Origin of the sequence: Catenuloplanes atrovinosus, assembly GCF_031458235.1 — a bacterium.
Taxonomy (GTDB): domain Bacteria; phylum Actinomycetota; class Actinomycetes; order Mycobacteriales; family Micromonosporaceae; genus Catenuloplanes; species Catenuloplanes atrovinosus.
Map to the genome: position 1 here is coordinate 173,015 of NZ_JAVDYB010000001.1, position 56,504 is coordinate 229,518.

Sequence of the window (56,504 nt, forward strand, 5' to 3'; positions counted from 1 at the left end):
GCGCTCGCCGAGTGGATCCTCCACGACGAGGAGACCCAGGTCGCCGACCTCGGGCTGGACGCGGACGAGGTGACCGCGCAGATCGTGGCCGGCCCGCCCACGCTCGGCTCCGCGATGGGCACGGTCTTCCGCGCGTACGCCCGGCGGTTCGGCAAGCCGCGCTGGGGCGACAAGCGGCCGTCCTACATCCACAACGTGGACATCGTGCTCCGGCTCTTCCCGGACGCGCAGATCATCACGATCACCCGGGACGGCCGCGACTGCGTGGCGTCGCTGCTGGAGATGCCGTGGCACCGGGACGGCATCCACCGCGCGATCTCGGCCTGGGCCCGCGCGGTCGACGGCGCCCGTCGCGCCGAGCGGATGCTCGCCCCCGACTCCTACTTCCCGCTCCGGTACGAGAGCCTGGTCCAGAACCCGGAGGGCGAGCTGCGCCGCCTCTGCGCGTTCCTCGGCGAGGACTTCGACCCGGCCATGACCCGCCCGGACCGGGTCGCGTCCGTGGCCGTACCCGAGCGCAAGAAATGGCACGTCCGCACGCACGCGGAGGTGGGCGACGACCGCGTCGGCACCTGGCGGGACCGCCTCCGGCCCTGGCAGATCGCGCTCTGCGAGGACGCGCTCGGCGACCGCCTCGCCGCCCAGGGCTACGCGCTCTCCGGCATCGGCACCGCCCCGCCGGCCCAGCGCGTGCGCTACGCCACGGTCGCGGCCCGCCACCGCCTCGGCGCCGTCCGCCGGCACGCCGCCAACGCGTACCACCGCGTCCGCCCCGACACCCAGCTCCCCGCCCAGCTCATCCCGCCGCGCTGACGTTTTCCCCGGTTTCGCCGCCCGGCTGCGGCGGGGCGGCGTACCGTCGAGAGCAGCAGAGGGAGACAAGGGCGATGGTTCCGAGAGGAACGAAGGCACCGGAACCAACTGCGGCACACGGCAGGGACGGGGTGAGCCCCGAGACCGCCGTGCATATAAGAAACCCCCAGGCGCAGGCCTGGGGGTTTCTTGGTGTCCGCGTCGGAGCCGGACGGCGGCGCGGGACCGGTGCGGCGAGAGAGGTGACCGACCGCGGCCCCGCGCCGCTGGAAGCGCCGGGGCGAAGCGAGCGGGCCCCGGGCCCGGGGGCCGGCCGAAGGCCCCCTGGTCACACCAGTCAGGATGCGGCGGGAACGGGCTGGCCGCAACGCATTTCGGGCCGGCCGGCAACTCCACGGTGGACATCGATGAGCACTTTTTGAGCGCCCGGAGGGATGTTGTGAACACCTTTTCGGGGTAAGGCTTGGATCGATGTTGGCCGGGCCTGGTGTCGCGCGCCGGACTTCCCGGAGCGTGAGGCCCGAAACTTCCAGGAGGTCCACACGTGGTTTCTCGACGGACACTGCTCACCGGTGCGACGGTGGTGGGCGCGGGAGCCGTCGCGGCGGCGGCGGGCGGTGTGGCCTACGCGGGGGCCGAGCAGCGCCGCATCCCGCGCACGCTCGCGCACCAGCGCGGGCGGGTGGCGAGCCGGGAGCGGAACGACGTCGCGGAGTTCACGCTGACGCACCTCTCGGTGACGGCGGCGGCCGGCGCCGCGGTGCGGCTGCGCGACGGCAGCGGCTGGGGCGAGTGGCTCGAGCTGGCCTGCTGCCAGGGCGGCCGGGACGGCCTGGCGGCGTCCGGCAACCGGTCGCTGGTGCTGGCGCACGGCGTCACCGGCTACGAGGTGCAGACCACGGACGGCAGCCCGGCCGTGGTGCGTGAGATCAACACCATCGACGGCCCGGCCGGCATGGTGGCGGCGGTGGCGAAGAACGCGCTGCCGCTGCGCGGCACCCAGGCCCTGGCGCTCAACCGCTACCTGCCCCGGCAGGCGTGGGGCGCGGACGAGTCACTGCGGCTCAACCCGGACGGCACGCAGAAGTGGCCGGCCGAGTTCTTCCCGGTGCAGACGCTGACCGTGCACCACACCGGCGTGGACGCGCACAACGACGACCCCGACCCGGCCGCGACCGTCCGGGCCATCTACTACGACGACACGATCGCGGACGACTTCGGCGACCTCGGCTACCACCTGCTGATCGACGAGGCCGGCGCGGTCTACGAGGGCCGCTGGTCCGGTACGGACGGCGTGCCGGTCTATGGCGGCACCGCCAACGCGGACGGCCGGCCGAAGGCGGTCAACGGTGCGCACGTGGGCGGGTTCAACGCCGGCAACGTGGGCGTCTCGCTGCTCGGCCGGTTCACCAACCGGCAGCCGACCGCGGCCGCCCGCGAGTCGCTGGTCCGGGTGCTGGCCGGCATCGCGGGCCTGGTCAACCTGGACCCGCTGGCCCAGGTCAACTACGTCAACCCGGTCTCCGGCGCCGGTGGCCGGGTCAACACGATCCTCGGCCACCGGGACTGGCAGGCGATCGGTGCCGGGGCGACCGAGTGCCCGGGCAACGCGTTCCACCCGACGCTCGCGGCGCTGCGCCAGGAGGTCGCGGCCGAGCTGAGCTGACCGTTCGGCGGCACGACGGCCCGGGTCCCGATGGGGGCTCGGGCCGCGTCGTTCGTACCGGAGTGGGAAGTTCCTGGTTTCGGAATCTCCCACGCCGGGCAGTGTCCTATGCAACAACTCGTCGCCGGGCGGCGCACGCACCGGCCGGGGCGGGACAGAAGAGGGCTACACGCCCCGCTGACGTACCGCCATGAGGCTGCGCCGGTGGGTGCGGGCCGAGGGAACGCCGGGCACCACGGCACCTCCGCCGTGGTGCCGGCGTCTGTCTAGGCTCTCCGACCATGAGACTTCCCGACCTGGGTGTCGGCACACCCGCGCCGACCGGCGGACCACGGCTGCTGGGTGAGGTACTGAGCAGCGGCCTGGCCGACCCGGCCGTCTGTGAGGCGGCCGGCCGCGTGCTGATCGTCAGCAGCCGGTTCACCGCGTGGGCCACCGGCGACGGGCTGACCGAGGCGGGCGCCGGCGAACTGGGCCGGATGAGCGCGGACGTGGACGCGGGCTGGTCCGCGGTGCACGAGGCGTGGCGGGAACTGGCCCGGCGGCAGGAGGCGTCCGCGGCCGACCGGCGCGCGATCACCACCGCGATCGGCATGTCGGTGCGGGAGCGGATCGAGGCGTACCGGAAGGCGGACGCGGAGGCCGGCCTGGACGAGGCCCGCGCCGCGCTCGCCGGCGCGCTGACCGCGCTCGCCGCGCGGCACGAGGCGCTGCCGCATCGCGCATCCTGGGATCGCGGCTGACCCTCGGGCGTGGGATGCCCGCGGTCCGCATACGGTGGCACGATGCGACCGATCATTGGCGGCACGTCATATCGGGAGCCGGCGTCGTCGGGCCGCCGGCGGACGTGCCGCCGACCTGCTCCCGCACGCCTACGGGCGGATGGTGACCGAGGCCGCGGGCGTGCGGTGCCACCCGGAGGGAGCGGTGACCTCGAGCCGCTCGCCGCGTTGGTCACCCCGGCGGCGAAGGCCTAACGCGATCGCAACCGTGGCGGCGCGCGGGACGGCCCGCGCATCGCCGATCACACGCAATGAAGAGGGACCAGGGGAGGACGCATGACTCGACCGCTGATCGGGCTCACCACGTACGCGCAGGACACCCGCTTCGGCACGGTGGACGTTCCGGCGGCGGTGCTGCCGCTGACCTATGTGCGCGCGGTGCACGCGACCGGCGGGCGGGCCGTGCTGATCACCACGGACGACCCGGGTGAGGACGTGCTGGCCGGCCTGGACGGCATCGTGTTCACCGGCGGCTCGGACGTGGGCCCGGCCTACTACGGCGCGGAGCCGCACCCGCTCACGGTCAGCGTGCCGGAGCGCGACGAGGCGGAGATGCTGCTGATGCGCGCCGCGCTGGCCAACCCGCATCTGCCGGTGCTCGGCGTGTGCCGCGGCATGCAGCTGCTCACCGTCGCCTCCGGTGGCCGGCTGCACCAGCACGTGCCGGACGTGGTCGGGCACACCGGGCACATGCCCGGCGACGACGAGGACGGATACCACGGGGTACGGCTCGCGCCCGGCTCCCGCGCGCACGCCATCCTCGGCCCGGAGGCGCCGGTCAACTCGTACCACCACCAGGCGGTGCAGGACCCGGGCCGGCTGGTCGCCAGCGGCTGGGCGGACGACGGGCTGATCGAGGCGGTGGAGGACCCGGACGCCGGATTCGTGCTCGGCGTGCAGTGGCACCCGGAGCGCACCGACGACCTGCGCCCGTTCGCCGCGCTGGTCGAGGCCGCACGCGGCCGTGCCGTCGTCACCCGGGCGCGCATGGCCGCGTGAGCCGTGTTACGTCCCGGCGCTGAGCGGGTATAGGGCGGGCCGGATCGCCGGGACGCGTCGGGAGGATGCTTCATGGGCTCCGCCTCGGATGATGGCGACCTCCCCGCAGAATTGGCGCTGGCCTTCGCGGCCGGCGGGGAGATGGGCGCCCGCCTGCGCGACCTCGACTGGGCCGCGACGCCGCTCGGCCCGCCCGCGCGGTGGCCGGCGGTGCTGCGCGCCGCGGTCGCGATGATGCTGGCCTCGCGCGCGCAGATCATCATCTTCTGGGGCCCGGACTACGTGGCGCTCTACAACGACGCGTACGTGCCGGCGATGGGCGACAAGCACCCGGCCTTCCTGGCCCGGCCCGGCCGCGAGATGTGGAGCGAGGCCTGGGACGTGATCGGCGGGCTGTTCGACGGCGTGGTCGCGAGCGGCGAGTCCTACTGGGCGCCGGACCACCGCTTCATGCTGGAGCGGCACGGCTACCTGGAGGAGACGTACTTCGACATCTCGTACGACCCGCTGCGCCTGCCGGACGGCACGGTCGGCGGCGTCTACTGCATCGTGACCGACACCACCGCGCGGGTGCTGAGCGAGCGGCGGGTCACGGCGCTGAGTGCGCTCGGCTCCCGGCTCGGTGAGACCGCGAGCCAGCCCGCGCTCGCCGCGGAGGTGGTGCGGGTGCTCGAGGAGTTCGCGGCGGACGTGCCGTTCTCGCTGGTCCACCTGGAACCGGCCGAGGCCGGCGAGCCGCCGATCCGCGCGGTGGGCGGCGCCGCGGACGCGGACGTGCTGCCCGGCGTCCCGGTGCCGGCGGCGGACGGAGGGGAGGCGTTCCCGCGTACCGCGGAGGTGTTGCTCAAGGCCCCTGACGCCGCGGCCGGCGAGGCGCTCGCGCTGCCGCTGACCGCCGGGCACCAGACCGTGGGGGTGCTGGTGGTGGGCCTGAGCCGGCATCTCGCCCGGGACGACGCCTATCTCGGCTTCTTCCGCCTGATCGCGGCGCAGGTCGGCAACGCGGTGGCGAACCTGCGCGCCTACGAGCACGAGCGCGCGCAGGCGGCCGCGCTCACCGCCTTGGACGAGGCCAAGACCAGCTTCTTCTCCAACGTCAGCCACGAGCTGCGCACGCCGCTGACGCTGATCCTGGGGCCGCTGGAGGACGCGCTCGCCGCGCCCGGCCTCGCCGGTGAGCAGCGGGACCGGCTGGAGGTCATGCAGCGCAACGGATTCCGGCTGCTCAAGCTGGTCAACACGGTGCTCGACTTCTCCCGGATCTCGGCCGGCCGGCTGCGTGCCGCCTATCAGCCCACCGACCTGGCCGACTACACCGCGCGGCTGGCCAGCACGTTCCGGTCCGCGACGGACCGGGCCGGGCTGCGGCTGGTGGTGGACTGCCCGTCGCTGCCCGCACCGGTCCACGTCGACCGGGAGATGTGGGAGAAGATCATCCTGAACCTGCTGTCGAACGCGGTGAAGTTCACGTTCGCCGGCAGCGTCACGGTCCGGGTGCGGGCCGCCGGCCCGGTCGCGGTGGTCGAGGTGGCGGACACCGGCATCGGCATCGCGGCGGAGGAGATCCCGCTGCTGTTCGAGCGGTTCCACCGGGTCGCCGGCGTCCGGTCGCGCAGCCACGAGGGCACCGGCATCGGCCTGGCACTGGTCCGCGAGCTGATCGAGCAGCACGGCGGCACCGTCCGGGTGACCAGCACGCCGGGCGAGGGCAGCACGTTCACGCTGACCGTGCCGTTCGGCAGCGCGCACCTGCCGCCGGACCGGCTGATCGCGGCCGTGCCGCTGGCCGAGGACGTCGACGGACGGCAGTACCTGGAGGAGACGCGGCAGTGGCTGGCCGAGGAGCCGGCCGAGCCCGTGATCCCGGCCCGGCGGCCCGGCCGGGGACGCATCCTGCTCGCGGACGACAACGGTGACCTGCGCGACCACGTGACCCGACTGCTGCGCCCGCACTGGGACGTGGTGGCGGTCCCGGACGGGCAGGCCGCGCTGGACGCCGCGCTCGGCGCCTCGTTCGACCTGGTGCTGACCGACGTGATGATGCCCCGGATGGACGGCTTCGCGCTGGTCGGGGCGCTGCGCCGGGACCCGCGTACCAGCAGCGTACCGGTGGTCATCCTGTCCGCCCGGGCCGGCGAGGAGGCGTCCGTCGAGGGCCTCGCCGCGGGCGCGGACGACTACCTGGTCAAGCCGTTCTCCGCGCGCGACCTGATCGCCCGGGTCCGCGCGAACCTGGAACTCGGACAGCTCCGCGGCCGGATCACCAACCGGCTGCGCGCGCTGGTCGACGCGGCCGCGGACCTCAACGCGGCCCGGTCCACCGCGGCCGTGATCGAGGCCGCGGCCACGCACGCGCTGAGCATGGTCAACGCGGGCCGGGTGGTGGCGAGCGTGCGCGGCGCCAGCTTCGAGACGCGGCGCGTCGAGCACACCGAGGAGCGGCCGTCCGCGGTGGTGCCGCTGGCCGGCGCGACCGGCGACCCGCTCGGCGAGCTCTCCGTCTGGCGCGACGGCCACGACCCGACGCCGTTCGACGAGGCCGTGCTCGCCCAGCTCGGCCGGCTGGTCGGCATCCGGCTGGAGAACGCGCGGCTGTACGAGGCCGAGCACCGGATCGCCACCACGCTCCAGCACAGCCTGCTGCCCCGGTCGCTGCCCCGGGTTCCGGGCGCGATGATCGCCAGCCGGTACCTGTCCGGCAGCGCGGAGGCCGAGGTCGGCGGCGACTGGTACGACGTGATCGTCGACCCGTCCGGCCACCTCGACCTGGTCATCGGCGACGTGGTCGGCAAGGGCGTGCACGCGGCCGCGGCCATGGGACAGCTGCGCAACGCGCTCCGGGCGTACCTGCTGGAGGGCTTCGACCCGGGCGAGGCGCTGACCCGGCTCAACCGGCTGGTCGACAACCTCGGGCGCCGGCAGTTCGCCACCGTGGTCTGCGTCCGGTACGACCCGTCCCGGCGCGACCTGTGGTTCGCCAGCGCCGGACACCCGTCACCGGTGCGGATCTCACCGGACCGGTCGGTCGCGTTCCTCTACGGCAACGCGCTCGGGCCGCCGATCGGAGCGCTGCCGCAGGCCTCGTACCGCACCGGCACCGACCGGCTCACGGTCGGCGCCCGCCTGCTGCTCTACACGGACGGCCTGGTCGAGGACCGCCGGCAGGGCATCGACACCGGGCTGGAAGCGCTGCTGGCGGACGCCGCCCGCCCCGCCGACCACGTGGAGGACCTCATCGACCTGATGCTGCGCCGGGTGGCCGACCAGCCCCGGCACGACGACATCGCGCTGCTCGCGCTGGAGGCGACCGAGCCGGACCGGCTGGAGCTGCGGCTGCCGGCCGACCCGAACCGGCTGTCCGTCCTCCGGCGGCGGCTGGAGGAGTTCCTGACCGCGCACGGCGTACCGGAGAACGAGGTCTTCGACCTGACCGTGGCCGTGTCCGAGGCGGCCGCGAACGCGATCGAACACCCGGTCGCGCCGCGCGAGCCGGTGATCGACGTGACCGTGCTCGTCGAGGCGGACGCGAACGGCGGGCCGGCCGCGGTGGCGGCGACGGTCCGGGACACCGGCCGCTGGCGGCCGCAGGGCGGGTCCGGGTTCCGCGGGCGGGGGCTGGCGCTGATCCGCGCGCTGGCGACGCTGACCGTGGAGCGGTCGGACGCGGGGACCGCGCTGACGCTGCGGCGAACCCTCGGCGGCTCGTGAGGCCCGGTCAGGCGGGCGTCAGCCAGGGCTGATCGCCCAGGCCGGAGATCTCCAGCACGCGGCGGACCTGGCGGGACGGCAGCACGGAGAGCCGGCCGGCGTAGTGCTCCGCGATGCGGACCAGCGCGTGGATCGCGGCCGAGTCGAAGAACGAGACCGGGCGCAGGTCGAGCGTGAGGAACGTGGCCTTCGGCCCGGTCGCGGTCGCGTAGAGCCGGTCGGCCGTGGCCATGTCGACCTCGCCGGACACGCGGACGCTGAGCTTGTCTCCGTCGACCTCGCTGACGGCGGAGAACATCGGCTCGGAGCCCTGTTGATCCACGCCAGCTACGATTTCACAGCGCCGCCGGGCGGAGCAACAACCTCCCACTCCATCCAGTGAACGCACAGCTTTCCGCGCCGAGCGGGCCTCGGCGATAGGCTTTCGGCATGACCGTACGCGCGCCGCTCACCCCGGGCACCGTCACGCCGTGGCGGCAGGTGCCCGCGCAGATCCCCCGCCCGGAGTACGTCGGCAAGGAGCGCCCGCGGCAATGGACCGGGTCGCACGTGCAGACTCCGGAGACCATCGAGAAGATGCGCGTCGCCGGCCGGCTCGCCGCCCAGGCCACGCAGCTCGCCGGCGAGCACTGCAAGCCCGGCGTCACCACGGACGAGATCGACCGGGTGGTGCACGAGTTCCTGATCGACCACGGGGCGTACCCGTCCACGCTCGGCTACAAGGGCTTCCCGAAGTCGTGCTGCACCTCGCTCAACGAGGTCATCTGCCACGGCATCCCGGACAGCACGGTGCTGGAGGACGGCGACATCATCAACGTCGACGTCACGGCGTACATCGGCGGAGTGCACGGCGACACGGACGCGACGTTCTGCGTCGGCGACGTGTCCGAGGAGGCGCGGCTGCTGGTCGAGCGCACCCACGAGGCGATGATGCGCGGCATCCGGGCGGTCGCCCCGGGCCGGCAGATCAACGCGATCGGCCGGGTCATCGAGTCGTACGCGCGGCGTTTCGGGTACGGCGTGGTGCGCGACTTCACCGGTCACGGCATCGGCGAGACGTTCCACAGCGGGCTCTACATCCCGCACTACGACAATCCCGCGCTGGACATCGTGATGGAGCCGGGCATGACGTTCACCATCGAGCCGATGATCACGCTGGGCACCCACGAGTACGAGATGTGGGACGACCGGTGGACCGTGGTCACCAAGGACCGCCGGTGGACCGCGCAGTTCGAGCACACGCTGGTCGTGACCGAGACCGGCTACGAGATCCTCACGCTGCCCTAGGGTGGGTTCGGTGGACCTCGCCGCAGGCCGGCGAAGATCCGCCACACACGCCCTGGGTCATCCCTCGAACAGCGTCTCCGGGGTCGCGTCCACCGGGCGGCCACGGCTGCCCAGCTCGGTGGCCAGCTCGCGCAGGACGCGGCCCAGGTCGGACATGTCCAGGCCGGCGAAACCGGTCTTGCGCACCGCGTCGGCGCCGTCCCGGAAGTAGGTGCGGCTCAGCAGGCCGGTGACCATCGCCGCGTGCAGCCGGACCTCGCCGAGCTGGAGCAGCGCGGCGTCGGTCTCGTACCACTCGGCCAGTCGCGCCGCGCGGGCGTGCGCCATCGACGCGGACACCCACGCCTGCCGGGCCAGGCCGGTGAACTCCGCCGGCCGGGCCCGCGCCAGCCGGCTCAGGTGCACGTCGCGGAGCCGCCGCAGCCAGCCGTCCGGGTCGTGCACCGGGCGGGTGGTCACGTACCGGTCCGCCATCAGCGGCCACCGTGGCGACAGCGTGCGCGCCTCGTGCAGGTAGTCGTCCGCGCCGGCCGCGCTCATCCGGACCAGCACGCCGTCCACCCGGCGGCTCACGCCACCCGGCCCACCGCCCGCGCGGTAGGTGACCACGATCATCTCGACGCCGCTGGAGTCGGCGTCGTCGCCGTGCGCCAGGCCGCCGTGCACGCCCACGCTGAGCACGTCCGCCGGGTAGCGTCGCCGGACCGCCGCGCCGATCCGCTCCGCGACCGCCCAGCGCGGATTCACCAGATACGGATTCGCACCGCCCACCCGGCCAATCCTCGTCCTGCCGGGCCGCTCGGCGAGGCCCTCGGCGCCGGCCGCGCACAATCCTCCAAAGACCCCGGGTGGGTATGAAGTGAGCGGTTCATTTATTTCGGAAATGTCGGTCGTGGGGAAGGGAATGCGTCATGCGCCTTCTTCGCGCGACTCGCCGATATGTCGCGTAGCGGAAGAACGGAGACGCCGACGAATGCGTTTCGCAGGCTGTCGGTCGCGGGGCCGAACAGTCCTTTCCCGGATCGCGTGACCGCGCCGGACACGGCACGGTCACCGCTTCCACAATCGGTCAGCGGGGCGATCGGCGCTGGTCGGCGCCACCGGCCGTGAAAGTCGCGGCCTTTTCGGCACCGCCCGCGGAACCGGCTCCGCCACGGCGTTCGGTCGGAATCGGTCAGGCGGGGCGATCGGCGCCGGTCGGCGCGACCGGCCGTGAAAGTCGCGGCCTTTTCGGCACCGCCCGCGAAACCGGCTCCGCCGCGGCGTCCGGAGCGGAGCGCCAGCGGAGTCGGAGGCCGCCGCGCGGTTTGCCCGCGGGAGCATGCGAAACCCGGCCCCGCCGGAAGCGGGAATAGCAAAGATTGTCAGCTCTGGCGTCCCGGGAACGGGACCGTGGCCGGCGTGACGCCGGCGGACACCCGCCACCGCGTCGCCCGGATCGCGCAGTCGGTGAGCGCGTTGAGCGCGAGGACGCGGTCCGTGCCGGTGGTCGGCGGCAGTGCCGCGCGCCAGACCGCGGCCGCGCGCTCCTCGATCTCCACGGCCAGCTTCAGCGCGGCCGCCTGGTCCGTGACCGGGTACGGCAGCGCGTAGCCGGCCGGCGGCGGTGATGCGGTGGTGCCGAGTTCGGCGACGCGGGCGAGCAGGGCGTCTCGCAGGTCGCGGTGCGCCGCCTCGGCATCGCGAGCCTGGGTGACCAGCGCGTTCCCGGTGAGACGCACGCCGATCGGCCCATAGGCGAAGATCACGGCCTCCTCCGCCGCGAGCGCGGCCGCGAGTTCGGGCGCGAGGCTCATGCCGGACCGTCCTTCCGGGTGCGGTGTCCGTGTGGTCGGCGCTGAGCCGATGATTCGCTCGCAGACTCGCTCATGACAGCACCTCCGCGTGGGTGGCGCGGGCCGCGGCGATGGAGCCGAGCAGGGCGGCGCGTTCGGGTGGGGCGGTGGCGCAGGCGGTGGCCGCGGTTTCCCGGCCGGTCTGTTCGGCGGCGCGCAGTGCGGCGAGCGTCTCCTGCGCGGGCGAGGTGGTGGCGGCCGTGGGCGCGGCGCTCGCGACCGTGGAGGCCGGGGCGGAGGGGGTGGGCGACATGATCTCGGTGAGCGCGGCGGCGTGCGCGGTGTGCGCCTCCAGCGGCGGCGTGAGGCGGTCGGCCAGGTTCGGGTGAGCGGTCAGCGCGGCCTGGTAGAGCGCGGCCAGCGCGCGGGTCTCGGCGAGCAGCGGCTCGAGCGCGTCCGGCGGCGGTGGTGGGGGCGGCACCGGCGGGTCGCCGTCGCCGAACAGGGAGCAGGCGCCGGACGCGACCGCGGCGCCGGCCAGCGTGGCGGAGCCGGCGAGTACGCGGCGGCGGGTGAGGTCCCGCGTGGAGCCCATCGTGCTTGCCCTCCCGTAAGGCGTGTCACAGCGATGGATCAGTCAACACTACGGCGACCGGATCTTCTCGTCGGCATCCCAGAAGCCGCGGAACGGATCGTGACATGTCTCGTTGTATGTGAAGGGCATGCGTAGCGTAACGACTGTCGCGCGCCGGAAGGACAGTTCGGAGCGGCGGCCCGCCGTCGAACGGGCGGTCGCGTTACGCTCAGCGCAACCGCTGGGCGATTCGGGCCCAGCGGACCACTGGCGTGGCCGCTTTCAATAGGTTTGCGGCTGTTGACCGCCGGTGGCCGAGCGCGAGGGGGTATGCCGGATGACGCAGCGTGGCCGAGGTGCCGGCCGCCCGGGCCCGGGGGGCCGGGGAGCAGCCGCACCCGACCGGCGCAGGCCGTCCCCGGGTCCCCAGCGACCGCGGGTGGACACCGCGGCGCTCCGCGCCCGGCTGGAGTCGATCATCACACCGGTCGTCGCGGAGGCGGGTTGCGACCTGGAGGACCTGACGGTCTCCCGGGCCGGCCGCCGGCAGATCATCCGCATCCTGGTGGACGCGGACGGCGGCGTGGGTCTGGACGCGATCGCGGACGTCTCCCGCGCGATCTCCGCGGCGCTGGACGCGGCGGAGGAGAGCGGTGGCGAACTGGTCCCGGGGGAGTACCAGCTGGAGGTCAGCTCGCCGGGCGTGGACCGGCCGCTCACCCAGCCCCGGCACTGGCGGCGCAACGTGGGCCGGCTGGTGCAGGTCTCGGCCGGGGACCGGCAGGTGACCGGGCGGATCACCGCCGCCGACGAGGACGGGGTCGTCATCGAGACGGCCAAGGGCATCGTCGAGGCGGAGTACGCCCAGCTCGGCCCGGGCAAGGTGCAGATCGAGTTCAACCGGGTCGAGGAGGCCGACTTCGGCCCCGACGACGAGCTTGACAGTGACCCCGACGACGACGATGACGATGACGACCTCGATGACGAGGATGACGACGAGGAAGTGGAGGGCGAGGAGAGGTGAACATCGACCTCGCGGCGCTGCGCGCGCTGGAGCGCGAGCGGGAGATCCCGTTCGAGACGATCCTCGCCGCGATCGAGACCGCGCTGCTCACGGCGTACCGGCACACGGACGGCGCGGAGTCGCACGCCCGGGTGCAGATCGACCGGAAGTCGGGCGCGGCGTCGGTCTACGCCCAGGAGGTGGACGCGGACGGCGTCGTCACCCGGGAATGGGACGACACCCCGCACGACTTCGGGCGGATCGCCGCGATGACGGCCAAGCAGGTCATCCTGCAGCGGCTGCGCGAGGCGACGGACGAGGTGCACTTCGGCGAGTACGTGGGGCGCGACGGCGACCTGGTCACCGGTGTGATCCAGGCGCACGAGGCGCGTGCCGAGAAGGGCATCGTCACGATCGACCTGGGCAAGCTGGAGGCGGTGCTCCCGCAGGTGGAGCAGGTCCCCGGCGAGCAGTACGAGCACGGCCAGCGCATCCGCTGCGTGGTGGTGCACGTCGCCAAGGGCTTCCGCGGCCCGCAGATCACGCTGTCCCGCTCCCACCCGAACCTGGTGAAGAAGCTGTTCGCGCTGGAGGTTCCGGAGATCGCGGACGGCACCGTGGAGATCGCGGCGATCGCACGTGAGGCAGGTCACCGGACGAAGATCGCGGTCCGGTCGACCGCGTCGGGCGTCAACGCGAAGGGTGCCTGCATCGGCCCGATGGGCCAGCGGGTGCGCGCGGTGATGAGCGAGCTGCACGGTGAGAAGATCGACATCATCGACTGGTCGGAGGACCCGGCGCAGTTCGTCGGAAACGCCCTTTCGCCCGCGAAGGCCCTGCGTGTCGAGGTTGTGGACGCCGGAACTCGTACCGCCCGGGTCACCGTGCCCGATTTCCAGCTCTCGCTGGCGATCGGCCGCGAGGGGCAGAACGCGCGGCTGGCGGCGCGGCTGACCGGCTGGCGCATCGACATCCGTCCGGACAACGAGCAGTCCTCCGGGGGCGGCCGGGATCGTGCGGATCAAGCCGCCGAACCAGGCGGCGCCGTTGCGGGCGCTTAGGAGTAGACTTCTTGCGGTGGGGCGACGAGTGGACGATGTTCCGCTCGGAAAGTCCCCCGTGCGCCTGGCGCCTCCAGTCCGAACCTGTGTCGGCTGCCGGCACCGCGCATCAGCATCTGAAGTCCTGCGATTCGTCAAGGTCGGTTCGGAGCTCCGGCCCGACCCGCGTCGCAGGCTGCCGGGCCGAGGAGCGCACCTGCACCTCGATCCGGCTTGCTTCGCGCTGGCGGAGCGGCGCCGGGCCTTCGGCCGGGCGCTGCGGTTCACCGGTGTCCTGGACACCGCGCCGCTGGCCGAGCACATCCGTGCGGTCACCGCACCGCATGGGACTACTGGTGGCGGGGCCTCGCCCCGCCCGGACCAGCAAGGTGGACGACCAACATGAGCACACGATGAAGTCCCTGAAATGACCAGGCTTCAAGTGCACGAGTGAGGTCGCTGCGGGCCGTGCCCGCACGACCTCGGAGTGAGGAGTGCAGTGGCAGGAAAGGCCCGCGTACACGAGCTTGCCAAAGAGCTCGGGGTCGAGAGTAAGACCGTTCTCGCCAAGCTCAAGGAGATGGGCGAGTTCGTCAAGTCCGCATCCAGCACCGTCGAGGCGCCCGTCGCCCGCCGGCTCCGGGGTGCGATGGCCGCAGGCTCGGCGCCCAGCGCGCCCGCCGCGCCGGCCCCGTCCGGTTCCGGTGACGCACCGCGTCCCGGCCCTTCCGTGCGTCCGGGTCCGCCCCGGCGCCCCGGGCCGCCGGTACCCGGTCCCAACAACGGCGGCGCGCCCGCGCCCGCCGGTCCCACGCCCGGCGGCTCCGTGCCGCGTACCCCGTCGGGTTCGGCTCCGAGCCCGGCATCGTTCCGTCCCAAGGCGCCGGTTCCCGGCCCGCCGGCCCCCGTGGCCAAGCCGGCCAGCGCCCACGACATCGAGGTGGCCGCCGCCGAGCAGCGCGCCGCCGCGCTGAAGGCGGAGCAGGAGGCGGCCGTCAAGGCCGCCCAGCAGGCCGCCCGTCAGCGTGAGGACACCCGCCGCGAGGGCGGGGCGCCGGCGCCCGGCGGCCCGTCGCTGCGGCCGAAGTTCGGCCCCGGCGCGATGCCGCCCCGGCCCGGTTCGCCCGCGGCCCGTCCGCAGGGCGGTCAGGGTGGTCAGGGTGGCCCGCGTCCCGAGCGCCGTGACGGCGACCGTCAGGGCCGTCCCGGCCCCGGCGGCCAGGGTGGCAACCGTCCGCCGCGCAGCGGCGGCAACAACCCGTTCGGCATCACGCCGGGCGGCAACCGTCCGCAGGCTCCGGCGGCGGGCCCCGGCCCGCGGCCGACCCCGGCCGGCATGCCGCCTCGGCCCAGTCCCGCGTCCATGCCCCCGCGGCCCAGCCCGGCCTCGATGCCGAGCCAGCGCCCCGGCCGCCCCGGTGGCGGTCCCGGCGGCGGTGCCGGTCGCCCGGGTGGCGGCGCGGGTCGTCCCGGTGGCGGTGGCGGCGGCTTCCGCGGCGGTCCCGGTGGGGGCGGCGGCGGTGGCGGCTTCCGCGGCGGCGGCGGTCCCGGTGGCGGCGGCGGTGGCGGTGGCTACCGCGGCGGTCCCGGTGGCGGCGGCGGTGGCGGTGGCTACCGCGGCGGCCCCGGCGGTGGCGGCGGCGGAGCTCCGGCGGGTGCCGGTGCGCCGGGTCGTCCCGGTGGTGGCGGTCGCGGTCGTGGCGGCGGCGCCGCGGGTGCCTTCGGGCGTCCGGGCGGCAAGCCGGCGCGCGGCCGGAAGTCGAAGAAGCAGAGGCGTCAGGAGTTCGACAACCTGTCGGCTCCGACGATGAGCTCGGGCGCTCCCCGGGGTAACGGCCAGGAGATCCGGCTGTCCCGTGGCGCGTCGCTCTCCGACTTCGCCGACAAGATCAACGCCAACCCGGGCACGCTCGTCCAGGAGATGTTCAACCTGGGCGAGATGGTCACGGCGACGCAGTCCTGCTCGGACGACACGCTGCTGCTGCTCGGCGAGCACCTCGGCTTCGAGGTGAAGATCGTCAGCCCCGAGGACGAGGACCGCGCGCTGCTGGCGCAGTTCAACATCGACCTCGACGCCGAGGTGGCGGAGGACCGTCTGGTCACCCGTCCGCCGGTGGTGACCGTCATGGGTCACGTCGACCACGGTAAGACCAAGCTGCTCGACGCGATCCGCAAGGCGAACGTCGTGGCGGGCGAGGCCGGTGGCATCACCCAGCACATCGGTGCCTACCAGGTGCACGTCGACCACAACGGCGACGAGCGCGCGATCACCTTCATCGACACCCCGGGTCACGAGGCGTTCACCGCCATGCGTGCCCGCGGTGCCCAGGTGACGGACATCGTGATCCTGGTGGTCGCGGCCGACGACGGCGTGATGCCGCAGACGATCGAGGCGTTGAACCACGCCAAGGCGGCCGAGGTGCCGATCGTGGTGGCGGTCAACAAGATCGACAAGCCCGAGGCCAACCCGGACAAGGTGCGTCAGCAGCTGACCGAGTACGGCCTGGTCGCCGAGGAGTACGGCGGCGACACGATGTTCGTCAACGTCGCGGCGAAGCCCGGCATCGGCATCGACGACCTGCTCGAGGCCGTCCTGCTGACCGCGGACGCGTCGCTGGAGCTGACCGCTCCGATCGACGGGGCCGCGCAGGGTGTCGCGATCGAGGCGCACCTGGACAAGGGCCGCGGTGCGGTCGCCACCGTCCTGGTGCAGAAGGGCACGCTGCGGGCCGGCGACTCGATCGTCGCGGGTGGTGCGCACGGTCGCGTGCGGGCCATGCTCGACGAGAACGGCAAGCCGATCCCCGAGGCGGGGCCGGCACGCCCGGTCCTGGTGCTCGGTCTGACCGCGGTGCCGTCCGCCGGCGACACGTTCCTCGCCGCCGAGGACGACCGCACGGTCCGGCAGATCGCCGAGCAGCGGCAGGCACGCCGCCGCGCGGCGAGCTTCGCCAACTCGCGTGGCCGCGCCACCCTCGAGACGCTCATGGAGCAGATCAAGGAGGGCGAGAAGACCTCGCTCAACCTCATCCTCAAGGGTGACGGTTCGGGTTCGGTCGAGGCCCTCGAGGACGCGCTCTTCAAGCTCGACATCCCGGAAGAGGTTCAGCTCAAGATCCTCGACCGTGGCGTCGGTGCCATCACGGAGAGCAACGTCATGCTGGCGAGCGCGTCCGACCCGGCCGCGACGATCATCGGCTACAACGTCCGGGCCTCGAACAAGGTCCGGGAGATCGCCGACCGCGAAGGCGTGGAGATCCGGTACTACTCGGTCATCTACCAGGCCATCGAGGAGATCGAGGCGGCGCTCAAGGGCCTGCTCAAGCCGGAGTACGAGGAGGTCGAGCTGGGCACCGCGGAGATCCGCGACGTCTTCCGCTCGTCCAAGGTCGGTCTCATCTCCGGCTGTATCGTCCGGTCGGGCCTCATTCGCCGCAACGCGAAGGCCCGGGTCATCCGCGACGGTGCGGTCATCGCGGACAACGTCACGATCAGCTCCCTCAAGCGGTTCAAGGACGACGCGACCGAGGTGCGCGAGGGCTTCGAGTGTGGTCTGACACTGGCCGGTTTCAACAACGTCCAGGTCGGCGACCTCATCGAGACCTTCGAGATGCGCGAGAAGCCGCGCGCGTAAGCGCGTAGCGACGTGACCAGCGCCTTTCCCCGGGCCCAGTTCGGGGAAAGGCGCTGGCTCCCGTCTCGGTACTGAGGGATACTTCGCGGCGATGTTTACCGGAACCATGATTTTCGACATGCTGCTGCCGGGTGACTCGCGCTCGCTGAAGGCGAAGCGCGCGTACGTCCGGCCCATCGTCGCCGCGCTGCGACGGTTCGAGGTCTCCGCCGCCGAGGTCGGCGCACAGGATCTGCACGGCCGCGCCGAGATCGGCGTGGCCGTCGTCGCGGCCGAGCCCGGCCACGTCGGCGAGGTGCTGGACACCTGCGAGCGGCTGGTCGCCGGTCGCCCGGAGGTGGAATTGCTGTCGGTCCGCCGCCGCCTGTACGGCGGCGACGACTGACGAGAAGGACGCACGGGTACTGTCAGCGTGGAGGTGGACGAGATGACTGATCCGGCCAAGGTGCGCCGGCACGCCGAGCGCGTACGAGAGCTGGTGGCCTCCGCCGTCCGCACGATCAAGGACCCCCGGCTCGGGATGATCACCATCACCGACGCCCGGATCACCGCGGATCTGCGCGAGGCGACGGTCTTCTACACGGTGCTCGGCGACGCCGAGGCCGAGGCGTCGACCGCCGCCGCGCTGGAGAGCGCGAAGGGCATGCTGCGCAGTACGGTCGGCAAGGCGCTGGGCCTGCGCCACTCGCCGTCGCTGGCATTCTCCCTGGACAACGTGCAGGACCAGGCCAAGCACATCGACGACCTGCTGGCCCAGGCGCGCGCGGCGGACGCGGAGACGCAGAAGATCGCGGCCGGCGCGAGGTACGCGGGAGACGCCCAGCCGTACCGGGTGGACGAGGACGAGGACGACGACGAGTTCGCCGACGAGGACGAGCTCGTCGAGCAGGAGAAGCGGTGACCGCCGCGCCGGCCCGCGCCGTCGTGCCGCCGCCCAGGACCGCCGCGGAGGGCCCGGTCGGCCCGCCGCGGGAGACGGACTGGGCGGAGGCCGTGGCCGCGGTCCGGCGCTGGCTGCCGGACGGGCGGATCCTGCTGGTCTGCCACGTCAACCCGGACGGTGACGCGCTCGGCAGCATGCTCGGCTTCGCGCACGGGCTGCGCCGGCTCGGCGCACGCAACGTCCAGGCGACGTTCCCGGGCCCGCTCGACGTGCCGGAGCCGCTCCGCGAGGTCCCCGGCATCCGGTGGGTGATCCCGGAGGCCGAGGCGTGGGCGGAGCCGGACCTGCTGGTCACGTTCGACGCGGCCAGCACCGAGCGGCTCGGCGGGCTGGCCGGCCGGCTGAGCACCGCGCGCGACTCCGTGGTGCTCGACCACCACGCCTCCAACCCGGGCTTCGGCGCGGTGCGGCTGGTGGACCCGGCCGCCGCGGCCACCTCCGTCGTGGTCGAGCAGTTGCTGGACCGGCTGGACGTGCCGCTGGACGCGGAGATCGCCGAGTGCCTCTACACGGCGCTGACCACCGACACCGGATCGTTCCGGTTCGCGGCCACCACGCCGGCCGTGCACCAGATGGCGGCCCGGCTGATCGCGACCGGCATCCGTCCCGGCGAGATCGCCCAGCGGGTGTTCGACACCCGGCCGCTCGGCGCCGTGAAGCTCTTCGGCGAGGTGCTCGGCCGCTGCGAGCTCGATGCGGAGGCGGCCGGCGGGCTGGGCCTGTGCTGGACCACGGCCACGCGCGCCGACCTGGAGAAGCACGGACAGCGCCCGCACGTGCTGGAGGCGCTGATCGACTCGGTGCGCTGCGTGGCCGAGGCGGACGTGTGCGTGGTGCTGAAGGAGATCGGCGAGGACGCCTGGTCGGTGTCGATGCGCAGCAAGGGCGCGGTGGACGTGTCGCGCGTCGCCGGCCTGCTTGGCGGCGGCGGTCACCGGGCCGCGGCCGGCTTCACCGGCGCCGGAACGCCCGCGGATGTGCTGGCCGCCATCCGCTCCGTCCTGGACGAGTCCGTCATCCGGTAGGCCCCTTACCCCGCGTGCGCGCCCCGGTGACAATCGACGGCATGGACGCTCCCCGGGAAGTCGCGGTCGATGCGCCGAGAGCGTGGGACCGGCCGCTGGTGGTCCTGCCCGTCTTCGCCGTCGTCTCGCTGGTCGGTGGCCAGCTCCCGTCGTTCTCCACGGCGGCGAACCTCTACTCGCTGAGCGTCGGCGGCACGCTGATGTGGTTCGGCCTGTCGCAGCGCGTGCCGCGGCGGCCGGTGCCGGGCCGGCCCGGTCGCGGCACCGTGTGGTGGCTGGCGCCCGCGGTGGTGTTCGTGGCGTTCGAGGGCTCGACGTTCCTGACCGGGTCCACGGAGTCGTACCCGACGCTGTCCCGGCTGGCGGATCCGCTGCTCGCCGACCCGGTCGTGCGCGCCGCCGGGTACTTCGGCTGGCTGTGCGCGTTCTGGGCACTGGCGCGCCGATGACGCGCGCGATCGCGATCGGCGGCTTCGTGCTGGCCGGGCTGCTGGTGGTGGCGCTGGAACTGGCCGCGCGGCGGGACGGCTCGCGCGTCCCCACGTTCGGTGACCTCTGCGCGTACGTGATGCGGTATCAGGTCGGCCGGGTGCCGGTGGGCCGGATCGGGATCCTCGGGTTCTGGTGGTGGCTGGGGTGGCATTTCTTCGCCCGGTGAGGCTTTTGCATCGATGTGTAGGTATCGGTTACCCGTCCGTATCACGGGAAGTGTCGGCTCGACGTCGTCGACTTAACGTTAATTTGGGTAGCGTGCAGGGTGGTTGCGGGCCACCGACGTCCGTACCGCCGTGTTTGCACTGCTTTTGCATGGTTGCTCCAGGTCCAACCGACTCGGGGCTCGCGCGCCGCCGCGGCAGCGCTCCGGTGATCCCGGAGGGTCCGCTGGCGTGTCGCAGAGGCACCGCCTGTCGCGGGCGCGCCGTCGCGCGTCCGGGCTCGACCATGGAGGACCGTCACCATGACCATCACCGCCACGCGCCCCACGCCGGCCCCGGCCACGACGTCCGCCCCGGCCGTCACCGTCGTCGAACCGACACCGGTCCGCGTCGTCGACGACGCCCGTGAGCAGGCCCGCCGCGCACTGCAGGTCTCGCTGGACACGCGTCAGTAGCCGGGCGTGCGTGTAAGCGCCGCCTCCGCTTGAACTCCTTACGTCGGGTGTGTCACCATGCCCGGCGATGAGCAACGACACCGCCGCCGCCGATCGGGTCCCGCTGCGCCGGATCGCCTCGCTCGCGCTGCCCGCCCTGGTGGTGCTGGCCGCCGAGCCGATCTACGTGCTGGTCGACACCGCCGTGGTGGGACACCTCGGCCGGGTGCCGCTGGCCGCGCTCGGCATCGGCGGCACCGTCATGTCGTTCGCGGCGTGGCTCGGCACGGTGATGGCGTACGGCACGACCGGCCGCTCCGCCCGCCGCTACGGCGCCGGTGACCGCCGGGCCGCGGTCGAGGAGGGCGTGCAGGCGTCCTGGCTGGCGCTGCTCGGCGGCCTGGCCATCATCGCCGTGGTGCAGGTGCTGGCCGGCCCGCTGGCCCGCGCGCTGGCCGGTGGCCCCACGCCGGTCGCCCAGGCCGCGGCGGAGTGGCTGCGCATCGCGGTGCTCGGCGCGCCCGGCCTGATGCTCGTCGCGGCCGGCAACGGCTGGATGCGGGGCGTCCAGGAGACCCGCCGGCCGCTCGCCATCGTGGTGGTGGCCAACCTGGTCTCCGCCGTGCTCTGCCCGCTGCTGGTCTATCCCGCCGGCCTCGGCCTGCACGGCTCCGCGATCGCGAACGTGATCGCCCAGCTCGGCTCCGGCGCGCTCTTCACGGCCGCGCTGCTGCGCGAGCGGGTGTCGCTCCGGCCGCGCGCCGGCGACATCCTCGCGCAGCTCGTGGTCGGGCGCGACCTGCTGATCCGCGGCGCGGCGTTCCAGGCGTGCTGGCTGTCGGCCACCTCGGTCGCGGCCCGCTACGGCGACGCGGCGCTGGCCGCCCACCAGATCGCCATCCAGCTGTGGTTCTTCGCCGCGCTGGTGCTGGACGCGGTGGCGATCGCGGCGCAGTCGCTGGTCGGCGCCGCGCTCGGGGCCGGGGACGAGCCGCAGGCGCGGCGGCTGGGGCGGCAGATCGGGCTGATCGGGCTCGCGTCCGGCGTGGCCTTCGCGGTGGTGTTCGGCGCGGGGGCGCGGGTGATCCCGGCGCTGTTCACCCGGGACGGGGCGGTGCACGACCAGGCGCTGGTGGTGTGGCCGTGGTTCATCGCGCTGCTGCCGCTGGTGGGGGTGGTGTACGCGCTGGACGGGGTCATGATCGGCGCGGGGGATGTGGCGTTCATGCGCAACATGACGATCGTGGCGGCGCTGGGCGGGTTCCTGCCGGGGATCTGGGTGACGTACGCGCTGGATCTGGGGTTGGGCGGGGTGTGGTCCGGGCTGGCGCTGTTCACCATGATCCGGCTGGTGGCGCTGCTGGCGCGATTGCGGACGTCCGCGTGGTCGGTGGTCGGCGCAACGCGGTGATCCGTTCGCCTGACCACCTGTGCATGTCCGATCCTCGCTGGTCGGGCGGGCGTGATGACCTTCGACGCCGGCTGAGTGAGAACGGTCCCGCTCGCCGCTCGGAAGGGGAGTCGCGGGGCCGTCACCGCGGGCCGGGATAATCGCCGGGTCGGTCCGCGGTGAGGATGAGGTGGCGCGTGGAGGGTCTGGTCGTGGTGGACAAGCCGGGTGGCATGACGTCGCACGACGTCGTGGCGCGGATGCGGCGCCTGGCGAAGACCCGCAGGGTCGGGCACGGCGGGACGCTGGACCCGATGGCCACCGGCGTGCTGGTGATCGGCGTGGGGCGCGGCACGAAGCTGCTGACCTACGTGACCGGCGCGACCAAGAGCTACGACGGCACGATCCGGTTGGGGCAGACCACGGTCACCGACGACGCGGAGGGCGACGTGACCGCGAGCGCACCGGCCGGTCACCTGGGCGACGACGAGATCCGCGCGGCGCTGGCGACGTTCGTGGGCGAGATCGACCAGGTGCCGAGCTCGGTGAGCGCGATCAAGGTGAACGGCGAGCGCGCCTACAAGAAGGTCCGCGACGGCGAGGAGGTCACGCTCGCGGCGCGCCGGATCACCATCTCCCGGCTCGACGTGCACGAGATCCGCCGCACCGGCGACCTGATCGACGTGGAGGTGAGCGTGAGCTGCTCGTCCGGCACGTACATCCGGGCCATCGCGCGTGACCTGGGCGCACGGCTGGGGGTCGGCGGCCACCTGACCGCGCTGCGCCGCACCGAGGTCGGCGGCTTCCCGCTCTCCGAGGCGCTGACGCTGGAGCAGCTGGAGGAGCGCTCGCCCGACGTGGTCACGCTGCCCCTGCCCGACGCGGCCCGCCGCTGCTTCCCGATCCGCGAGGCCACCCCGGAGGAGGCCCGCACCCTCTCGCACGGCGGCCCGCTGACCCCGGCCGGCATCGACGGCCCCTACGCCGTGTTCGGCACCGACGGCACCCTCCTCGCCATCGTCACCGAACGCGACGGCAAGGCCCGCCCCGACATCGTCCTCGCCCCCGCCTGACGCGCTGCCGCCGGTTCCGCGCCGTCATCGGTTCCGGGCCGCCGGTCTTTCGTGGTCAGTCACGCGCCGCGCTGCTGAGTCGCGTCGCGGTGTTCGCGCCCGCCGCCGAGGGCGCCGTGGGTGCTGGGCCACTGGGCGGGCGGGCGTTGACGTGATCGCAACACACGCAACGCCCAGTGATCGCCGCGGCGGAGTGCCGTGGGGCGGCGGGATCGTGGCGCGGTGGGCGGGTGAGGAAGGCGGGAATCGCGGGGTCGGGGTGACCACAGGCGGGACCGGCTCCGATGCGGGGGCGGAGCGGCGGCGGCGCCGCCGCGAGGTTGGCCCGCGGGAGCATGCGGAGCGCCACCACGCCGGGAGCGGGAAGAAAAGGTGCGGAAGCCGGCCACGCCGAGGAGGGGACCGGACCGCGGCGCCCGGGCAGCGACCGGCGACCGCAGCCGGAGACGGGTGCGGGGACGACGGCTAGTGGGGCAGGTGGGTGGCGATGACGGTGACCAGGTCGGCGGCGGCGTAGGGCTTGTCGAGGAAGCCGTCGCAGCCGGCTTCCAGGGCGGCGGCGCGGTCGCTCGGCAGAACGCTGGCGGTGAGCGCGATGACCTTGGGTTTCTCCTGGGCGGTGGCGAGTTCGGTGGCGAGGTCGAGGCCGCTGCCGTCGGGCAGGTTCATGTCGAGCAGGACCACGTCGACCTGGTCGGGGTGGCGCAGGACGTCGCGGGCGGCGGCGAGACTGCCGGCCTCGACCAGGCGGGCGTCGCGCACCTGGGGGTCTTCGGCGCGGGCCAGCACGGCCCGCACCAGCACGCGGTTGAGTTCCTCGTCCTCCACCAGCAGGATGCGTGCGGTCATCGGTCACCTCGTTCCGCAGTGTCGATCTCGAGTCGGCGCCGGGCGGCGGTGCCGCTGGCCAGCGCGACCAGGTTGTCCCACTCCTCGGCGCCGTGGATGGCGCGGGCCAGGAGCTTGCCGGTGACCTCCGCGTGCCCGGCCGTGACGGTGGCGGTCGAGGCGAGCGCGACCACCGGCACGTCCGCGTTCGCGGGGTCCTCGTTGAACGCGGCCAGCAGGGAGAACCCGTCCAGGTCGGGCATGCGCAGGTCGCAGACGATCAGGTCGAAGTGGTGGTTGCGGCTGATCTCTAGGCCCTCGCGGCCGTCCGCGCAGGAGATCACCTCGGCGCCGGCGGTACGCAGGCTCTCCTCCACCGAGTGGCGGCTCTCCTCGTCGTCGTCGACCACCAGGACCGTGGGCTGCTCGGCCGGGCCGGTGTAGATGTGCCGGGCCAGCGAGCCGACCAGTTGGTGGTCGTCGACCGGCTTGACCAGGAAGTCGGCGGCGCCCATGGCGATGCCGGCGTGCCGCTCGTCGACGACGGAGATGAACAGCACCGGGATCGTGGCGAGCAGGCCGTCGTTCTTCAGCTCGCGGATCACGGACCAGCCGTCGATGCCGGGCAGCACCACGTCGAGCAGGATCGCGTCCGGCGGGTTGAGGCGCGCGGCGTTCAGGCCGGACTCGCCGGACGTGGCCATCTCCACCCGGTAGCCGGCCTTCACCAGGTACGTGCGGATCAGCTCGGCGGACCGCACGTCGTCCTCGATCAGCAGGATCCGGCCGCGTTCCGGCAGTTGCGGCAGGACGACCACGGTGTCCGCGGCGACCGCGGGCTCGGTCGCGTCCGGCAGCGTGATGGTGAAGCGGCTGCCCGCGCCGAGCTCGGAGGTGACCGTGATGTCGCCGCCGTGCGCCTGCACCAGGCGGCGGGCCAGCGCCAGCCCGAGCCCGGTGCCGGCCTGGTGGTGCGCGCGGTCGCCGACCTGCTGGAACTCCTCGAACACGCGGGTCAGGTCCTCGTCGGCGATGCCGATGCCGGTGTCCGCGACGGTGATCGCCACCATCGGCCGGCCGTCGTCCGCGGTGAACGCGTGCGCCTCCAGCGTGATCGTGCCGCCGTCCGGCGTGAACTTGATGGCGTTGGAGAGCAGGTTCTCCAGGATCTGCCGGAACCGCAGCGCGTCGGCGCGCACGGTCAGCTCCGGCAGGTCGCAGACGATCCGCTGGGACTTCTTCTCGGTGAGCGGGCGCAGGCCGGTGAGCAGTTCCCGGGCCGCGTCGTCCACGCGCAGCGGCGCCGGGTGCAGGTCGATCCGGCCGGCCTCGACCTTGGCCAGGTCCAGGATGTCGTTGATCAGGCCGAGCAGGTGGCGGCCGCTGTTGTGGATGTGGTCGACCCAGTCCGCGGGCACGCTGCGCCGGTCCTCGACCGGCTGCTCGCCCCGCATCAGGTCGCTGAACCCGATGATCGCGTTCAACGGGGTACGCAGTTCGTGGCTCATGTTGGCCAGGAAGTCGCTCTTCGCCTGGCTGGCCTGGGTCAGCTTCTCCACGGACGCGGCCAGTTCGGCGGAGAGCCGGCGCTGCTCGTCCACCAGCCGCCGCTGCTCGGCCAGGACGCCGCCGCGTTCGGCCAGCACGCCGGCGTGCCCGCCGAAGTCGGCCAGCAGCCGCAGATCGTCCTCGTTGAACAGGCCCCGGTAGCGGTGGAAGATCAGGACCGCGCCGGTCTCGTGCGGTGGGATGCGCATGCGCAGCGTGGTCAGGTACCCGCGTTCGCCCTGGACGGCGTAGTGGCTGGCGAGCGTGGGCGGCGCGGCGCGGCGGCGGAACCGGGACACCGCGGCGAGCGGCACCGGCTGCGGCGCGTCCATCAACTCGTCCAGGTCGGCGGCGTCGAACCCGGTCAGCGACGCCTCGACCTCGCCCGCGTAGGCGGTCTGCTCGAGGTGCCCGCCGGCCTTGCGGACCAGCACCGCGACCGCGTCCGCCGCGGACTGGTCGCGCATCATCTCCGCGTACCGCTGCCAGATCTGCTGCCCGGTCTCGGTGGCCGGGGCGTCCAGCAGCCGGCCGGTGACGCCCTGCAGTGTCGTCGCGGACCACATCCGGCGCAGCCACGACGGCGGCAGGAACGCGGCGGCGTATCCGATGCCGCAGAGCACGGCCAGCACGCGCGCGGCCACGCTGAACGGCGACGGCCCGGGCCGGACCGGGAACAGCGCGCCGAACCCCATCAGCACCACCACGCCGGCGAACGCGATGGTGGCGCCGGCCGCGATCCACAGCCTGATCCCGGACGCGCCGGTCCGCCGGCGCGCCTCGGTGACCAGGTGCAGGCCGGGGATGGTCTCCGCGATCGCGAAGAACGCCATGGCGGCGATCAACGCGGCCGGGCGCAGCGGCCGCCCGGTCGGGATGAGCAGCAGCGTGGCGCCGAGCAGCAGACCGCCGGTGAGCGCCGCCAGGGTGAGCTGCCGCCGGACCGGGCGCAGCAGCGAGACCAGGCGCATCGTGAGGTACGGATGGAGCAGCAGCACCGGCAGGAACAGCGCGGTGACCGGCCGCTCGCCGCCGATCTCCGGGAGCCCGCCGGTCGTCCGGTTCAGCGCGTCGAGGGCGAAGATCGCGGTCGGCGCCGCGAAGACCAGCGCGACCTCGCGCTGCAGCGGGTCCGGGCGCCGGATGAGGTGGTAGAGCACGCGCAGGAAGAGCGCGATGAAGAGCACCTCCGCCGCGAGCACCACCAGCTGATTGCCGTCCAGTCTCATAGCAATACGCACTGTAGTTGTGCCTGGTGGCGCCGTCGGGTGTTTGCGTTAGAGATCGGCTATCCGGCGCGCGCGCCGTACCCGTGCGGTCGTTTTTCGGGGTTTTCATGGTGGAATATCGGAATGGCAGAGCTAGCGGAGCAGGTCCGGCAGGGCACCCACGACCTGGCCAACCTGCTCGGCATCGCCGCCAACTACCTGCAGTTCCTGGAGGAGGACCTGGACGGCGTGGCGGACGCCGGCGAGGCCCGCGCGCACGTCGAGCGGATCACCGCCGCGGTGGACCGGGCCGCCGAGGTCACCCGGAGACTGGCCGCCGCCGCGATCACCCCCTCCTGACCGCGTCGCCGCGCTTGCATAGGCTTGCGGCATGCAGCGGTGGCGGGGATACGACGCGGTTCCGGGCGGCTGGGGCCGATCGGTCGTGACGATCGGGGTCTTCGACGGGGTGCACCGCGGGCATCAGGCCACCATCGGCGACGCCGTGAAACGCGCCCGCGACCTGGGCATCCGCTCGGTGGTCGTGACGTTCGACCCGCACCCGTCCGAGGTGGTCCGGCCCGGCTCGCACCCGGCCGTGCTGACCGAGGCCGGCCGCAAGGCGGACCTGATCGAGGCGCTCGGCGTGGACGCGCTCTGCGTGGTGCCGTTCACCCAGGACTTCTCCCGCCGCGGCCCGGAGGAGTTCGTGCACGAGGTGCTGGTCGAGCACCTGCACGCGGCGCAGGTCGTGGTCGGGGACAACTTCCGGTTCGGGCACCGGGCGGCCGGCGACATCGCGCTGCTGCGGCGGCTCGGTCGCACGTTCGGCTTCGCCGTGGAGGACGCGCCGCTGATCACCGCGGAGGAGGGCACGGTCTTCTCCTCCACCTACATCCGGGCCTGCGTGGACGCGGGCGACGTGTCGGCCGCGACCCGCGCGCTGGGCCGCCCGCATCGGCTGGAGGGCGTCGTCGTCCGCGGCGACCAGCGCGGCCGTGAGCTCGGCTTCCCCACGGCGAACCTGCTCTCCGGGAGGTACGCCGCGATCCCGGCCGACGGCGTCTACGCGGGCTGGCTGGTGCGCCGCGACGAGCGGTTGATGGCCGCGGTGTCGATCGGCACCAACCCCACGTTCTCCGGCACCGAGCGCCGGGTCGAGGCGTACGCGCTGGACTTCGCGGGCGACCTCTACGGCGAGCGGCTGGCGCTGGACTTCGTGGTGCGGCTGCGCGAGACGCGTGCGTACGAGGGCATCGAGCCGCTGGTGGCGCAGATCACCGAGGACGTCGCCCAGGCCAGGGAGCTTCTCAGCGCTGGGTGAGCGGACCGGTTGCGGGCGGTGTTCGGATGAGTTGCTGTAGTGTGGTTGAGACGCCGGGTGTCCGGCGTTTCGCTCCGCCTGCCTGCTCGACGCCGCGGGCCGCGGATCAGCGACAGGTTGCAACCGACAGGATTTGATGGAATGGCGCTCGACCAAGAGCAGAAGAGCAAGATCCGCGCGGACTTCGCGACCGCCGAGGGTGACACCGGTTCCCCCGAGGTTCAGGTGGCCGTGCTGACCAAGCGGATCGCGGACCTGACCGAGCACCTCAAGGTGCACAAGCACGACCACCACAGCCGTCGTGGTCTGCTGCTGCTGGTCGGCCGCCGCCGCCGGCTGCTCAACTACGTCCAGAAGAAGGACATCGCCCGCTACCGGACGCTCATCGAGCGCCTCGGCCTGCGCCGATAGCCTCTTCGACGGGCGGCGGAAACGCCGCCCGTCTCCGCAACACACCACAAACGCACAGCTGGGCCGCACTGACCACCGCCGGTCAGCGCACCGGTCCTCGGTAGTGGCCTCCGGGCCGGCGGATCACCGCCGCCCCGGGCGCTTCGATCGAAGACCGGCCGACTGAGCAGTTGCCCCGACGCGGGCAACAGCGCCCCGGCAGAGGTGGTCGTGGCCCACGACCGATTGGAGTGCAACACCGCTTATGACCGAGCAGAACAACGCTCTCGGCACCCAGCACAGCACCGCAGTGATCGACAACGGCGCCTTCGGCACCCGTGAGATCACCTTCTCCACCGGCCGGCTCGCCAAGCAGGCCGCCGGCTCCGTCATCGCCCAGCTCGGCGAGACGGTCGTCCTCTCCGCGACCACGGCCAGCAAGACGCCGAAGGAGCACTTCGACTTCTTCCCGCTGACCGTCGACGTCGAGGAGCGGATGTACGCCGCGGGCCGCATCCCCGGCTCGTTCTTCCGCCGCGAGGGCCGGCCCAGCGAGGACGCGATCCTCACCTGCCGCCTGATCGACCGGCCGCTGCGCCCGTCGTTCACCAAGGGCCTGCGCAACGAGGTCCAGGTCGTCGAGACCGTGCTGGCGCTCGACCCGGCCCACCCGTACGACGTGGTCGCCATGAACGCGGCCTCGATGTCCACCAAGCTCTCCGGCCTGCCGTTCTCCGGCCCGATCGGCGCGACCCGGGTCGCGCACATCGACGGCCAGTGGGTGGCGTTCCCGACGCTGGAGGAGCTGGAGCGCGCCACGTTCGACATGGTCGTGGCCGGCCGGGTGCTCCCGGACGGCGACGTCGCGATCATGATGGTCGAGGCCGAGGCCACGCCGAACACGATCAAGCTGGTCTCCGCCGGTGCCCCGGCGCCGACCGAGGAGGTCGTGGCCAGCGGTCTGGAGGCCTCGAAGCCGGCGATCCGCGAGCTGTGCCGGGCGCAGAGCGCGCTGGCCGACGTCGCCGCCAAGCCGGTGCAGGAGTTCCCGGTCTTCCTGGACTACCAGGACGACGTGTACGAGGCCGTCTCCGCCGCCGCGCGCGGCGAGGTCGCCGAGGCGCTGAAGATCGCCGGCAAGGCCGAGCGCGAGGAGTCGCTCGACCTGGTCAAGGCGAAGGTCGCGGAGCAGCTCGCGGGCCAGTTCGAGGGCCGCGAGAAGGAGCTCTCCGCCGCGTTCCGGTCCGTCACCAAGTCCGAGGTCCGCGCGCGCGTGCTGCGCGAGGAGGTCCGGATCGACGGCCGCGGGCCGCGCGACATCCGGCCGCTGACCGCCGAGGTCGGCGTGCTGCCGCGGGTGCACGGCTCCGCGCTGTTCGAGCGGGGCGAGACCCAGATCATGGGCGTCACCACGCTGAACATGCTGCGCATGGAGCAGGCGCTGGACACGCTGGCGCCGGAGAAGTCCAAGCGCTACATGCACAACTACAACTTCCCGCCGTACTCGACCGGTGAGACCGGCCGGGTCGGCTCGCCGAAGCGCCGCGAGATCGGCCACGGCGCGCTCGCCGAGCGGGCGCTCGTGCCGGTGCTGCCGACGCGCGAGGAGTTCCCGTACGCGATCCGCCAGGTCTCCGAGGCGCTGGGCTCCAACGGCTCCACCTCGATGGGCTCGGTCTGCGCGTCCACGCTGGCGCTGCTCTCCGCGGGTGTCCCGCTGAAGGCGCCGGTCGCCGGCATCGCGATGGGCCTCATCTCCGACGAGGTCGACGGCAAGACGCAGTACGTCACGCTGACCGACATCCTCGGCGCCGAGGACGCGTACGGCGACATGGACTTCAAGGTCGCCGGCACCAGCGAGTTCGTCACCGCGCTCCAGCTCGACACCAAGCTGGACGGCATCCCGTCCGACGTGCTGGCCGCCGCGCTCCAGCAGGCGCACGACGCCCGGCACACCATCCTCGGCGTGATGCAGGCCGCGATCGAGGGCCCGGGCGAGATGTCCGACCACGCGCCGCGCGTCACCACGGTGAAGATCCCGGTCGACAAGATCGGCATGGTCATCGGCCCGAAGGGCCAGACGATCAACGCGATCCAGGACGAGACCGGCGCCGAGATCTCCATCGAGGACGACGGCACGATCTACGTCGGCGCCACCAACGGCCCCTCGGCCCAGGCGGCGGTCGACCGGATCAACGGCATCGCGAACCCGACGCTGCCGAAGGTCGGCGAGAAGTTCCTCGGCACGGTCGTCAAGACGGCCGCGTTCGGCGCGTTCATCTCGCTGCTGCCGGGCCGCGACGGCCTGCTGCACATCTCCAAGGTGGGCAACGGCAAGCGCGTCGACAAGGTCGAGGACTTCCTCAACGTCGGCGACAAGATCGAGGTCCAGATCGCGGACATCGACCAGCGCGGCAAGATCTACCTCGACAAGGTCCGGGCCGAGGGCGAGGAGGCCCCCGCTCCGGCGGAGGCCGGCGCCGGCTCGGGCGACCGCCCGCCCCGTGGCGACCGCGGTGACCGCGGCCCGCGCGGCGACCGTGGGGACCGGGGCGGGGACCGTGGCGACCGCGGTGGCGACCGCGGTGACCGCGCTCCGCGCGAGCGTGACGGCGAGGGTGGTGGCGAGGGCGGCGACGGCCCGCGTCGTCGCCGGACCCGCCGCGACTGATGACGAACCCCGTACAGCGGGGCGCCGACCCACTGGGCGGCACGGTCAACAAGACCGTGCTGCCCAGTGGGCTGCGCATCGTCACCGAGTCCATCCCGACCGTCCGCAGCGTGTCGATCGGGATCTGGGCCGCCATCGGCTCCCGCGACGAGACGCCGGAGCTCTCCGGCGCCTCGCACTTCCTGGAGCACCTGCTCTTCAAGGGCACCGAGCGGCGTACCGCGATGGACATCTCCGCGGAGATCGAGGCGGTCGGCGGCGAGACGAACGCGTTCACCGCCAAGGAGTACACCTGCTACTACGCGCGCGTGCTGGACGAGAACCTGCCGCTCGCGGTCGACGTGCTCTGTGACCTCGCGGCGAACTCCGTGCTCGCCGACGCGGACGTGGAGACCGAGCGTGGCGTGATCCTGGAGGAGATCGCCATGCACGACGACGAGCCCGGCGACCAGGTGCACGACATCTTCACCGAGCTGATCTACGGCGACCACCCGCTCGGCCAGCTCATCTCCGGCACCGAGCAGACCATCGGCGCGATGACCCGCGCGCAGATCGAGACGTTCTACCGCGAGCGCTACACCGCGCCGCACCTGGTGATCGCGGCCGCCGGCAACCTCGACCACGACGCGATCGTCACCCAGGTGACGGCCGCGCTGGCCGGCACGCCGCTGGACGGCCCGCCCGCCGAGCCCGCCGCCCGCCGCCCCGGCACGCCGTCGCCCACCTACGCGCCACCCGCGCGGACCGTGGAGCCGAAGGACACCGAGCAGGCGCACGTGGTGATCGGCGCGCCCGGCCTGGCCCGGCTCGACGACCGCCGGTTCACCGCCGGCGTGCTCAACAACGTGCTCGGCGGCGGCATGTCCAGCCGCCTCTTCCAGGAGATCCGGGAGAAGCGCGGCCTGGCCTACTCGGTCTACTCGTACACCACGCAGTACGCCGACTCCGGCCTCTTCGCGGTCTACGCGGGCTGCGCGCCCGGCAAGGTCGAGGAGGTGCTGGACCTGACCCGCGCCGAACTGGCCGAGGTCGCCCGGACCGGCCTCACCGCCGAGGAACTCGCCCGCGGCAAGGGCATGACCAAGGGCGCGTTCGTGCTGGGCCTGGAGGACACCGGCTCCCGGATGACCCGCCTGGCCAAGGCCGAGCTGCTCTACGACGACCTGCTGCCGGTCGCCGGCTACCTCGACCGGGTGGACGCGGTCACCGGGGACGAGGTCGGCGCGCTCGCCGCGGACCTGCTCACCCGGCCGCACTCGCTCGCGGTCGTGGGCCCCTTCGACGAGGACGCCGACTGGCCTCTGGGATAGTGACGCGGTGAGTGACACTATCCCGGTGGGCGTGCTCGGTGCCCACGGCCGCATGGGCACCGAGGTCTGCAAGGCGGTCGGCGCCGCCGCCGACCTTGAGCTGGTGGCCCAGATCGACGCCGGCGAGCCGCTCGACCCGGCGGCCGCCGCGCGCGTCATCGTGGACTTCACCACGCCCGACGCCGTCATGGAGAATCTGCGCTGGAGCATCGCCCGGGGCATCCACGCGGTCGTCGGCACCAGCGGCTTCACGGAGGAGAAGTTCGCGCAGCTACGGTCGTGGCTGGCCGACAGCCCGGGCGTCGGCGTGATCGTCGCGCCGAACTTCGGCATCGGCGCGGTGCTGATGATGGAGTTCGCGGCGCGCGCCGCCCGCTACTTCGAGTCCATCGAGATCATCGAGCAGCACCACCCGCGCAAGCTCGACGCCCCCAGCGGCACCGCCATGCACACCGCCCGGCTGATCGCCGCCGCCCGCGCCGAGGCCGGCCTGCCCCCCATGCCGGACGCCACCAAGGACGAGCTCCCGGGCGCCCGCGGCACCGACGTCGACGGCGTGCGCGTCCACGCGATCCGCGCCACCGGCCTGGTCGCCCACCAGGAGGTCGTCTTCGGCGCCCTCGGCGAGACCCTCACCATCCGCCACGACTCGCTGGACCGGGCCTCCTTCATGCCCGGCGTCCTGCTGGCCGTGCGCGAGGTGCCGTCCCGTCCGGGCCTCACGGTCGGCCTCGCACCACTGCTGTAGCCGGCCGTCCCTCGCGTCTCGAAGCGGGAAGACCACGCTCTCGGTCTTCCCGCTTCCGGCGTGGCCGGGACGGGCATGCTCCCGTGGCGCTGTGCGGGCTCCGGGGGTGACCGCTTCCGGCGTGGTCCGGTCGCGCATGCTCCAGCTTCCCGCTTTCGGCGTGGTCGGGCCGCGCATCCTCCCGTGGCGCTGTGCGGGCTCCGGGGGTGACCGCCTTTGGGCGTGGTCCGGTCGCGCATGCTCCAGCTTCCCGCTTTCGGCGTGGTCGGGCCGCGCATCCTCCCGTGGCGCTGTGCGGGCTCCGGGGATGACCGCTTCCGGCGTGGTCCGGTCGCGCATGTTTCCCGGCGGGGCCGTGCCGCCTCCGAGGATGACCTCGAACCAAGATTTTCCCACTCCCAGCGTGGTCCAGCCGCGCATGCTCCCGCGGGCAAACCTTGCCGCGAGCTCCGACTCCGCTGGCGCTCCGCTCCGCTCGCGGCGTCGGAGCCGGTTGGGTGGGCGGCTGGGGAGAACCGCGGTGGTCGTGGCCGGTCTGGCCGCACGGCGCGCGTCTGGTCCCGGCCGGGAAAGGCGTGCGGCCAGATCCGCGGTCGGCCCGACGTCGCTGCTGGCCGGCTTTCGCGGCTGGCAGCCTCCGGCTGCCGGGCACCCTCTCGCTGTTGGCCTTTTCGCTGCTTCCGCCGACAACGGGTCGCGTCGGCCGGGAGCGTCGGCCGCGAGGGGCGGCCGCGAGGGGCGGTCCCGGCTCACGGGAGCCGCGCGGGTTTCAAGCCGGCCGGCCGCGGGACCGGCAGGGAGGAGCGCCAGCGACGACCGGTGCCCGCGGGAGCATGCGGATCGTCGCCACGCCGGAAGCGGGCAAAGCGGTTCTGTGATCTTTTAGAATGTCGAAAATCCGACAAAGCACTCTAGAGCGGGGCGTCCGCCAGGGAGACGTGCAGGCGGAGCTGGGGGATGAGCAGGTCGTCGACGTCGAGGGCGCGGGAGGCGCCGTCCGGTTCCCAGCCGGCGGAGCCGAGGAATTTGCGGGTCGCGGCGTCCGCGTCGTATGCCCAGGCGATGGCGGTGCCGAAGAGGTCCTCGCGCCACAGGTCGACGGCGGCGGACAGCAGCCGGCTGCCGTGGCCGCGCCGGCCCCAGCGCGGCTCGACCAGCAGATCGGTGACGGCCGCCACGTCCGGGCCGAGCGCGCCGGGGTCCTCGCCGGGCGCGAGTGCCTGCTCGTCGGCCGGACCCGCTGCCGCGAAGCCCACCAGATACGATTGTTCGGCCTGCTCAATGGCGACCAGCACCCGGTGCCGGGGGGTCGGCGGGGCTTCGATCGAGTCCCGCCAGCGCTCCGTCAGCCAGGTGACGTCGAGCGTGTCGAGCACCTGCCTGGGCAGCAACCGGCGATACGCGACCCGCCAGGTCGTGAGCTGGATTCGCGCGATGTCACCGGCGTCCTGCGGGCCGGCCGGGCGAACGTACCCGAGTGCCATGGTTGGCAAGCGTACGTGTACACACTCGATCTCTGGGGGACTCTTCCGATGCGGACGCTCTGGCGGGTCGCCGGCGTGGTGCTGTTCGCCGTCGTCGTCGCCGTCTTCGACCTGGTCACCTCCGCGCGGCACGGCTTCTTCGACCTGAAGGTCTACTGGGGAGCGCTGAACTACTGGGCCAACGACGGCGGGATGCTCTACGACTACCTGAACCCGAACACGCTGTACGGGTTCACGTACCCGCCGTTCGCCGCGTTCGTGATGCTGCCGATGGCGTGGGTGTCGTGGCCGGCCGCGATCACGATCAGCGTGGTCGCGACCGTGGTGGTCTCCGCGCTGCTGGTGTGGTGGCTGATCCGGCCGATCGCGCAGCGCCAGGGCTGGACGCCGTGGCTGGCGTTCGCGATCGCGGCGTGCCTGGTCGCGGCGTACGAGCCGATGCGCGAGACGGTGAACTTCGGGCAGGTCAACATGCTGCTGCTGTTCCTGGTCGCGGTGGACGTGCTGTTCCTGGTCGGCCGGGGGAGCCCGCTCGGCGGCGTGGGCATCGGCCTGGCCACCGCGATCAAGCTGACGCCCGGCGTGTTCATCATCTATCTGCTGGTCACCGGCCGCTGGCGGGCCGCGATCACCGCGTCCGGCACGGCCGCGTTCGTGACGCTGGTCGCCGCCGTGATCGCGCCGGACGCGTCCCGCGAGTTCTGGACGTCCGCGCTGTGGAACACCGATCGCGTCGGCGACCTCGGCTTCATCTCCAACCAGTCGTTCCAGGGCGTGATCGCGCGGCTGTTCGGTGACGACGTGAAGCCGCTCTGGGCGCTGCTGGTGGTGGCCACGCTGATCTTCTGGGGCTGGCGCTGCCGGGCCGCGGTGCGGGCCGGTGACGAGCGGGCCGGGCTGGCGCTGACCGCGGTGCTGGGCTGCCTGATCAGCCCGGTGACCTGGGTGCACCACCTGGTCTGGCTGCTGCCCGCGCTGTTCCTGATCGCCGGCGGCGGCTTCCGGGCGACCGGGCGGCGCCGGCGGGTGATGCTGGCGATCGCGTTCCTGAGCTGGGCGGTGCTGTGCAGCCGGCTGGTCTGGCTGTGGACGTACAACACCGGCGGGCTGGTCGGGCTGCTCGGCGGCAGCGCCTACGTCTGGATCAGCATCCTGCTGCTGGTGGCGATCCCGATCGAGCCGGCGCCCGCGGCGGCCGCGGAGGATCAGGACCTGGCCGAGGGCACGGAGGAGGCGCGGCCGTCCCTGGTCGCCTGAGAATTGTCGGCGGGTGCCGGTAGCGTGCGCTCGATGGCCATCTCCGACGATCTCTCGCTCGCCCAGGCGCGGCGCGTCACGCTCGCCGCGCAGGGCTTCACCGACCCCGCGCCGGGCGGGGCGGTCACCATGCGGCACCTGCGGCGCGTGCTGGGCCGGGTCGGCCTGCTGCAGATCGACTCGGTCAACGTGCTCCAGCGCGCGCACTACCTGCCGATGTACAGCCGGCTCGGGCCGTACCCGACGGACCTGCTGGACCGCGCGTCCACCCGCCGGCCGCGCACGCTGTTCGAGTACTGGGGGCACGAGGCCTCGCTGATCCCGGTCGAGCTGCAGCCGGCGCTGCGCTGGCGGATGGCGGAGGCGCACACGTCCGCCTGGGGCGGCATGCGGCGCATCGCGCAGGAGCAGCCCGGGCTGGTCTCCTGGGTGCTCGACGAGGTGCGCACGCGCGGCCCGCTGACCGCCGCCGAGATCGAGCACGACGCGCCGCGCGAGACCGGCAACTGGGGGTGGAACTGGTCGGTCGTCAAGCGCGCCCTGGAGTGGCTGTTCTGGTCCGGGGAGGTCACCTCGGCCGGCCGCAACTCCGCGTTCGCCCGGCTCTACGACGTGCCCGAGCGGGTGCTGCCGGCGTCCGTGGTCGGCGCGCCGACGCCGCCGGTCGAGGACGCGCACCGGCGGTTGGTGGAGATCTCCGCCCGCGCGCTCGGCGTGGCCGCGGAGCCGGAGTTGCGCGACTACTTCCGGCTGCCGGTGGCCGGCGCCCGCCGCGCGATCGCGGAGCTGGCCGAGCAGGGCACGCTCCGGCCGGTCAGCGTCGAGGGCTGGAGCAAGCCCGCCTACCTGCACGCGGACGCCCGGCTGCCGCGCCGGGTGCGGGCCAGCACGCTGGTCAGCCCGTTCGACCCGGTGGTCTGGGAGCGGGCGCGGGCCGAGCGGCTGTTCGGCTTCACGTACCGGATCGAGATCTACGTGCCCGCGCCGCAGCGGCTCTACGGCTACTACGTGCTGCCGTTCCTGCACGGCGAGCGTTTCGCCGCGCGCGTCGACCTGAAGGCGGACCGCAAGGCCGGCGTGCTGCGCGTGCCCGCGGCCTGGCGTGAGCCGCACGCGGACGAGGCGGAGACCGCGTCGGCGCTCGCGGCCGAGCTGCGCCGCCTGGCGGGCTGGCTCGGCCTGGCCGAGGTGGCCGCGCCGGACCGGGGTGATCTGATGCCCGCGCTGTCCGCCGCGCTCGCCGCCGATCCGGGCGCGGACCCGGTCCCGGCCGTGGCGACGGGCGCGGCGGCGGACGGCCGAGCCCCGACCGGCGGATGAGCGTGCGGGCGGCGCCGTTGTAGGTTGGAGTCATCCGGTGCGGGTGCCGGGTGAGTCTGGGGAGTCGGCATGACCGGTGAGCCGTCGCAGGCGGGCACGGCGTCCGTGGACGCGACCCCACCGCCGCCGCCCGAGGGGATGTACCCGCCCTATCCGCCCTATCCGGGTTATCCGCCGCACCGGCCGGACCGGCTGACTCGGATCGTCACGCGGATCCACGCGCGCACGCCGCGCTGGCTGGCGCCGCTCGCCGTGTTCGGGTGCGTCTCCGCCGCCGCGGGTTACGTGCTCTGGGCCGACCCGGCCGCGGCCGACGCGAACGCGCAGCCCACCTGCATCGTCAAGTACCTGACCGGCTTCGACTGCCCGGGCTGCGGCGGCACCCGCGCGGTCTGGTACATGATGCACGGCGACATCCCGGCGGCCGCCCGCCACCACGCGGTGCTGCTGTTCGCGGTCCCGTTCGTGGCCTACCTCTACGTGGCCTGGGCCGGTCGGGCGATGTTCGGCTGGCAGCTGCCGCGATGGGAGCCCTCGTCGAGGGCGTTGATCTGGTTCCTCGCCGCCTGGGGCGTCTTCTCCGTGGCGCGCAACCTGCCGTGGGAGCCGTTCACCTGGTTCTTCGTCTGAGCGGTAGTCTGTGCGGGTTTGCGCAAGACCGAGGGGGTCCGAGATGGCGGAGATCGTGCCGCAGCAGGTGCAGCTGATCGCGTGGACGCAGTTCCAGGCGCCCGAGGGCGTGGAGTGGTCGACGGACGCCGAGGGGGGCCAGGCGCTCGCCGAGTTCGCCGGGCGCGCCTGCTACCAGTCGTGGAAGAAGCCGAACCCGAAGACCGCCACCAACGCGGGCTATCTGGAGCACATCCTGGAGACCGGGCACTTCTCCGTGCTGGAGCACGGCTCGGTCAGCTTCTACTTCAGCGGCATCTCCCGCTCGCTCACGCACGAGCTGATCCGGCACCGCCACTTCTCCTACTCGCAGCTCTCCCAGCGGTACGTTCCGGAGCGCGACGCCGCGTTCGTCGAGCCGGACGTGATCGCGAGCGACCCGGAGCTGCACAAGAAGTTCGAGGACGCCGCGGACGCCAGCCTCCGGGCGTACACGGAGCTGCTGGAGGGCCTGGAGGCGAAGTTCGCCGACGTGGAGAGCCCGACCCTGCGCCGCAAGCAGGCCCGGCAGGCCGCGCGCGCGATCCTGCCGAACGCGGTCGAGACCCGGATCGTGGTGACCGGCAACTACCGGGCGTGGCGGCACTTCATCGCGCTGCGTGCCACCGAGGCGGCCGACGTCGAGATCCGTGAGCTGGCCGTCGAGTGCCTGCGGCAGCTCCAGCGCGTCGCGCCGAACGTGTTCGGCGACTTCACCCTCACCACGCTGGCGGACGGCACCGAGATCGCGCACAGCCCGCACGCGGAGCGGTCCTGAGATAAATCTTCCGGCACCGTCCGGCCCGCCGGCGGCGCAGGCTTTGTCCCGTGCCCGCCGGGTGGGCGGAAGAAGGCGTCGACCGTACCCGCGTGGGTGGAAAAAACGACGGCGGACCGGCGGCGGGCCGTGGACCGGAGACGACGAGGCCTTAAGGCCGCTCGGCGGCCGTCCGCTAGGTTGTGTGCATGACGCACGACCACCGCGCCGCACGCGGGTCCGACGCCCGGCGGCCATTCGGACGAGTTATCACGGCCATGGTGACGCCGTTCCGCCCGGACGGCTCGCTGGACGCCGACGGCGCGCAGAAGCTCGCGGCGCACCTGGTCGACGTGCAGCGCAACGACGCGCTGGTGCTCAGCGGCACCGGCGGTGAGTCGCCGACCACCTCGGAGGCGGAGAAGGAGACGCTGATCCGCGTCGTCCGCGAGGCGATCGGCGACCGCGCCCGCATCATCGCGGGCGTCGGCACCAACGACACCGCGCACACCGTGGAGCTGGCCCGCGCCGCCGAGAAGGCGGGGGCGGACGGTCTGCTGGTCGTCACGCCGTACTACAACAAGCCGCCGCAGGCCGGCCTGGTCCGCCACTTCACCACCGTGGCCGGCGAGACCGGGCTGCCGGTGATGCTCTACGACATCCCGCACCGCTCCGGCATACCGATCGCGACCGAGACGCTGATCCGCGTCGCCGAGCACCCCAACATCGTGGCGGTGAAGGACGCGAAGAGCGACCTGATCGCCAGCTCCACCGTGCTGGCCAGCACGGATCTGGCGTTCTACTCCGGCGAGGACGCGGGCACGCTGCCCTGGCTGTCGATCGGCGCGGTCGGCGTGGTCGGCACGTCCACCCACTTCGTGGGCGCGCGGACCCAGGAGCTGATCGCGGCGTTCGAGCGCGGCGACGTCGCCGAGGCGCTCCGCCTGCACCGGCAGCTCCTGCCGATCTATACGGGCATCTTCCGCACCGCGGGCACCATCCTGGTCAAGGCCGGGCTCAACGCCATGGGCCTGCCGGCCGGGCCGGTGCGATCGCCGCTGGTGGATGCCACCGAGGACGAGACGGCGCAGCTGCGCGCCGATTGCCTGGCCGCCGGCGTGACGTTGGCGGCATGATTAACGCACCGAGGTGATTGCATGACGCGACGTACAACCCTGTCCGGCGTTCGGCATCGGGTGGTGGGGGTGTGACCACGGATCAGACCGCCGTGCACGTGCCGCCGCTGCCCAAGGGGGCCCTCCGGGTGCTCCCGCTGGGCGGGCTGGGCGCGATCGGCCGCAACATGACCGTCTTCGAGTACGACGGCAAACTGCTCATAGTCGACTGCGGGGTGCTCTTCCCCGACGTGGACCAGCCCGGCGTGGACCTGATCCTGCCGGACTTCACCCCGATCCTGGACCGGCTCGCCGACGTGCAGGCGATCGTGCTCACCCACGGGCACGAGGACCACATCGGCGCGGTGCCGTACCTGCTGGCCCACAAGAAGGACATTCCGCTCGTCGGGTCGCAGTTCACGCTGGCGCTGGTCGAGGCCAAGCTGGCCGAGCGGCGGATCGACCCGTACACGCTGACCGTCAAGGAGGGCCGGAGCGAGAAGCTCGGGCCGTTCGAGTGCGAGTTCTTCGCGGTCAACCACTCGATCCCGGACGCGCTCGCGGTCGCGATCAAGACGCCGGCCGGCACCGCGCTGCACACCGGCGACTTCAAGATGGACCAGCTGCCGCTGGACGGCCGGATCACCGACCTGGCCGGGTTCGCGCGGCTCGGCAGCGAGGGCGTCGACCTGCTGCTCTCCGACTCGACGAACGCGGAGATCCCCGGCTTCGTCTCCCCGGAGCGGGAGATCGGCCCGGTCATCGACTCGATCTTCGCCAAGGCGACCGGCCGCATCATCGTGGCCAGCTTCGCCTCGCACGTGCACCGCGTCCAGCAGGTGCTCGACTCCGCGCACGAGCACGGCCGCAAGGTCGCGTTCATCGGGCGGTCCATGGTGCGGAACATGGGCATCGCGCGCGACCTCGGGCTGCTGCACATCCCGGACCGGCTGGTCGTCGGCATGGACGAGGCGATGAACCTGCCGCCGGACCAGATCGTGCTGATGTCCACCGGCTCCCAGGGTGAGCCGATGAGCGCGCTCGGCCGGATGGCCACCGGCGACCACCGGCACGTCACGATCGCGCCCGGCGACACGGTGGTGCTGGCCAGTTCGCTGGTGCCGGGCAACGAGACCTCGGTCTACCGGGTGATCAACCGGCTCTCCCGGGCCGGCGCGACAGTGATCCACAAGGAGGTCGCGAAGGTCCACGTCTCCGGCCACTCGCCCGCCGGTGAGCTGCTCTACCTGCTCAACGTGGTCAAGCCGCGCAACCTGATGCCGGTGCACGGCGAGTGGCGGCACCTGCGCGCCCACGCCCGGCTGGGCATCGAGTCCGGGCTCAGGCCCGAGCACGTGGTGCTGGCCGAGGACGGCGACATCGTGGACCTGGTCGACGGCCGCGCCCGCGTGGTCGGCCACGCCGGCAACCGGTACATCTACGTCGACGGCCTCGCGGTCGGCGACGTCGGCGAGTCGCTGCTCACCGAACGCAAGATCCTCGGCGACGGCGGCTTCATCGCCGCGACCGTGGTGGTCGACTCCGTCACCGGCAAGGTGGTCGGCGGCCCGGCGATCTCCGCCAAGGGCTTCTCCGAGGACCCGGAGGCGTTCAACCCGGTGCTGCCGCTGATCACGGACGGGCTCAACCGGGCCGCCGGGGACGGCATCACCGACCCGCACCAGCTCCAGCAGATCGTGCGGCGGATCGTGGGCCGGTGGGTGAACGAGGCGTACCGGCGCCGTCCCATGATCGTCCCTAACGTGGTCGAGGTCTGATCCGGCCGGTGTCGGTCCCTTCGCGGAGATCGACACCGGCCGTTTGCTTTCCGCTATTTGCCATACTGCAGATTGCCTTGTAGCGATCACGGGCGGTAACTGCTTCACTCGACGGCAGCGGGGGGAACCACACTGGGGGGAACGATCGGCACCCGGCTCTCACCCGGCCGGGTGCCGATTGGGGGGAGCTGATGCCATGCACCTTCTGATGCACCTCACGACCGGCGCATCCACGGCCGTGGCCGTCGGTGCCGTCTCCGCCGCCGTTCTCGGCGGCGCCTGCCTGCGCGTTCGCCCCCGGCCCTGGCTGCCGCGGGCGACCGGCCACATCGTTGCGGCATTCACCGGCGAGTCCGCGGACCGGTGCAGGCCGGCCGGGGCGCGGCCGATCGGGCAGGGCTGAGCCGGTGCAGACTGCGGTGTCCCTACCGGCCATACGGCAGACACCTCCGGTGTCGGCCGGCGGGGGCACCGCCAGGCGGCCACGATGACCTCCCAGGACCCTCCGGCCGTCGCCCGCCGCCGCGTCCGCCTGGCCCTGCGCAACGCACGCCAGCGCAAGAAGCTCACCCAACAGCAGGTGGCGGATGCGCTGGAGTGGTCGCTGAGCAAGGTTCAGCGCATCGAGAAGGGCGATGTCAGCATCTCCACCACGGACCTGCGCGCCGTGCTCGCCCTGCTCGGCGTCGTGGACCCCCGGCGCATCTCCCAGCTCATCGAGGACGCGAAGGCCTCCCGCCGGCAACGCTGGTGGACCACGGCGGAGTACCGGGACCATCTGAGCCCGGCGATGTTGCAGCTGTTGCAGTTCGAGTCGGAGGCGACCGCGATCCGGGTGTTCCAGGCGACGCTCATTCCCGGCGTCCTGCAGACGCGCGCCTATGCGGATGCGATCCAGCATTTCTGGTCCGCCGACGTTCCGGATGCGGATATGAAGGTGCGCGTCGACCTTCGGAGGCGCCGCGGCGAGAGCCTGTTCGGTGTGCCGGATCCGCCGAAGTACCTGCTCATTCTGGACGAGTCGGTGCTGCACCGGGAGATCGGCGGCCCCGAGGTCTTCGCGGAGCAGCTCGAATCCCTGCTGGAGAAGATCAGGGAGCGCCTCATCACGGTACGGTTCGTGCCGTTCTCCGACGGGGCCAAGCTGGTGATGCGCGGTTCCTTCACCATCCTCGAGCTGCCGGACGAGGAGGACGTCTTCCTGTATCAGGAGGAGGGCTGGAGCGACTCCATGCAGCACTCCATGCCGTGGATCCAGCGCTATCGGGAGAGCTTCGAGCAGGCCTGGGAGGTCAGCTTTCCCCCGGACGTGTCAGCACGTCTCATCGAAAGTCGTGTCCTGAGGCTTCGGACCCTGCTAGACAGGCAGCGGCACTCTGCCTAGCGGCTGGTTTGGAACTTCCACCGGCCGCGATAACGCGAATGGAGGGGTCCACATGAAATCTGCTGCACAATGGCGCAAAAGCACCTATTGTGACACCGCATCGTGTGTCGAGGTCGCTGATCTATCTCATGGTGTTGTCGGCCTGCGCGATGGAAAGAATCCGTCCGGGCCGGTCCTGCGTTTCTCCGCTCCCGATTGGCATGCGTTTCTCGACATGCTCAAGTTGAAGGATATGGGCTGACAGGGAATCCCGGCAAAGGGCGTGACCGCGGCATGCGGTCACGCCCTTTCGCTTTGCGTAAGTGAGTAATTACATTGAGTGGCGACATTGAAGGAGGTCGACATGGCGAGTGCCGATCAAGCCCGAAAGACCTGGCGGCGCAGTACCCGATGTGACACCAGTGCATGCGTGGAGGTGGCGACCGCGCATTCCGGAACGTCGGTCAGGAACAGCACCGACGCGGCCGGGCCAATGCTGATCTTCTCTGCGGAAGCGTGGCGGGCATTCCTCGGAAAGATCAAGTGATCTCCGCCGGAGGATGCTGAGCGCGATCAAGTCAGCGGGTTACGCGCTCCGGACCATCGAGGTTCACCGAAAGGAGGGTGACTTTCCCCACGATCGATCCCCTAATCCATTCCTGGCCCCCGCGCCGTACCCCCACCCGACGTCGCCGCGGCGTCCCGGCGGGGGAGTCAGGTAAGGAGATGACGGATGGATCGTAGACGCGCACTCACCACGGCGGTGGTCATCGCCACGGCAGGTGCCGCCGTCGCGCTGACGTTCCCCGCGTTCGCCGGGACCGGTGAGCGGGAGCGGCCCAGCGGTGACGTGACCGCCGACCGTGCGCTCGCCGCGCCCGAGGTGCTGGCCGCGCTCTCCCGCGACTTCGGCCTGACCACCGAGCAGGCGACCGACCGGCTGGCGGCGGAGCGGGAGGCGGCGGAGGCGGTCCGTACCGTCAAGGCCGCGGCCGGCGCCGCGTGGGCCGGTGCGTGGCTCGCCGAGAACGCAGAGACACTGACCATCGCGGTGACGGACCAGGCGCTGGCCGACGAGGTTCGGGCGGCCGGCGCCGAGCCGAAGATCGTGGCGCACAGCTCGGCCGTGCTGGACCAGGTCAAGTCCGCGCTCGACACGAACGCGGACGAGGCCGCCGAGTCGATCCCCGGCTGGTACGTCGACCCGTCGAGCAACACCGTGGTCGTGCTGGCCCGCGCGGACGTCGCGGACGCGGAGGCGACCGCGAAGGAGTTCGCCGAGGCCAGCGGCGTGGACGCGGCGGCGGTGCGGGTCGAGACCAGCGAGGAGGCGCCGAAGCCGCTGTTCGACGTGGTCGGCGGCGACGCGTACTCGGTCGGCAACGCGGGCTGCTCGATCGGCTTCTCGGTGGTCGGCGGCTTCGTCACGGCCGGCCACTGCGGCCGGGCCGGCGCGGACACCCGCGGCGTGAACGGCGTGGCGCAGGGCGAGATCACCGCCTCCTCGTTCCCCGGCGACGACTTCGCGGTGGTTCGGACGAACGCGGACTGGACGCCGACCGCCTCGGTCAACAACTACAACGGCGGCGTGCTGCCGGTCGCCGGTTCCGAGGTCGCACCGGTCGGCGCGTCCATCTGCCGCTCCGGAGCCACCACCGGCCTGCACTGCGGCGAGGTGCGGGCGCTGAACGCCACGGTCAACTACGCCGAGGGTACGGTCACCGGCCTCACCCGGACCAGCGTCTGCGCCGAGCCGGGCGACTCCGGCGGCGCGTTCATCGCCGGCGACCAGGCCCAGGGCGTCACGTCCGGCGGCTCCGGCGACTGCACCCGCGGCGGCGTCACGTTCTTCCAGCCGGTCAACGAGATCCTGGAGCGGAACAACCTGACGCTGATCACCACCGGCGACGGCGGCACCCCGCCCGCCACCACGCCGCCCGCGACGCCGCCGGCCACCACGCCGCCGGCCGAGCCGAGCGAGCCGCCGGCCGACGGCGGGGACTGCGCGGCCGAGGGCAGCGTGGCGCGCGACGGCACGATCACCCGGCCCGGCCAGCGCCGCGACGTGGTCCGCTTCCGGGCGCCGGCCGGCACGCACGCGGCCTGCCTGACCGCGCCCGAGGGCGCCGACTTCGACCTCTACCTCCAGCAGCAGGTGAACGGCGGCCGCTGGGTCACCGTCGCCCGCGCCGCCACGGACGCGGGGTCGGAGACGCTGACCTTCGAGGGCGGGGCCGGCAATTACCGCTACCGTGTCGCCTCGGCCTCCGGGACCGGCGAGTTCGAGCTGCGCTTCGCGGTGAACTAGCGGTCACCGGAAAGACGTCGGTGCGAGGCGGTCAACGGGTCAGCCGCCTCGCACCGATCTCCCGTTCTCAGGGCCACGATCTCCCCGCTTCCGGCGTGGTCGCGGGCCGCTTGCTCCCGCGGGCACCGGTCGGCCGCATGAGCACAGGGGTGGGTGGCCGGGGGCCGGGCTCCCTGCGATCCGTGGGTGGGCGCTTCACAAGAGCTACCGTGGCGGCGTGGACTATCAGGCGCTGGTCGTGGTCGCGCTGGTGCTGCACGCCGGCTTCCTGGCGTACCTGGCGGTCGGCGGCCTGGTCGCGTGGTGGTGGCCGCGGACGATCTGGGCGCACCTGCTCGCCGCGGTCTGGGGCGTGCTGGTGGTGGCCGCGTCGCTGCCCTGCCCGCTGACCACCCTGGAGCACTGGGCGCGCCGCCACGCCGGACAGTCCGTCCCGGACGCCGGGTTCATCGACCGTTACCTGACCGGCGTGATCTACCCCGAGGACCAGGTGTGGACGGCCCGGATCGTGCTGGCGCTGGTGGTGGTCGCCTCTTGGGTGGGGTTCGCGCTGCGGTGGCGCCGTCGCCGCGCGCAGGATCGCGCCCGCATTTCAGGTCAAGCCGCGACATATCGGTGAGAGTGAGATCTCGTTGCGAGTGACACGCGGCGAATAGACCGGCCTTACCGGCGTGCCGCCGTTACCGTGGCATCATGGCAGGTCGTACCTCTCCGGCGAAGCGGCGGACCACGCCGGCGGCGCGGACGGGCACATCCTCCTCGCGCACCCCGGCGTCGTCCCGCGCCCGCGCGTCCGCGCCCCGGAAGTCCACGGCCCGGCGGCCCGCGCCGCGCGCCCGGGCCCGGCGCGGCAGCGTCAACCCGCTGGTGCTCGCGGCCGGCGGCCTCGGCGCACTGTGGATGTTCGTGGCCAACGGCGTCGGCTGGAGTGTGCGGCAGGTCGGGCGCGGCGCGGCCACCGCGCGGGAGCTGGACCCGGCGCACCGCCGCGACGGCACCGGGCTGCTCATGCTCGGCCTGGCCATCCTGATCGCGGTCGCGGTCTGGTTCGAGTCGGCCGGGCCGGTCGGCGCCTGGCTGGCGGACACGATCCGGCTGTTCTTCGGCGCCATCTCGATAGCGATTCCGCTGCTGCTGCTCTACGGCGCGGTCCGGCTGATGCGCGAGCCGGCCGATCCCGCGCACCGGGGCAGCGGCCTGGTCGGCTGGACCGCGCTGATCGTGGCCGGCGACGCGCTGCTGCACGTGGCGCAGCGCCCGGTCAGCGATCAGCAACTGGACTACGCGGGCGGCCTCATCGGCTACGGCGTCGGCCATGTGCTGGTGCTCGCCGTGACGCCGTGGGTGGCCGTACCGCTGCTGGTGTTGCTCATGCTCTTCGGCGTGCTGGTGGTCACCGCCACGCCGATCAACAAGATCCCGGAGCGGCTCGGCGACCTGTTCGAGGCGTTCGCCGGCCGGCCGGTCGCGGACCGTTCCCGCCACGACCTCGACGACGACGAGGACCTCGACGACGAGGACGAGGAGGAGGAGCCGCCGCGGCCCGCGCGCCGCCGCGCCGCCCGCCGCAAGGCCGCCGGGCACGCGGACACGCCGCCCGACGAGCCGCCGGCCGAGTTCCCGCCGCCACCGGTGGACGACGACGGCTTCGACGAGCTGCTCGACGACATGCACGACACGGTGGCGCTGCCGAAGATCACCAAGACGAAGAAGGCGTCCGGCCGCCGGGTCGCGCCGGAGCACTCGCCCGCGCCGCCGACCCGCGCGGAGCAGCTCGCGATCACCGCGATCGAGGGCGACTACAAGCTGCCGCCGCCGGACCTGCTCAAGGCCGGCGCGGCGGCGAAGAAGGCCAGCAAGGCCAACGAGGAGATCACCGCCGCGCTGGAGGGCGTGTTCGACCAGTTCGGGGTGGACGCGCAGGTCACCGGCTTCACCCGGGGCCCGACCGTGACGCGGTACGCGGTGGAGCTGGGCCGCGGCGTGAAGGTCGAGCGGATCACCCAGCTCTCCCGGAACATCGCCTACGCCGTGAAGTCCGCGGACGTGCGCATCCTCAGCCCGATCCCGGGCAAGTCCGCGGTCGGCGTGGAGATCCCGAACACCGATCCGGAGAACGTCGCGCTCGGCGACGTGCTGCGCTCCTACAACGCCACGTCGAACGACCACCCGATGCTGGCCGCGCTCGGCAAGGACATCGAGGGCGGGTTCGTGGTGGCGAACCTGGCGAAGATGCCGCACATCCTGATCGCGGGCGCGACCGGCGCGGGCAAGTCGTCCTGCCTGAACTCGCTGCTCGTGTCGATCCTCACCCGGGCCACGCCGGACGAGGTGCGGCTGCTGCTGATCGACCCGAAGCGGGTGGAGATGACCTCCTACGAGGGCATCCCGCACCTGGTCACGCCGATCGTCACGGACCCGAAGAAGGCGGCCACCGCGCTCGAGTGGGTCGTGGGCGAGATGGACATGCGCTACGACGACCTCGCGGCGAACGGCGTGCGCCACATCGACGACTTCAACCGCAAGGTGCGCAACGGGGAGATCACGGCGCCGCCCGGCGTGGAGCGGGAGCTGAAGCCGTACCCGTATCTGCTGGTGATCGTGGACGAGCTGGCCGACCTGATGATGGTGGCGCCGCGCGACGTCGAGGACTCGATCGTGCGGATCACGCAGCTGGCCCGCGCGGCCGGCATCCACCTGGTGCTGGCCACCCAGCGGCCGTCCGTGGACGTGGTCACCGGCCTGATCAAGGCGAACGTGCCGTCCCGGCTGGCGTTCGCCACGTCGTCGCTGGCGGACTCGCGGGTCATCCTGGACCAGCCGGGCGCGGAGAAGCTGCTCGGCCGCGGCGACGGCCTGTTCCTGCCGATGGGCGCGTCCAAGCCGACCCGCATCCAGGGCGCGTGGATCACCGAGGCGGAGATCGCCGCGGTGGTCAAGTTCTGCAAGGACCAGCGGGAGCCGGAGTTCAAGGAGAACGTCACCGAGGCGGTCCCGGACCCGAAGAAGCAGATCGACGAGGAGGTCGGCGACGACCTCGACCTGCTGCTCCAGGCGATCGAGCTGGTGGTCACCAGCCAGTTCGGCTCCACCTCGATGCTGCAGCGCAAGCTGCGCGTGGGCTTCGCCAAGGCGGGCCGGCTGATGGACCTGATGGAGTCGCGCGGGATCGTCGGCCCGTCCGAGGGCTCCAAGGCCCGGGACGTGCTGATCAAGCCGGACGAGCTGGAAGAGGCGCTGGCGGCGCTGCGTCCGTAGTGGCGGGCGCCGGGAACGGCGCGCGGAACGTGAACGCGTCCGGCGTCGGCCCGTTCGCGCCGAGCGCGCGCAGCCGCGCCACCCCCTCCTCCGGCGTGGGCAGCGTGCCGGCCGGGATCCACCACAGCACCAGCGACGCCCGGTAACCGAGCGGCACGAACCACTCGCGCCGCCGCCGCAGGTAGTCGAGGTGCTCACTCTGATAGGTGAACGCGCGCAACGCCTCCACCGACTCCCAGACCGACAGCGTGACGATCACGTCCGGCTCGGTCGGCCGCACCGTGGTGGCGTCGCCGGCCGGCCCCTCGGCCAGCCGCCAGACGAAGCCGGGGGAGCGGTCGGCCAGCGCGTTCATCAGGTCGAGGCCGGCGACGAATCCGGCGGTGGCCGGGTCGTCCAGCGGTGCGCGGAGGCGGGCGGCGTTGAACTGGGCGAGGTGATAGCCGGTCATGCCGGTAGTCTCGCCACTCGCCCGCTCTAATGTCAATCAGATTTGTTTTTAGAGTCGGCCAGCGTGACGCAGCACCGGCCCGGCGCCGCGTCCATCCGCGCCTCCCAGGACCGGTCCAGCCCCGATCCCTCCAGCAGCCCGCGCACCATGGCCAGGTTCATGCCGCAGATCAGCGGCGGGAACTGCTCGGCCAGCCGGTGGAACGGGCAGTTGCGCAGCTCGATCCGGCCCTCCCCGGCCGGGGACGGCAGGTAGCCGTGCGCGGCCAGCAGCGCGCCGACGTCGTTCCCGGCGCCCTCGGCGGTGCCGTGGGCGCGGGCCGCGTCGAACAGCGCGGTGTCCGCGCCGGCCCGCTCCACCGCCTCGGCCAGCAGTTCCGCCGCGGTCCGGTAGGCGCGCGGCGGCACGCTCACCTCGTGCTCGGCCGCGGTCGCGCGGTAAAGCTTCGCGGGCCGGCCGGCGCCCGGGCCGGAGCGGCCGGTACGGCGCGCGTAGGTGACCTCCAGCAGGCCCGCGTCCACCAGCTTGTCCAGGTGATGGGCGGCGAGCGTGCGGCCGACGCCGAGCGCCTCCGCCACCTCGTCGCGCCCGACCGGCGCGCCACCGGCCGCGATCACCTCGCGGTAGGCGGCGCGCCGCACGCCGTCGGTGAGTGCGGAGACGGCGGTCAGCCCGGAATCGTCCATCGCGCCATCGTAGAACCAACGCCCGTTGGTCTTAGACGTCGGTGTCAGTGGAAGACCTTGAGCCCGACCACGCCCGCCACCACGAGCAGCAGGCTGAGAATGCGCGGCAGCGAGGCCGACTCGCCCAGCATCGTCATGCCGACGATCGCGGTGCCGGCCGCGCCGATGCCGACCCAGACCGCGTAGCCGGTGCCGACCGGGATGGTGCGCAGCGCGTAGCCGAGGCCGGCCATGCTCAGCACCAGCGCGACGCCGAAGATCGAGCTCGGCAGCCAGCGGGAGAAACCGTCGCTCTTCTCCAGCGCGATCGCCCAGACGGTCTCCAGGACGCCGGAGAGGACCAGAACCAGCCATGCCATGACGAGTCACCACCCCGCGGCCGTCTTCGCAGAACCGGGTACGACCGCACTCGTCCGGGACGACCGCGAGCCGCGGGCGTCACGTCACCGACGGTAGCACCGGCGCCGTCACCTCCGCCGTGGCTCAGCTCACCGGGCGACGTCGAGGTATCGGCCGCGGTGCCGGTACCCTCGGGTGGTGTCTGTAACACCTTCTTCCCCCAGTCGGCGCGTCGCCATGCTGACCCTCGGCTGCGCCCGTAACGAGGTCGACTCCGAGGAGCTGGCCGCCCGTCTCGACGCCGAGGGCTGGCAGGTCGGCACGGACGCGGAGAACGCGGACGTCGTGCTGGTCAACACCTGCGGCTTCGTGGAGAAGGCGAAACAGGACTCGATCGACACGCTGCTCGCCGCGCACGAGACCGGCGCCAAGGTGGTCGCGGCCGGCTGCATGTCCGAGCGGTACGGCCGGGAGCTGGCCGAGAGCCTGCCCGAGGCCAGCGCCGTGCTCGGCTTCGACGACTACCCCGACATCTCCGCCCGGCTGAACGCGGTGCTCAACGGCGAGACGCTGGAAGCGCACACGCCGCGCGACCGCCGCCAGCTGCTGCCGATCACGCCGGTGGCCCGCCGCGACACCACCGTGGTCGTGCCCGGCCACTCCGTCGTCGACGCGGCCACGCCCGCGCACCTGCGCCCGGTGCTGCGCCGCCGGCTGGAGAGCGGCCCGGTCGCCTCGCTGAAGCTGGCCAGCGGCTGCGACCGCAAGTGCGCGTTCTGCGCGATCCCGGCGTTCCGCGGCGCGTTCGTCTCTCGCAAGCCGGACGAGCTGCTCGCCGAGGCCGAGTGGCTGGCCGGCACCGGCGTCCGCGAGCTGGTCCTGGTCAGTGAGAACTCGACGTCGTACGGCAAGGACCTGGGCGACCCGCGCCTGCTGGAGAAGCTGCTGCCGCAACTGGCCGCGGTCACCGGCATCGTCCGCGTGCGGGTCAGCTACCTCCAGCCGGCCGAGACCCGGCCCGGGCTGGTCGAGGCGATCGCCACCACGCCCGGCGTCGCGCCCTACTTCGACCTGTCGTTCCAGCACTCCAGCGAGCCGCTGCTGCGCCGGATGCGCCGGTTCGGCTCCACCGACCGGTTCCTGGAGCTGCTGGCGTCCGCGCGGACGCTGTCGCCGGAGGCGGGCGCGCGCAGCAACTTCATCGTCGGCTTCCCGGGCGAGACGCGCGCGGACGTGGACGAGCTGATCCGCTTCCTGACCGAGGCCCGGCTCGACGCGGTCGGCGTGTTCGACTACAGCGACGAGGACGGCACCGAGGCCGCCGGCCTGCCCGGCAAGGTCCGGAAGAGCACGATCAAGAAGCGGTACGACGAGGTGGTCGCGCTCGTCGACGAGCTGGTCAACCAGCGCGCCGAGGAGCGGGTCGGCACCACGGTCGAGGTGCTGGTCGACACGGTCGACGGCGACGAGATCGAGGGCCGCGCCCACCACCAGGCCCCGGAGGTGGACGGCTCCACCACGCTGGTGGCCGGCGACACGGGCGTGGACGTGGGGGCGCTGCGGCCCGGCGACCTGGTGCGCGCGACCGTGACCGGCACCGAGGGCGTGGACCTGGTGGCCGTACCCACCGAGATGATCTCAGCGGCGGCCGCCCGGTGACCCCGTCGGGTGATCCGACGACCCCCACGGCCGACCCGCCCGAGGCGCCGATCCACAACCCGGCCAACATCCTGACGCTGCTGCGCCTGGTGCTGGTGCCGGTCTTCGTGGTGCTGGTCTGGTGGTCCGGGTTCGACGAGTCGCTGCTGCAGGTGCTCGCCTGCGCGGTGTTCCTGGTCGCGTCCGTCACCGACTTCGTGGACGGCTGGGTGGCGCGGCGGTTCGGCTTCGTCACCCGGCTGGGCAAGGTCGCCGACCCGATCGCGGACAAGGCGCTGACCGGCGCCGCGCTGGTGCTGCTCTCGCTCTACGGGCTGCTGACGTGGTGGATCACCGTGGTGATACTGGTCCGCGAGTGGGGCATCACGCTGCTGCGGCTCTGGGTCATCCGGTACGGCGTGATCGCGGCCAGCCGCGGCGGCAAGCTCAAGACCGCGCTCCAGACGCTGGCGATCGTGCTGTATCTCAGCCCGCTGCCGTCCTGGCTGGATACGATCGCGCAGTGGGTCATGTGGGCCGCGGTCGCGGTCACCGTGCTCACCGGAGCCGACTACGTGCGCCAGGCGATCCGGTTGCGCCTCGCCGCCCGCGCGCCCGCCGGGCCGCGCGGGATCGTCCGGGAGGGGGACCTGGGTGTCTGAGGGTGCGTCCGTCGCCGCCACCGTGGTCGCGGCGCTGGCCAAGGCCGGCCAGACCGTCGCGGCGGCCGAGTCGCTCACCGGCGGGCTGGTCTCGTCCACGCTGGTGGACGTGCCGGGCGCGAGCGCCGCGTTCCGGGGCGGCGTGGTGGTCTACGCGACCGAGCTGAAGGCGACGCTGGCCGGCGTGTCCGCGCCGCTGCTGGCCGAGCGCGGGCCGGTCGACCCGGATGTGGCGGCCGCGCTGGCCGAGGGCGTGCGGGCGCGGTGCGACGCGGACTGGGGGCTGGCCACCACGGGCGTGGCCGGGCCGGAGCCGCAGGACGGCAAGCCGGTCGGGCTGGTCTACGTGGCCGTGTCCGGGCCGGGCGGCACCGAGGTGCGGCGGCTCGATCTCGGCGGCGACCGGGTGCTGATCCGGGTGAGCACCGTCACGGAGGTGCTGCGGCTGCTGGCGGACCGGCTGCGGGTAAGCGTGCTGCCGGGCGCCACCGCATAGCCTCGGCCCGCCGTCAAGGGTGGCGACGCGATCACGCTTGTAGCGAACGCGGCGCACGCCCGGTGACCGGGCATGCGCCGGCGCGGCGGGGTGCGCGGGTGGCCGGACCAGGGTGGTGGTGGCGGACGGTGCGGGGCGGGTGCCTCGATACGCAGGCACCGCACGCTGCTCGTACCCGGGAATGATCTTTGGTTGTCCGGGGTTCGGGTTTTTCACGGGCGGTTGTCCGGCGGGCCGGAAAGGCCTGGCGGCGCTCCGTAGACTGGGGTCTCCACCGTGCACCCTCCGGGGTGGCTCCGTCGCTTGAGCGGCGGGGTGAGATGTCAGTAGCGACGACCAACGGGTACGGTTGCGGGAAGCCTCCGGCGCATGCCGGCGGCCCCTCGCAGGAGGAGGTGCGATGGTCCTGCTACGCCGGGTGATCGGTGATGCACTTCGTGCACGCCGGCAGGGGCAGCACCGGACCCTGCGCGAGGTGTCGACGGCGGCCAACATGAGCCTCGGCTACCTCTCCGAGATCGAGCGCGGGCAGAAGGAGGCGTCCAGCGAGCTGCTGGCCGCGATCTGTGACGCACTCGGCGCCCAGCTCTCCGAGGTCCTGCGCGAGGTCGCCGACACGATGGCGCTGGCCGAGCAGATGCAGGGCGTGCTGGTGCCGGTGCAGGACGACACGAAGGCCCCGGCCGAGGAGCACGCGATCCGCCAGGTCCACGCGGAGGGCGACGTCTCCGTCTCGGTCCGGCAGGACACGCCGCTCAAGGCGACGCTGCGCGCGACCCGCAAGCCCCGTCCGGGCGACCGCGGCCGCGACGTGATCTACGCGGCCTGACCTCGCTCCACGACTCCTACGCCTGGTCTCCCTCCGGAGACCAGGCGTAATCTCGTGGGATCGGGGGCACCCTGATATCCCCCCGAGGTCGCATGACGGGCTGGTTTTCACCTGCCACGATGGAGACCATGCCGCGCTGCGCGGCAGCCGTCGTGACGGTCCGGGAGAACCACCCGGCCCGTGCGGGCGAGACGTGAAGACACCGAGGGGATAGCGCGATATGGCGAACCCGTTCGTCAAGGGCTGGCGATACTTCCTGGCGCTGTTCGGCGCCAAGATCGATGAATATGCCGATCCCAAGGTGCAGATTCAGCAGGCGATCGAGGAGGCTCAGCGCCAGCACCAGCGGCTGGTCCAGCAGGCCGCCGCGGTGATCGGCAACCAGCGCCAGCTGGAGATGAAGCTCTCCCGGCAGATGTCCGAGGTCGAGCGCCTCCAGGGCATGGCGCGGCAGGCGCTCGTGCTGGCCGACCGCAAGCGCGCCGAGGGCGACGAGGCGGAGGCGCAGAAGTACGAGCAGACCGCGCAGACGCTCGCCACCGAGCTGGTCTCCGCGGAGCAGACGATGGAGAGCACGAAGACGCTCCACGACCAGTCGCTCGCCGCGGCCGGCCAGGCCCGCCAGGCCGTGGAGAACAACGCGATGATCCTCCGGCAGAAGCTGGCCGAGCAGACCAAGCTGCTCAGCCAGCTCGAGCAGGCCAAGATGCAGGAGTCGGTGGCCAAGTCGCTGGAGTCCATGTCGTCGCTGCAGGCGCCGGGCAACACGCCCTCGCTGGACGAGGTCCGCGAGAAGATCGAGAAGCGGTACGCGACCGCGATGGGCCGGGCCGAGCTCGCGTCCAACTCGGTCGAGGGCCGCATGCTCGAGGTGCAGAAGTCGACGCTGGACCTGGCCGGCGAGTCGCGGCTCGACCAGATCCGCGCCAGCATGGCCGGCAACCAGCTCGGCGGCGGCCCCGGCCAGCAGACGCCGGCCGCGGAGGCCAAGCCGGCCGCCGACTCCAGCCACGTGGCGCGGCTGGACGAGATCCGCGCGAGCATGGCGCGGGAGAAGAAGACCGGCGACGCGAGCGCCGCGGGCTGATCACGATGGCGGCGGATGAGCGGTCTCGGTACCTGCGGCAGTCACGCCGGCTGCGCGACTCCGCGCGCCGGTGGAGCGTGCTCGGCGGCGCGCTCGCCGGTGCGGCGGCGATTCTCACGCCGTACCAGGGGCTCGGCCTCCCGGACGCGGCCTGGGCCGCGGCCGCCGGCGGTTCGGTCGTGCTCGCCGCGTGGCGGTGGGCCGACCTGCGCCGGCACCATGCCGAGCCGCTCCCGCCCGCGCCCGACCCGGCCGCGATCGCCGCGGCCCGGCAGGCCCGGCTCACCGCGATGATCGAGCAGTTCCCGGCCGGCCGCACCGCGCTGCAGGAGTTCCGCCGCCAGCGGGCCCGCGCGGAGCTGAAGGGCTCGGCCGCGGTCGACCCGTGGCTGCGCCTGGACCGCGCCTCCGGCACGCTCACCGGCCTGGCCCCGCGGCTGACCGGCCACGGCGCCGAGGTGCTGCCCGAGGCGGCCGACGCCGAGCGCTCGCTGCGGGACGTGGCCCACCGGGTGGCCGGCGTGGAGCGCGCGCTGCGCTTCGCGCCGCCGGACGGCCGGGCCGGCCTGGAGCAGGCCCACCGCACGCTGCTCGGACAGCTCTCCGACGGCGTCACCGCCTTCGAGGCGCTGGTCGCGGCCGCGGCCGGCTACGTCGCGGAGGACGCCCGCGCCGGCGCCCACCTCGGCGACACCGGCACGGCCGACCGGCTCACCCAGGCCGCCGACCGGCTGAGCGGCATCACGGACGCGCTGACGGAGTTGCGGCCGGCCCATCCCGGCAGCTGACCGAGGGCCGGTCGGCCATTCGCATTGTTACGCAGCATGCATCGTCCGGCTACGATGAGCCAGCCATGTCGAGGGCTCTCGTAATGTGACGAGGTGACGCGGGTGTCATTGCGGCTGGACGAGGTGTACGCGGGCGGCGAGACGTTCGCGGAACGGTGCCGCCGCCGGTGGCACGACGACGGCCGCGACCCGGGCCGGTACGTGGCTAGGTACCGGATCCCGCCGGGCCCGGTCCCGGCTGGCAGCGGGGGCACCAGTAGGTGATGCGTTCGGCGGCCGTCTCGCCGTCGGGGGCGTGTTTGGCGATCGGGGTGCCGCAGCGGCGGCAGGGCTGGGCGCGGCGGCCGTAGACGTAGTTGGCCTCGGTCTTGCGGAGGGAGCCGGTGGTGGTCTGCAGCCATCGGCCCCGGTTCGACGCGAGCAGGCGGTGTGCGAGGTCGGCCATGCCGGGCAGGTCGGGTACGTCGCGGACCGGCGTCCACGGGTCGACGCCGCGCAGGAACAGCAGCTCGCACTTGTAGAGGTTGCCGATGCCGGCCAGGTTGCGCTGGTCGAGCAGGGCCTCGCCGATCTCCCGGTCCGGCGCGGCCTCGATCCGGCGGACCGCCTCGGCCGGGTCCCAGTCGGGGCCGAGCAGATCGGGGCCGAGGTGGCCGACCAGGTCGTCCTCCCGCTCGGTGGGGATCAGCACCAGCTCGTGCAGGTGGTACCCGACCGCGACGTTCTCCGCGGTGCGCAGCACGACGCGGATCAGGTGGGCGGGGCGGCCGGCCCAGCGCTCGCCGGTCGCGTAGACCCGCCAGGCGCCGTCCATCCGCAGGTGGGAGTGGAGGGTGAGCGCGCGGCCGTCCTGGGTCTCGCGGGTGCGCAGCAGCAGGTGCTTGCCGCGGGCGGCCGACTCCGTCACGGTCCAGCCGGCCAGCGACTCGGTGGCCAGGCTCGGGACACGGAAGTCCGAGGCGGTCAGCCGGCGGCCGGCGAGGGCGCGGTTCAGCACGCGGGCGGTGTTCCAGACGGTGTCGCCTTCGGGCATTGCCCAATCTTCCCGCACGCGCCCGTACCCGGTGGATCAGACTCGGGCGACCCTCAGGAGATCACCGGGTACGACCGAGAGCACGACCGCGGCCCGGCCGCCGTTGACCGCGACCGCGACCCGGCCGGCCGAGTCCACGTAGACCACCAGGCCGCCGCGCGGCGCGTCGGAGATGGTGATGCCGCGGACCGCGTGCACGCCGCCGACGATCAGCCGGCCCTCCAGCGTGCCGATCGCGGAGGCGGGCGCGGCCAACTGCACGTTGCCGAACCGGTCGATCGTGGTCACCTCCGCCTCCAGCCAGCCGTCGCCGGTCGCCACCACCGGGTCGGGCAGCCGCGCCACGTCGGCGAGCGGGATCTCCGGCCCGGCGTCGGT

Annotated in this window: 53 protein-coding genes, 1 pseudogene and 1 riboswitch (2 of these 55 running past the window's edge); of the genes and pseudogenes, 42 read left to right on the forward strand and 12 right to left on the reverse strand. The window is 72.9% G+C overall.

Features of this window, described 5'->3' with window-relative positions; translation table 11 throughout:
* The 5 genes from J2S41_RS00780 to J2S41_RS00800 form a co-directional block, all read left to right on the forward strand.
* Positions 1–813, forward strand: partial view of a sulfotransferase family protein gene (locus tag J2S41_RS00780; RefSeq protein ID WP_310361685.1) — the 3' portion only. The gene continues 150 nt to the left of window position 1, outside the view; only the last 813 of its 963 coding nucleotides appear in the window; the start codon falls outside the window, past its left edge; its stop codon occupies positions 811–813.
* 544 nt (positions 814–1,357) lie between these two features.
* The gene (locus J2S41_RS00785; RefSeq protein WP_310361687.1) at positions 1,358–2,479 is read left to right on the forward strand and encodes a peptidoglycan recognition protein family protein; all 1,122 of its coding nucleotides are present in this window, start codon (positions 1,358–1,360) and stop codon (positions 2,477–2,479) included.
* 281 nt (positions 2,480–2,760) lie between these two features.
* Positions 2,761–3,222 carry a hypothetical protein gene (locus J2S41_RS00790; RefSeq protein WP_310361690.1) on the forward strand — a complete coding sequence of 154 codons (462 nt, stop codon included), beginning with the start codon at positions 2,761–2,763 and terminating at the stop codon, positions 3,220–3,222.
* 315 nt (positions 3,223–3,537) lie between these two features.
* Positions 3,538–4,260, forward strand: coding sequence for a gamma-glutamyl-gamma-aminobutyrate hydrolase family protein (locus tag J2S41_RS00795; RefSeq protein WP_310361693.1), 723 nt, complete (start codon positions 3,538–3,540; stop codon positions 4,258–4,260).
* A gap of 72 nt (positions 4,261–4,332) precedes the next feature.
* Complete coding sequence (locus J2S41_RS00800) at positions 4,333–7,968, forward strand: SpoIIE family protein phosphatase (protein ID WP_310361696.1); 3,636 nt, start codon at positions 4,333–4,335, stop codon at positions 7,966–7,968.
* A gap of 7 nt (positions 7,969–7,975) precedes the next feature.
* Here the strand turns inward: J2S41_RS00800 and J2S41_RS00805 are convergent, their stop codons facing one another.
* Positions 7,976–8,290, reverse strand: coding sequence for an STAS domain-containing protein (locus J2S41_RS00805; protein WP_310361697.1), 315 nt, complete (start codon positions 8,288–8,290; stop codon positions 7,976–7,978).
* Positions 8,291–8,397: 107 nt separating this feature from the next.
* Between J2S41_RS00805 and map the strand changes: the two genes are divergently transcribed.
* Positions 8,398–9,255, forward strand: a complete 858-nt coding sequence (map, locus tag J2S41_RS00810) for a type I methionyl aminopeptidase (RefSeq protein WP_310361700.1) — start codon at positions 8,398–8,400, stop codon at positions 9,253–9,255.
* 57 nt (positions 9,256–9,312) lie between these two features.
* Here the strand turns inward: map and J2S41_RS00815 are convergent, their stop codons facing one another.
* The 3 genes from J2S41_RS00815 to J2S41_RS00825 form a co-directional block, all read right to left on the reverse strand.
* Positions 9,313–10,026 carry a nucleotidyltransferase domain-containing protein gene (locus tag J2S41_RS00815; protein ID WP_310361702.1) on the reverse strand — a complete coding sequence of 238 codons (714 nt, stop codon included), beginning with the start codon at positions 10,024–10,026 and terminating at the stop codon, positions 9,313–9,315.
* A 593-nt stretch (positions 10,027–10,619) separates the two neighbouring features.
* Complete coding sequence (locus tag J2S41_RS00820; protein WP_310361704.1) at positions 10,620–11,051, reverse strand: ferritin-like domain-containing protein; 432 nt, start codon at positions 11,049–11,051, stop codon at positions 10,620–10,622.
* A gap of 70 nt (positions 11,052–11,121) precedes the next feature.
* Entirely contained in the window at positions 11,122–11,625 is a 504-nt protein-coding gene (locus J2S41_RS00825; RefSeq protein WP_310361707.1) for a twin-arginine translocation signal domain-containing protein, read from the reverse strand.
* A 316-nt stretch (positions 11,626–11,941) separates the two neighbouring features.
* On the opposite strand from J2S41_RS00825, the gene rimP reads away from it, so the two are divergent.
* The 12 genes from rimP to truB all read left to right on the forward strand — a co-directional run bounded on the left by rimP (position 11,942) and on the right by truB (position 22,802).
* Positions 11,942–12,628, forward strand: a complete 687-nt coding sequence (gene rimP, locus J2S41_RS00830) for a ribosome maturation factor RimP (RefSeq protein ID WP_310361709.1) — start codon at positions 11,942–11,944, stop codon at positions 12,626–12,628.
* Entirely contained in the window at positions 12,625–13,668 is a 1,044-nt protein-coding gene (nusA, locus tag J2S41_RS00835; RefSeq protein ID WP_310361711.1) for a transcription termination factor NusA, read from the forward strand. The genes rimP and nusA overlap by 4 nt, the downstream gene beginning before the upstream one ends.
* Positions 13,669–13,726: 58 nt before the next feature.
* Positions 13,727–14,053, forward strand: a complete 327-nt coding sequence (locus J2S41_RS00840) for a YlxR family protein (protein ID WP_310376218.1) — start codon at positions 13,727–13,729, stop codon at positions 14,051–14,053.
* Between the two features lie 93 nt (positions 14,054–14,146).
* A complete protein-coding gene (infB, locus tag J2S41_RS00845; RefSeq protein WP_310361714.1) occupies positions 14,147–17,281 on the forward strand; it encodes a translation initiation factor IF-2 in 3,135 nt (1,044 codons plus the stop codon).
* A gap of 91 nt (positions 17,282–17,372) precedes the next feature.
* On the forward strand, positions 17,373–17,666 hold the full coding sequence (locus J2S41_RS00850; RefSeq protein WP_310361717.1) for a DUF503 domain-containing protein: 294 nt from the start codon (positions 17,373–17,375) through the stop codon (positions 17,664–17,666).
* 42 nt (positions 17,667–17,708) lie between these two features.
* On the forward strand, positions 17,709–18,182 hold the full coding sequence (rbfA, locus tag J2S41_RS00855; protein WP_310361719.1) for a 30S ribosome-binding factor RbfA: 474 nt from the start codon (positions 17,709–17,711) through the stop codon (positions 18,180–18,182).
* Positions 18,183–18,205: 23 nt separating this feature from the next.
* Complete coding sequence (locus J2S41_RS00860; RefSeq protein ID WP_310376221.1) at positions 18,206–19,249, forward strand: DHH family phosphoesterase; 1,044 nt, start codon at positions 18,206–18,208, stop codon at positions 19,247–19,249.
* Between the two features lie 41 nt (positions 19,250–19,290).
* Positions 19,291–19,698, forward strand: a complete 408-nt coding sequence (locus J2S41_RS00865; RefSeq protein WP_310361721.1) for a hypothetical protein — start codon at positions 19,291–19,293, stop codon at positions 19,696–19,698.
* Positions 19,695–19,907, forward strand: a complete 213-nt coding sequence (locus tag J2S41_RS00870; protein ID WP_310361724.1) for a DUF6186 family protein — start codon at positions 19,695–19,697, stop codon at positions 19,905–19,907. The genes J2S41_RS00865 and J2S41_RS00870 overlap by 4 nt, the downstream gene beginning before the upstream one ends.
* 300 nt (positions 19,908–20,207) lie before the next feature.
* Positions 20,208–20,360 carry a hypothetical protein gene (locus J2S41_RS00875; protein WP_310361725.1) on the forward strand — a complete coding sequence of 51 codons (153 nt, stop codon included), beginning with the start codon at positions 20,208–20,210 and terminating at the stop codon, positions 20,358–20,360.
* 67 nt (positions 20,361–20,427) lie between these two features.
* Entirely contained in the window at positions 20,428–21,750 is a 1,323-nt protein-coding gene (locus J2S41_RS00880; RefSeq protein ID WP_310361727.1) for an MATE family efflux transporter, read from the forward strand.
* Between the two features lie 164 nt (positions 21,751–21,914).
* Positions 21,915–22,802, forward strand: coding sequence for a tRNA pseudouridine(55) synthase TruB (gene truB, locus J2S41_RS00885; protein ID WP_374728098.1), 888 nt, complete (start codon positions 21,915–21,917; stop codon positions 22,800–22,802).
* A gap of 465 nt (positions 22,803–23,267) precedes the next feature.
* On the opposite strand, the gene J2S41_RS00890 is transcribed toward truB, so the two are convergent.
* Positions 23,268–23,651 (reverse strand): response regulator, encoded by a 384-nt coding sequence (locus J2S41_RS00890; protein ID WP_310361732.1) that lies wholly within the window; start codon positions 23,649–23,651, stop codon positions 23,268–23,270.
* On the reverse strand, positions 23,648–26,407 hold the full coding sequence (locus tag J2S41_RS00895; RefSeq protein WP_310361734.1) for a response regulator: 2,760 nt from the start codon (positions 26,405–26,407) through the stop codon (positions 23,648–23,650). Before J2S41_RS00895 ends, J2S41_RS00890 begins: the two co-directional genes overlap by 4 nt.
* Positions 26,408–26,530: 123 nt before the next feature.
* Between J2S41_RS00895 and J2S41_RS00900 the strand changes: the two genes are divergently transcribed.
* The 6 genes from J2S41_RS00900 (at position 26,531) to dapB (ending at position 32,829) form a co-directional block, all read left to right on the forward strand.
* Positions 26,531–26,746: a hypothetical protein gene (locus J2S41_RS00900; RefSeq protein WP_310361736.1), complete on the forward strand. Its 216-nt coding sequence runs from the start codon at positions 26,531–26,533 to the stop codon at positions 26,744–26,746.
* 31 nt (positions 26,747–26,777) lie between these two features.
* The gene (locus J2S41_RS00905; protein ID WP_310361739.1) at positions 26,778–27,710 is read left to right on the forward strand and encodes a bifunctional riboflavin kinase/FAD synthetase; all 933 of its coding nucleotides are present in this window, start codon (positions 26,778–26,780) and stop codon (positions 27,708–27,710) included.
* A gap of 141 nt (positions 27,711–27,851) precedes the next feature.
* The gene (rpsO, locus tag J2S41_RS00910) at positions 27,852–28,121 is read left to right on the forward strand and encodes a 30S ribosomal protein S15 (RefSeq protein WP_307244188.1); all 270 of its coding nucleotides are present in this window, start codon (positions 27,852–27,854) and stop codon (positions 28,119–28,121) included.
* A gap of 244 nt (positions 28,122–28,365) precedes the next feature.
* Positions 28,366–30,771, forward strand: a complete 2,406-nt coding sequence (locus J2S41_RS00915; protein WP_310361745.1) for a polyribonucleotide nucleotidyltransferase — start codon at positions 28,366–28,368, stop codon at positions 30,769–30,771.
* Positions 30,771–32,081, forward strand: coding sequence for a M16 family metallopeptidase (locus J2S41_RS00920; protein ID WP_310361747.1), 1,311 nt, complete (start codon positions 30,771–30,773; stop codon positions 32,079–32,081). Before J2S41_RS00915 ends, J2S41_RS00920 begins: the two co-directional genes overlap by 1 nt.
* A gap of 7 nt (positions 32,082–32,088) precedes the next feature.
* Positions 32,089–32,829, forward strand: a complete 741-nt coding sequence (gene dapB, locus J2S41_RS00925; protein ID WP_310361749.1) for a 4-hydroxy-tetrahydrodipicolinate reductase — start codon at positions 32,089–32,091, stop codon at positions 32,827–32,829.
* Positions 32,830–33,740: 911 nt separating this feature from the next.
* Here the strand turns inward: dapB and J2S41_RS00930 are convergent.
* Positions 33,741–34,313, reverse strand: coding sequence for a GNAT family N-acetyltransferase (locus J2S41_RS00930; RefSeq protein WP_310361752.1), 573 nt, complete (start codon positions 34,311–34,313; stop codon positions 33,741–33,743).
* Between the two features lie 48 nt (positions 34,314–34,361).
* Here J2S41_RS00930 and J2S41_RS00935 point away from each other — a divergent pair, with 48 nt between their 5' ends.
* The 12 genes and pseudogenes from J2S41_RS00935 to J2S41_RS00990 all read left to right on the forward strand — a co-directional run bounded on the left by J2S41_RS00935 (position 34,362) and on the right by J2S41_RS00990 (position 48,117).
* On the forward strand, positions 34,362–35,570 hold the full coding sequence (locus tag J2S41_RS00935) for a glycosyltransferase 87 family protein (protein WP_310361755.1): 1,209 nt from the start codon (positions 34,362–34,364) through the stop codon (positions 35,568–35,570).
* Positions 35,571–35,603: 33 nt separating this feature from the next.
* A pseudogene (locus J2S41_RS00940) lies at positions 35,604–36,824 on the forward strand (winged helix-turn-helix domain-containing protein); the annotation flags it as partial.
* Between the two features lie 135 nt (positions 36,825–36,959).
* Positions 36,960–37,520, forward strand: coding sequence for a DUF2752 domain-containing protein (locus J2S41_RS00945; RefSeq protein WP_310361758.1), 561 nt, complete (start codon positions 36,960–36,962; stop codon positions 37,518–37,520).
* Between the two features lie 52 nt (positions 37,521–37,572).
* A complete protein-coding gene (gene thyX / locus J2S41_RS00950; protein ID WP_374728237.1) occupies positions 37,573–38,316 on the forward strand; it encodes an FAD-dependent thymidylate synthase in 744 nt (247 codons plus the stop codon).
* A gap of 188 nt (positions 38,317–38,504) precedes the next feature.
* Entirely contained in the window at positions 38,505–39,431 is a 927-nt protein-coding gene (gene dapA / locus J2S41_RS00955; protein WP_310361762.1) for a 4-hydroxy-tetrahydrodipicolinate synthase, read from the forward strand.
* A 71-nt stretch (positions 39,432–39,502) separates the two neighbouring features.
* Positions 39,503–41,188 (forward strand): ribonuclease J, encoded by a 1,686-nt coding sequence (locus J2S41_RS00960; protein WP_310361764.1) that lies wholly within the window; start codon positions 39,503–39,505, stop codon positions 41,186–41,188.
* A gap of 487 nt (positions 41,189–41,675) precedes the next feature.
* On the forward strand, positions 41,676–42,572 hold the full coding sequence (locus J2S41_RS00965; protein WP_310361767.1) for a helix-turn-helix domain-containing protein: 897 nt from the start codon (positions 41,676–41,678) through the stop codon (positions 42,570–42,572).
* A 52-nt stretch (positions 42,573–42,624) separates the two neighbouring features.
* Positions 42,625–42,813 carry a DUF397 domain-containing protein gene (locus J2S41_RS00970; protein ID WP_310361770.1) on the forward strand — a complete coding sequence of 63 codons (189 nt, stop codon included), beginning with the start codon at positions 42,625–42,627 and terminating at the stop codon, positions 42,811–42,813.
* A gap of 102 nt (positions 42,814–42,915) precedes the next feature.
* The gene (locus J2S41_RS00975) at positions 42,916–43,098 is read left to right on the forward strand and encodes a DUF397 domain-containing protein (RefSeq protein ID WP_310361772.1); all 183 of its coding nucleotides are present in this window, start codon (positions 42,916–42,918) and stop codon (positions 43,096–43,098) included.
* Between the two features lie 186 nt (positions 43,099–43,284).
* Positions 43,285–44,859 carry a S1 family peptidase gene (locus J2S41_RS00980; RefSeq protein ID WP_310361773.1) on the forward strand — a complete coding sequence of 525 codons (1,575 nt, stop codon included), beginning with the start codon at positions 43,285–43,287 and terminating at the stop codon, positions 44,857–44,859.
* A gap of 217 nt (positions 44,860–45,076) precedes the next feature.
* On the forward strand, positions 45,077–45,478 hold the full coding sequence (locus J2S41_RS00985; protein WP_310361774.1) for a DUF2784 domain-containing protein: 402 nt from the start codon (positions 45,077–45,079) through the stop codon (positions 45,476–45,478).
* A gap of 74 nt (positions 45,479–45,552) precedes the next feature.
* Positions 45,553–48,117, forward strand: a complete 2,565-nt coding sequence (locus J2S41_RS00990) for an FtsK/SpoIIIE family DNA translocase (protein ID WP_310361775.1) — start codon at positions 45,553–45,555, stop codon at positions 48,115–48,117.
* Here J2S41_RS00990 and J2S41_RS00995 read toward each other — a convergent pair.
* Genes J2S41_RS00995 through J2S41_RS01005 form a run of 3 tightly spaced genes read right to left on the reverse strand, consistent with a single transcriptional unit; the run spans position 48,071 to position 49,613 of the window.
* On the reverse strand, positions 48,071–48,568 hold the full coding sequence (locus J2S41_RS00995) for a DUF3291 domain-containing protein (protein ID WP_310361776.1): 498 nt from the start codon (positions 48,566–48,568) through the stop codon (positions 48,071–48,073). The two genes, J2S41_RS00990 and J2S41_RS00995, sit on opposite strands and share 47 nt — an antisense overlap.
* Before the next feature lie 32 nt (positions 48,569–48,600).
* The gene (locus J2S41_RS01000) at positions 48,601–49,254 is read right to left on the reverse strand and encodes a helix-turn-helix transcriptional regulator (RefSeq protein ID WP_310361779.1); all 654 of its coding nucleotides are present in this window, start codon (positions 49,252–49,254) and stop codon (positions 48,601–48,603) included.
* A gap of 44 nt (positions 49,255–49,298) precedes the next feature.
* A complete protein-coding gene (locus J2S41_RS01005) occupies positions 49,299–49,613 on the reverse strand; it encodes a DMT family transporter (protein WP_310361782.1) in 315 nt (104 codons plus the stop codon).
* A gap of 14 nt (positions 49,614–49,627) precedes the next feature.
* Positions 49,628–49,694, reverse strand: a riboswitch (guanidine-III (ykkC-III) riboswitch).
* A gap of 94 nt (positions 49,695–49,788) precedes the next feature.
* Between J2S41_RS01005 and rimO the strand changes: the two genes are divergently transcribed.
* The 6 genes from rimO (at position 49,789) to pspM (ending at position 55,093) form a co-directional block, all read left to right on the forward strand.
* On the forward strand, positions 49,789–51,252 hold the full coding sequence (rimO, locus tag J2S41_RS01010) for a 30S ribosomal protein S12 methylthiotransferase RimO (protein ID WP_310361785.1): 1,464 nt from the start codon (positions 49,789–49,791) through the stop codon (positions 51,250–51,252).
* Positions 51,249–51,893: a CDP-diacylglycerol--glycerol-3-phosphate 3-phosphatidyltransferase gene (gene pgsA, locus J2S41_RS01015; protein ID WP_310361787.1), complete on the forward strand. Its 645-nt coding sequence runs from the start codon at positions 51,249–51,251 to the stop codon at positions 51,891–51,893. Before rimO ends, pgsA begins: the two co-directional genes overlap by 4 nt.
* Positions 51,886–52,389 carry a CinA family protein gene (locus J2S41_RS01020; RefSeq protein ID WP_310361790.1) on the forward strand — a complete coding sequence of 168 codons (504 nt, stop codon included), beginning with the start codon at positions 51,886–51,888 and terminating at the stop codon, positions 52,387–52,389. Before pgsA ends, J2S41_RS01020 begins: the two co-directional genes overlap by 8 nt.
* A gap of 400 nt (positions 52,390–52,789) precedes the next feature.
* Positions 52,790–53,218 (forward strand): helix-turn-helix domain-containing protein, encoded by a 429-nt coding sequence (locus J2S41_RS01025; protein WP_310361791.1) that lies wholly within the window; start codon positions 52,790–52,792, stop codon positions 53,216–53,218.
* Positions 53,219–53,438: 220 nt separating this feature from the next.
* A complete protein-coding gene (locus tag J2S41_RS01030) occupies positions 53,439–54,305 on the forward strand; it encodes a PspA/IM30 family protein (protein ID WP_310361793.1) in 867 nt (288 codons plus the stop codon).
* A 5-nt stretch (positions 54,306–54,310) separates the two neighbouring features.
* On the forward strand, positions 54,311–55,093 hold the full coding sequence (pspM, locus tag J2S41_RS01035) for a phage shock envelope stress response protein PspM (RefSeq protein WP_310361796.1): 783 nt from the start codon (positions 54,311–54,313) through the stop codon (positions 55,091–55,093).
* A gap of 205 nt (positions 55,094–55,298) precedes the next feature.
* Here the strand turns inward: pspM and J2S41_RS01040 are convergent, their stop codons facing one another.
* Together J2S41_RS01040 and J2S41_RS01045 are read right to left on the reverse strand one after the other, a co-directional pair.
* Positions 55,299–56,126: a DNA-formamidopyrimidine glycosylase family protein gene (locus J2S41_RS01040; protein WP_310361799.1), complete on the reverse strand. Its 828-nt coding sequence runs from the start codon at positions 56,124–56,126 to the stop codon at positions 55,299–55,301.
* Positions 56,127–56,162: 36 nt separating this feature from the next.
* Positions 56,163–56,504 carry the 3' end of an SAM hydrolase/SAM-dependent halogenase family protein gene (locus J2S41_RS01045; protein ID WP_310361803.1) on the reverse strand. It continues 435 nt past the right edge of the window, so the window shows 342 of its 777 coding nt (coding positions 436–777); the start codon falls outside the window, past its right edge; it ends in the stop codon at positions 56,163–56,165.

What these genes read in the sequence shown, in the direction of transcription:
- J2S41_RS01025 (WP_310361791.1), top strand. Translation starts at nt 52,790, where the DNA reads ATGGTCCTGCTACGCCGGGTGATCGGTGATGCACTTCGTGCACGCCGG.
- J2S41_RS00935 (WP_310361755.1), top strand. Translation starts at nt 34,362, where the DNA reads ATGCGGACGCTCTGGCGGGTCGCCGGCGTGGTGCTGTTCGCCGTCGTC.
- J2S41_RS00800 (WP_310361696.1), top strand. Translation starts at nt 4,333, where the DNA reads ATGGGCTCCGCCTCGGATGATGGCGACCTCCCCGCAGAATTGGCGCTG.
- J2S41_RS00965 (WP_310361767.1), top strand. Translation starts at nt 41,676, where the DNA reads ATGACCTCCCAGGACCCTCCGGCCGTCGCCCGCCGCCGCGTCCGCCTG.
- J2S41_RS00895 (WP_310361734.1), bottom strand. Translation starts at nt 26,407, where the DNA reads ATGAGACTGGACGGCAATCAGCTGGTGGTGCTCGCGGCGGAGGTGCTC.
- J2S41_RS00990 (WP_310361775.1), top strand. Translation starts at nt 45,553, where the DNA reads ATGGCAGGTCGTACCTCTCCGGCGAAGCGGCGGACCACGCCGGCGGCG.
- J2S41_RS00820 (WP_310361704.1), bottom strand. Translation starts at nt 11,051, where the DNA reads ATGAGCCTCGCGCCCGAACTCGCGGCCGCGCTCGCGGCGGAGGAGGCC.
- J2S41_RS00795 (WP_310361693.1), top strand. Translation starts at nt 3,538, where the DNA reads ATGACTCGACCGCTGATCGGGCTCACCACGTACGCGCAGGACACCCGC.
- J2S41_RS00975 (WP_310361772.1), top strand. Translation starts at nt 42,916, where the DNA reads ATGGCGAGTGCCGATCAAGCCCGAAAGACCTGGCGGCGCAGTACCCGA.
- J2S41_RS00850 (WP_310361717.1), top strand. Translation starts at nt 17,373, where the DNA reads ATGTTTACCGGAACCATGATTTTCGACATGCTGCTGCCGGGTGACTCG.
- J2S41_RS00905 (WP_310361739.1), top strand. Translation starts at nt 26,778, where the DNA reads ATGCAGCGGTGGCGGGGATACGACGCGGTTCCGGGCGGCTGGGGCCGA.
- map (WP_310361700.1), top strand. Translation starts at nt 8,398, where the DNA reads ATGACCGTACGCGCGCCGCTCACCCCGGGCACCGTCACGCCGTGGCGG.
- pspM (WP_310361796.1), top strand. Translation starts at nt 54,311, where the DNA reads ATGGCGGCGGATGAGCGGTCTCGGTACCTGCGGCAGTCACGCCGGCTG.
- J2S41_RS00930 (WP_310361752.1), bottom strand. Translation starts at nt 34,313, where the DNA reads ATGGCACTCGGGTACGTTCGCCCGGCCGGCCCGCAGGACGCCGGTGAC.
- J2S41_RS00790 (WP_310361690.1), top strand. Translation starts at nt 2,761, where the DNA reads ATGAGACTTCCCGACCTGGGTGTCGGCACACCCGCGCCGACCGGCGGA.
- J2S41_RS00995 (WP_310361776.1), bottom strand. Translation starts at nt 48,568, where the DNA reads ATGACCGGCTATCACCTCGCCCAGTTCAACGCCGCCCGCCTCCGCGCA.
- J2S41_RS01030 (WP_310361793.1), top strand. Translation starts at nt 53,439, where the DNA reads ATGGCGAACCCGTTCGTCAAGGGCTGGCGATACTTCCTGGCGCTGTTC.
- rpsO (WP_307244188.1), top strand. Translation starts at nt 27,852, where the DNA reads ATGGCGCTCGACCAAGAGCAGAAGAGCAAGATCCGCGCGGACTTCGCG.
- J2S41_RS01000 (WP_310361779.1), bottom strand. Translation starts at nt 49,254, where the DNA reads ATGGACGATTCCGGGCTGACCGCCGTCTCCGCACTCACCGACGGCGTG.
- rbfA (WP_310361719.1), top strand. Translation starts at nt 17,709, where the DNA reads ATGACTGATCCGGCCAAGGTGCGCCGGCACGCCGAGCGCGTACGAGAG.
- J2S41_RS00870 (WP_310361724.1), top strand. Translation starts at nt 19,695, where the DNA reads ATGACGCGCGCGATCGCGATCGGCGGCTTCGTGCTGGCCGGGCTGCTG.
- J2S41_RS00980 (WP_310361773.1), top strand. Translation starts at nt 43,285, where the DNA reads ATGGATCGTAGACGCGCACTCACCACGGCGGTGGTCATCGCCACGGCA.
- J2S41_RS00880 (WP_310361727.1), top strand. Translation starts at nt 20,428, where the DNA reads ATGAGCAACGACACCGCCGCCGCCGATCGGGTCCCGCTGCGCCGGATC.
- J2S41_RS00825 (WP_310361707.1), bottom strand. Translation starts at nt 11,625, where the DNA reads ATGGGCTCCACGCGGGACCTCACCCGCCGCCGCGTACTCGCCGGCTCC.
- J2S41_RS00900 (WP_310361736.1), top strand. Translation starts at nt 26,531, where the DNA reads ATGGCAGAGCTAGCGGAGCAGGTCCGGCAGGGCACCCACGACCTGGCC.
- truB (WP_374728098.1), top strand. Translation starts at nt 21,915, where the DNA reads ATGAGGTGGCGCGTGGAGGGTCTGGTCGTGGTGGACAAGCCGGGTGGC.
- J2S41_RS00915 (WP_310361745.1), top strand. Translation starts at nt 28,366, where the DNA reads ATGACCGAGCAGAACAACGCTCTCGGCACCCAGCACAGCACCGCAGTG.
- dapA (WP_310361762.1), top strand. Translation starts at nt 38,505, where the DNA reads ATGACGCACGACCACCGCGCCGCACGCGGGTCCGACGCCCGGCGGCCA.
- J2S41_RS00865 (WP_310361721.1), top strand. Translation starts at nt 19,291, where the DNA reads ATGGACGCTCCCCGGGAAGTCGCGGTCGATGCGCCGAGAGCGTGGGAC.
- J2S41_RS01005 (WP_310361782.1), bottom strand. Translation starts at nt 49,613, where the DNA reads ATGGCATGGCTGGTTCTGGTCCTCTCCGGCGTCCTGGAGACCGTCTGG.
- J2S41_RS00945 (WP_310361758.1), top strand. Translation starts at nt 36,960, where the DNA reads ATGACCGGTGAGCCGTCGCAGGCGGGCACGGCGTCCGTGGACGCGACC.
- J2S41_RS01040 (WP_310361799.1), bottom strand. Translation starts at nt 56,126, where the DNA reads ATGCCCGAAGGCGACACCGTCTGGAACACCGCCCGCGTGCTGAACCGC.
- rimP (WP_310361709.1), top strand. Translation starts at nt 11,942, where the DNA reads ATGACGCAGCGTGGCCGAGGTGCCGGCCGCCCGGGCCCGGGGGGCCGG.
- J2S41_RS00875 (WP_310361725.1), top strand. Translation starts at nt 20,208, where the DNA reads ATGACCATCACCGCCACGCGCCCCACGCCGGCCCCGGCCACGACGTCC.
- J2S41_RS00890 (WP_310361732.1), bottom strand. Translation starts at nt 23,651, where the DNA reads ATGACCGCACGCATCCTGCTGGTGGAGGACGAGGAACTCAACCGCGTG.
- J2S41_RS00920 (WP_310361747.1), top strand. Translation starts at nt 30,771, where the DNA reads ATGACGAACCCCGTACAGCGGGGCGCCGACCCACTGGGCGGCACGGTC.
- J2S41_RS00970 (WP_310361770.1), top strand. Translation starts at nt 42,625, where the DNA reads ATGAAATCTGCTGCACAATGGCGCAAAAGCACCTATTGTGACACCGCA.